The organism is Streptomyces sp. RP5T, assembly GCF_003933965.1.
In the GTDB taxonomy this organism is placed as follows: domain Bacteria; phylum Actinomycetota; class Actinomycetes; order Streptomycetales; family Streptomycetaceae; genus Streptomyces.
The window spans coordinates 1-53864 of sequence record NZ_RSAJ01000002.1 but is presented as its reverse complement, the minus strand read 5'-3'; the positions used below and the strand labels follow the sequence as shown (position 1 = coordinate 53864).

The following is a 53864-nucleotide window of genomic DNA, read 5'->3' as shown; positions in this document are numbered from 1 at the left end:
GATCATCGAGACCCCCGGCGGCAAGGAGGGCCACGCGGCGGACGTGGAGCGACTGAAGAAACTCCGGGACGGCTGAGCACCACCCGGGGCGGCCGGGGCCGGTGGAGGGAGCCGGGACGACCGCTTCAGCTCATCGCGAGCGACAGGAACGCCAGCAGCAGCCCCGCCCCGAGCAGCGCCATCGACCGACGCAGCCAGCGGTACTTGGCCGAGAGGATGACGCTGACGTCCTGGAACTGGGTCAGCAGCCAGCTCACCCGGTCGGCGCCGGCCTCCGCGGCGGCACGGCGCAATGTCTCCAGGTCCGTGCCACGGAGCGCGTCGGCGTAGTACGTCGGACCCGGAACCGAGCGGACCGTACCGGTGCGGGGCAGCACCACCGCGAGAAGCAGGAGTGTGCCGGCCGCCCAGAGCGCCCCGCCGGCCGCGAGGAGCGCCAGGGAGACCCCGGTGGCCCCGGCCGGTATCCCTCTGCCGAGCGCCAGCGCCGGTACCGCCACGGCCCCCGAGAGCAGGATGGACGCCTTCACGTCCGCCCTGCCCAGGTCCTCGCGCACGGTCAGCAGCAGCCGCTCGGCGACGTAGTGCGCTGCATCCGGTTCTTCCGGAGTCACTCGCGGGCCCCGGAGCCCGGTTCGTACTCCATGCCCGTGCCCTCTCCGGGTACGGAGTCGGTCGGCGGCACGGGAGGGGCCGGCGGTGCGTCGGCCGGGGGCAGCGGTGGTGCGGGCGGCATCGGCGGTATCAGCAGCGAGGTCGGGGCCTGCGGAAGCCCGTTGGGGAAGACCCCGCCGGCGACCGTACGGCTGTAGTCGATGAGGGCCTGGACCTGGTCGTCGATCTGGTGACGCTGGACCACGCCCTGGTTGATCAGGTTGGTCAGGTAGTCCAGGGCGCCCCGGCGCTGCTCGCGGGCCTGCTGCTGGAGCACGCCGAGGATCTCGTGCGCCCGGCTCGGGTCCTGGGCCAGCATCGTGGCGTACTGGACGGTCTCGCCCGCGCTGATCAGCTTCTGCGCGTCGTCGAGGTTGGCGGCGATCCGCGCCTTGTGGGCGATGTCCATGGCCTCCTGGACCTTGCTGCCCGTCTCCACCGCGACCATCTGGGCCTGGTGGTCGGCGGCGGCCTGGCCGAGGTCGATGCGGATGAAGACCTGGGTGACCAGCCCGAGGTCGGCTCCGAAGTCGTTCCACCGGCCGCTGGCCAGCTCGTCCTGTATCGCCTCGTCGACCTGCTGCGCCGAGTCCAGGCTGTAGCGGCGGCTGACCCCCCGCAACCGGGCCTCCAGCGGCGGCCGGAGCATGCGCTCCACGTCGACGACCCGCTTCTCGGCGGCCAGGTAGAAGTCGCGCACCTCCCAGTTGACGTCGGCGCCCGCCTTGAAACGTGACCGGTCGCCGTAGGTGGGCAGTTCGAGCTGGAAGGAGACCTGGTGCTGACCGCGGGCGATCCAGCACACCGAGGTGGGCTTGGCCATCAGCGGCTTGTTGAAGTGCTCCGCGCCGCGCACGGTGAGGATGCTGTAGCCGCCGTTCTTGTAGTAGAGCACCGAGGCCACCTGGCTGTTGCGGTGCCGGTAGGCCGCCTGTGGGGCGAACTCGCGTACGAAGGGGCCTCTGAGGTCGTGCGGCAGGACGAATTCCTCGTCCTGGCGCGGCCACTGCTGACCCCACTGGTTGTGCGTCATGGTGTACCCGCTCCCTGGACCGCCCCCCACAGGCGGCGGACCTGCTGTTCGTCTAGTGGTTGGTCGGGGTCTTCGGTCAGTTCCGTGATCAGTGCCAGCAGCCGGTCCCGGTCGTCCTGGCTGTGCACGAGCAGCGGCAGGAACCGCTCCAGCCACTCGGCCCAGGGCCGGCCGGCCGAGTCGCGCAGCCAGCCGGACAGGGCGTCGACGGCTGCCTCGTAGGAGCGTGGCGTCTGCAGGGCCGTCCACAGGAGCCCGGCGAGTTCCACGGCCTGCGCGGGCCGTACGGCGGCGAGGGCGAGCATCAGCGGCCAGTCGCCGTGGCCCTCCAGATCGCCGTGCTGGTTCCAGAGATCGACCACGGTGACGGAGGCCAGGAAGATCGTGCTCTGCAGACCGAGGTCCTGCTGGGGCCGGCGTTCGTCGGAGAGCCAGGCCCGGATCCGGCTCGGCGTCCGGCCGTCGGGGTGGGCGCCCGCGAAGTGGGCCACCTGGACGGCCGCGTCGGCCCGCAGTCGGCCCTCGTCCCAGACGCCGATCCCGCCGAGCAGGTCCAGCGTCTCGCGCGGGGTGACCGTGGCCCGCCCCCTGCCGAGCACGGCGCCCGCCGTCCAGCGCAGCTGCTCGTCGCCGTGCCGGGCCCAGGAGGCGACCAGGGCGCGGATCGCGCTGCCGACGTCCGGGGAGCGCAGGGCCACGTCGAGCACGGTCGCGGCGAAGAGCCGGCGCCGGGCCTGCTTGGCCTGTGCCATGGGCTGGACCAGTTCGTGCACGGTGTGCGACAGGTCGAGGCGGCACAGCTGTCCGGCCGCGACGGCGGCCCGCACCCAGACCTGGGGCCGGTCGTCCTCGCACAGTCCGGACAGCCAACGCAGCACGGGCCCGCGCGCGTTGTGCCGGTGCTGCCAGAGATGGCCGAGGACGGCCGGAGCGAGGGCGTCACCCGCGAAGCGCACGGTGCGGACCGGGACCTCCTCGGTACCGACCTCCTCCGTGCCGAGTTCGGCGACCGCGCGGGCGGAGACCAGCCGGGCGTCGACGCCGTCGCTGAACAGCGGGCGGCCGGGGGTCGCCTCCGGATCGACGGTGACGGCCAGTTCCCAGGCGAGCACCTCGGCGGCCTCGGCTACGGCGCTGAGCGAGGCCCCGTCCAGGACGGCGACGGCGATCCGGTAGGCCGCGTCCCGTAACCGCTCGGGGGTCTCGGAGCGGACACCTCCGGCGAACCACTCGGCGGCCTGGCTCTCGGCGAACCTCCGGCATGCGGCGAGCAGTTCGTCGTGGGTGAGCTCGCCGCGGGTGTTGCGGGCCAGCAGGGTCGCGAAGTGGGCGGCCTCGGCGGGCAGCAGGTCGTTCAGGCCGCACGCCTCCACCACCTCGGGATCGAGGGCCATGGCCCGGGCCCGCTCGTACGCCTCGGGGCCCGCCTCGTCGAGTTCGTCGGCGAGGTGACCTTCGAGTACGGCGGTCTGGGCGGCCGGGGTGTGGACGCGGTGGTAGCGACCGCTGCGGGAGAGCATGTCCCCGGGTTCGGGGGTGGCCAGCAGCACCGCGTACGCCTGCTTCTTGCGCAGCAGTTCGCACAGCCGGTCCAGGCCGGTCTCGTCGGGCAGTCCGGTGGTGCCGGGTTCCAGCACGTAGCCGTGGCCCTCGTCGATCTGGCCGTCGTCCAGCTTGTCCAGGTCGGTGCGCGGGTCGAGCCGCGAGACCTGGCCGCGGGTCAGGTCGTCCAGCAGGGACAGCGCGGTGTAGAAGCGACCGGTACCGGGACGGCCCAGCAGGACCAGGAGCTGTCCGCCGCGCAGTTGCCCGCGGTAGGTGTCGTAGTCCTCGGGTTCCTGGAAGACCCGGCGCAGCCTGCGCAGTTCGTCCTCGGGGAGGGGGCCGGCGAGCAGCCGCTCGGCCGTCTGTCCGCCGTAGAAGTTCATGGTCTGCACGGACCCCGAGCTGATGAGGGTGCCGGAGCCGTGCGAGGACACGGTGGAGCGGTAGATCCGGGAGGCGGCGGCCGCGGCCCCGGGCAGCGCCTCCTCGCCGAGCGGGTCGGCCGCGGCGCCCCCGATGACGTCGGACTGGGGCTGTTCCGGGCCGTTCCCCTGGTCGGAGCCGGCGGCCTTGTCCGGCTCGGCTCTCTGCTGCGGCGGTTGCTGCTGGGGTTTCGGGTTGCCCTGAGGCGGCTGAGGACTCTGTGCGTTCACCGGTCACCGCCGTGCTGGTTGATGTGCAACGTGTCGACGTTGCCGTTCGCGATGAACTGACCGCTGCCGTGGTTGTGGTTGTTCTGGACGAAACTGTCCCCGGTGCCCTGGGGCTGCGGCGGCTCGGGCGGGAGGTCCTTCGCCTCGGCCGCCGGGTCGGGTGGCTGGGACAGCCCCGGCACGGTGAACCAGGCGGCCCTGCGGCCCTCCTTCAGCTCCACCTCGTGACGTCGGTAGCGCTCCGGCTCCACCCAGCGCCCGCCCGCGAGCACGACCTCCTCGTACAGCCGCTCGGAGGCGGCCACCACCAGGGGTGAGCCCTCGGCGGCCTTGAGGATCGCCTTGGCGGTGTCGCAGTCACCGAGTCGGCAGGCCAGATCGACGGCCCGTCCGGAGCGGCCGTGCGCGTCGGCCGTGACGGGCCCGATGTGGAGCCCCGCACGCAGCCGCAGGGGCTTGTTGAGGTCCCGGTTGATCTGACGGAGGTTCTGGTGGAGGTACTCCAGCCACTCCCCCACCACCCGCCGGGGCGGCACGTCGGGCGCCAGGACGCTGAGGATCCCGTCGCCGCGGTCCTCCTGGTAGAGCCGGGGAGCGCGGATCCGGGCCTGTTCGAAGGCGGCGTTCGTGACCTCGTAGAGTCTGCGCCGCATCTCGGGTTTCTCGGTGTCGGACAACAGGCCCGAGCCCTGCGCGTCCACGTTGACGATGAAGCCGTACGCGGCTTCCCCCTCCATCGTTCTCTCCTCCCTGCAGTCCCGTCGAACCACCGGCTCCTCGGATGGTCGCGGAGCCGGCCGGTCACCGCTGTAGCCGTTTACACAGCGCGGCACCCGGTGCTGTTAGGTCTGTGTGCCAGGGGGCTGTCCGGCGGCGAGCAGGCGGAGGGGATCCAGGTCGGCCACGGCGAGGGTGCCGGGTCCGGTGCGGACCAGGCCCTGTTCGCGTAAGAGGCGCAGGGCCTTGGCGACGGCCTCGCGGGTGGAGCCCACGGAGGCGGCCAGTTCGTGCTGCGCGAGGGGGAGCCGTATGGTCAGGGCCTCGTCCTCCAGCCGGCCGGTGTGGTCGGCGAGTTCCACCAGGCGTTCCGCGAGCCTCTGCAACACCGTCATGGAGGCGAGGGCCCGGCGCTCGTGGTCCGCGCTGCGCAGCCGCTCGGTGAGCTGCATCGTCATCAGCGCGTTGGCGTGCGGCCGGGAGGCCAGGAAACGCCGGAACCGCTCGCCGGGTACGACCAGACCGGTCACCGGGCCGAGGGCGCTGACCGAGGCGCTGCGGGGCCGGCCGTCGAGTGCCGCCATGTCGCCCACGACCTCACCGGCCCGCCGCAGGGCCAGGATGAGCCGGCCGCCGCGCTCGGTCGGTGTCCACACCGTGCACCAGCCGCCGAGCAGGACGACCGCGAACGTGGTGCGGTCGCCCTCCGCGAGGAGGGTGTCGTGCGGTGGGTACTCGTGCCGGGTGCCGAGCCCCGACAACGCCTCTCGGTCCGCCGGACCGAGACCCCCGAAAAAGGTATGCCGCTCTCCGAACAGCCCCACCGTCGTCCCCCGTGTAGCGCTCCCCCGAACCGGACCGCAAGCGGAACCCCGTTCGCCCCTCGAGGGACCTCAGCGTAGCGCTCTGGGCACGGTATGTGCTGTCCGTTACCGGAACGCGGCACGAACCTTCACAGGAATACCCCAGGGGGGTATACAGTTGAGCCCTGTCGAAGGATTCGCCACCGGACACCGGGGATCAGCCATGGTCAACGAGCACTCCACACACACCGAGCACACCGAGCACACCCACGCCACGCCGCCGGGTGCCACCTGGTCCACCGCCGCCCAGGCCACCCTCCACTGCCTCACCGGCTGCGCCATCGGTGAGGTGCTCGGCATGGTCGTCGGGACCGCGCTGGGCTGGGGCAATGTGCCCACCACCGTGCTGGCGATCGTCCTGGCCTTCTTCTTCGGCTACTCGCTCACGCTGCGCGGGGTCCTGAAGGCCGGCATGGGGTTCCGGGCGGCGCTCCGGGTGGCCCTGGCCGCCGACACCCTGTCCATCGCCGTGATGGAGCTGATCGACAACGGCGTGATCGCCCTGTGGCCGGACGCCATGGACGCGGAACTCGCCGACCTGCTCTTCTGGGCCTCACTGGCGATCTCGCTGGCCATCGCGTTCGTCGTCACGGTGCCGGTCAACAAGTGGATGATCGGCCGCGGCAAGGGACACGCCGTGGTCCACCAGCACCACCACGCCCACTGAGACTCAGAGGTCCGGCCCGTCCCCCGGCTCCTCCTGGTAGGAGTAGCGCTGCTCCTTCCAGGGGTCGCCGACGTTGTGGTAGCCGCGTTCCTCCCAGAACCCGCGCCGGTCGGCGGTCATGTACTCCACGCCGCGGACCCATTTGGGCCCCTTCCAGGCGTACAGATGAGGGACGACCAGGCGCAGCGGGAAGCCGTGCTCCGCGGTCAGCAGCTCCCCGTCCTTGTGGGTGGCGAAGATCGTGCGCTCGGACGCGAAGTCGGCGAGCCGGAGGTTGGAGCTGAAGCCGTACTCGGCCCAGACCATCACATGGGTGACCGCCGGCGCGGGCGGGGCGATCTCCAGGATGGTGCGGGCGGGAATGCCGCCCCACTCGGCGCCGAGCATGCTGAACTTCGTCACACAGTGCAGGTCACCCACGACGGTGGTGTACGGCAGCGCCGTGAACTCCTCGTGGTTCCAGCAGTGCTTCTCGTCGTCCGCGGTGGCGCCGAAGACCCGGAACTCCCAGCGCTCGGGCCGGAACTTGGGCACCGGCCCGTAGTGCGTGACGGGCCAGCCGCGCTGCAGTCGCTGCCCCGGCGGAAGCTCGGAGTGCGCCGTATCCCCACTCTCCCGCTCCACCGGCTGACCCATGTCTTCCATCCTGACAGACCCGAGGGGATGCACCTGACCAGGCTCCCCGCAATGCACCACAAAGTGGACTAAGCATGCCCTTACTTACTAAGTGGAGACTTACTGGACGATCTTCTTCCCCGGTGCGAGGATGCGGCGCAGCCTGCCAGTTCCCCCGGTTGGAAGGAGCCTCTGCGATGCAGGGCGACCCTGAGGTCATCGAATTCCTCAACGAGCAGCTCACGGGCGAGCTCACCGCGATCAACCAGTACTTCCTGCACGCGAAGATGCAGGAGAACTTCGGCTGGACGAAGCTCGCGAAGTACACGCGGCACGAGTCGTTCGACGAGATGAAGCACGCCGAGGTGCTCACCGACCGCATCCTCTTCCTGGAAGGGCTGCCGAACTACCAGCGGCTGTTCCACGTGCGGGTGGGCCAGACCGTCAAGGAGATGTTCGAGGCCGACCGGCAGGTCGAGGTCGAGGCCATCGACCGCCTCAAGCGCGGTATCGAGGTGATGCGAGCCAAGGGCGACATCACCTCGGCCAACATCTTCGAGTCGATCCTCGCGGACGAGGAGCACCACATCGACTACCTGGACACGCAGCTGGAGCTTCTGGACAAGCTCGGCGAGGCGCTCTACATCGCGCAGTTGATCGAGCAGCCGGAGAGCTAGGGCCCGTCCTAGGCCGCCTCGTCCAGGTCCGACAGGACGGATCCGCCCTGTTCGACGAGGTCACGGCGGGGGCACGCGCCACGGCCGAGGATCGCCTGGATGCGCCGTACGCACGATCCGCAGTCCGTCCCCGCCTTGCAGGCGGACGCGATCTGGCGGGGGGTGCAGGCGCCGCCCTCCACGTGCTTCTTCACCTGCTGCTCGGTGACGCCGAAGCAACTGCACACGTACACGCGGTTCCACCTCCCGACGGGACTGATCGGTCGTGCCGTCCCGACTGATCGGTGAGGCAAACCTAACCTTACCCGGCCTGGGGAACCCGCAAAAGAGCAGAGGGGCGCGGATCGTATGTGATCCGCGCCCCAAGCGTGTTCCTACTGGTCGCGGTACATCTCGGCGACGAGGAACGCCAGGTCGAGGGACTGGCTGCGGTTGAGCCGCGGGTCGCAGGCCGTCTCGTAGCGCTGGTGCAGGTCGTCGACGAAGATCTCGTCGCCGCCGCCCACGCACTCGGTGACGTCGTCACCGGTGAGCTCGACGTGGATGCCACCCGGATGGGTGCCGAGGCCCTTGTGGACCTCGAAGAAGCCCTTGACCTCGTCGAGCACGTCGTCGAAGCGGCGGGTCTTGTGGCCGGAGGCCGCCTCGTAGGTGTTGCCGTGCATCGGGTCGGTGATCCAGGCGACGGTCGCGCCGGAGGCGGTGACCTTCTCGACCAGCTCGGGCAGCTTGTCGCGCACCTTGTCGGCGCCCATGCGAACGATGAAGGTCAGCCGGCCGGGCTCACGGTCGGGGTCCAGGCGCTCGATGTACTGCAGCGCCTCCTCGGCCGTGGTCGTAGGACCGAGCTTGATGCCGATCGGGTTGCGGATCTGCGAGGCGAACTCGATGTGCGCGTGGTCCAGCTGCCGGGTGCGCTCACCGATCCACACCATGTGCGCGGAGACGTCGTACAGCCGTCCGGTGCGCGAGTCCACGCGGGTGAGCGCCGACTCGTAGTCGAGCAGCAGCGCCTCGTGCGAGGAGTAGAACTCGACGGTCTTGAACTCCTCCGGGTCGGTCCCGCAGGCCCGCATGAAGTTCAGCGCCTGGTCGATCTCCCGGGCGAGCTGCTCGTAGCGCTGGCCGGAGGGGGACGACTTCACGAAGTCCTGGTTCCAGGCATGCACCTGGCGCAGGTCGGCGTAGCCGCCGGTGGTGAAGGCGCGCACCAGGTTGAGCGTGGAGGCGGAGGCGTTGTACATCCGCTTCAGGCGCTCGGGGTCCGGGATCCGGGCCGTCTCGTTGAACTCGAAGCCGTTGACGGAGTCGCCGCGGTAGGTCGGCAGCGTCACCCCGTCGCGGGTCTCGGTGCCCTTGGAGCGCGGCTTGGAGTACTGGCCGGCGATGCGGCCGACCTTCACGACCGGCACCGAGGCGGCGTACGTCAGCACGGCGCCCATCTGGAGCAGGGTCTTGAGCTTGTTGCGGATGTGGTCCGCGGACACGGCGTCGAAGGCCTCGGCGCAGTCGCCGCCCTGGAGGAGGAACGCCTCTCCCTTGGCGACGGCCGCCAACCGGGCGCGCAGCTGGTCGCACTCGCCCGCGAAGACGAGCGGCGGATACGACTCGAGGTCCGCGATCACTGCGCGCAGAGCCTCGGTGTCGGGGTACTCGGGCTGCTGCGCCGCGGGCAGGTCTCGCCAGGTGTTGCCAGCGCTCGCGCTGGTCTTAGCGTTCACGGTCACGGCCTCAACATTACGGGGTCGTGTCATGGCTCCAGCGCCGTGCCCATCAAGTGAGACACCGGAAACACTCCTCGGACATGGGGTAGTGTGCGGCCCATGTTCGCGCACTCGACCCAGAACTGGTGGTGGACCGCTCATCCGGCGGCCCACTGACTGCGCGTACGCAAGACTTCGCGAAGGCCGCCCGAGGGGCGGCCTTCGGCGTTTCCGGGGCCGTTCCTCACCGATACCGAGCTGTCGACATCGAGGAACCATGAACCTGACCCAGCTGCTGGCGGACGACCGCCCGTTCGCCCTGCTCCGCCGCCGCACCCCCGGCCGTGACGAGGACACCGTGGAGCTGCTCCTCGGTCCCGTCCGCACCTACGACCGCCTCGCCGACCTCCCCGACGAGGGCCTGGCGCTCGTCCCCTTCCGTCAGATCCGCGAGCGCGGCTTCGACGTACGGGACGACGGGACGCCGCTCAGCGTGCTGCTCCCCGAACGGACCCGCACGCTCCCCCTGGCCGAGGCCCTCGCGGAACTCCCCTCGCACGAGGTCCGGGTCGTGAACGGCGGCTTCGACGTCCCCGACGAGGAGTACGCCGAGATCGTCGGACGCGTGCTGCACGAGGAGATCGGGCGCGGCGAGGGCGCCAACTTCGTGATCCGGCGGACCTACGAGGGCGAGATCCCGGGCTTCTCCCGCGCGGACGCCCTCGCGCTGTTCCGGCGGCTGCTGGTGGGCGAGCGGGGCGCGTACTGGACCTTCGTCGTGCACACCGGCGAGCGCACCCTGGTCGGCGCGAGCCCCGAGGTGCACGTCCGGATGTCCGGCGGCACCGTCGTCATGAACCCGATCAGCGGGACGTACCGCTATCCCGCCGAGGGCCCCACCCCGGAGCATCTGCTCGGCTTCCTCGCCGACGGCAAGGAGATCGAGGAGCTGTCGATGGTCGTCGACGAGGAGCTCAAGATGATGTGCACCGTCGGCGACATGGGCGGGGTCGTCATCGGGCCCCGGCTCAAGGAGATGGCCCACCTCGCGCACACCGAGTACGAGCTGCGCGGGAAGTCCTCGCTGGACGTGCGGGAGGTCCTGAAGGAGACCATGTTCGCGGCCACCGTCACCGGCTCGCCCGTGCAGAACGCCTGCCGGGTCATCGAGCGGCACGAGGTCGGCGGGCGCGGCTACTACGCGGGCGCGCTGGCGCTGCTCGGCCGGGACTCCGGCGGGGCGCAGACCCTGGACTCCCCCATCCTCATCCGCACGGCGGACATCTCCGCCGGGGGACGGCTGCGGGTCCCGGTCGGCGCGACCCTGGTGCGCGGCTCGGACCCGGCGGGCGAGGTCGCGGAGACCCACGCGAAGGCGGCGGGGGTGCTGGCCGCCCTCGGTGCACGTCCGTCCCGGCCCCGTGCGGAGCACGCGCGCGTGAGTCTTGCCGACGACCCACGCGTGCGTGCCGCGCTCGACGGGCGGCGCACGAACCTCGCCCCCTTCTGGCTGCGGATGCAGGAGCGGTCGGGCAAGCTGGAAGGGCACGCTCTCGTGGTCGACGGCGAGGACACCTTCACCTCGATGCTCGCCCATGTGCTGCGCTCGGGCGGGCTGGACGTGACCGTGCGGCGCTACGACGAACCCGGCCTCACGGACGCCGTGCTCGCGCACGAGGGACCGCTCGTGCTCGGCCCGGGGCCCGGCGACCCCTCCGATCTCGACGACCCCAAGATGCGGTTCCTGCGCGCCCTGACCGCCGACGTCGTCCGCACCCACCGGCACGGTGTGCTCGGCGTCTGCCTCGGACACGAGCTGATCGCGGCCGAGCTGGGGCTGGGGATCGTCCGCAAGGAGGTGCCGTACCAGGGGGCGCAGACGACCGTCGACCTGTTCGGGCGGCCGGAGACCGTCGGCTTCTACAACAGCTTCGTGGCGCGCTGCGACGACGAGGAGGCCCGGGAGCTGGCCGCGCACGGCATCCAGGTGAGCCGGAGCGACACGCACGAGGTGCACGCCCTGCGCGGTCCCGGCTTCGCCGGGGTGCAGTTCCACCCCGAGTCGGTCCTCACGCTGAACGGCGCCGCCGTCGTGCGGGAGCTGGTGGCTCAGCTGCGGGGCACCAGCACGTTCTCGGAGCGGCGGCCCGCCTCGTAGTCGAGGACGTTGCGCACCGTGGCGTCGATGATCTGGCCGACGGCGTCCTCGGTGTAGTAGGCCTGGTGGGAGGTGACCAGGACGTTCGGGAAGGTGACCAGGCGGGCCAGGGTGTCGTCCTCGATGGCCTCCAGGGACCGGTCGACGTAGAACAGGCCCGCCTCCGCCTCGTAGACGTCGAGGCCGACGCCCGCGAAGCGGCCGGCGCGCAGTTCGGTGACGAGGGCCGCGGTGTCGATGAGACCGCCGCGGCTGGTGTTCACCAGGATCGCGTCGTCCTTCATCGTCTTCAGGGCGTCGGCGTCGACGAGGTGTGTGGTCTGCGGCATCAGCGGGACGTGCAGGGTGATCAGGTCGGACTCGGCGAGGAGCTGCTCCTTCGGGACGTACGTCATGCCGAGTTCGCGGCACGCGGGGTTCTCGGCGACGTCCCAGCCCAGCAGCCGCATGCCGAAGCCGTGGGCGATCCGGGCGAAGGCCTCGCCGATCTTGCCGGTGCCGAGGACGCCGGCGGTACGGCCGTGCATGTCGCGGCCCATCAGCCCGTCGAGGCGGAAGTCGAAGTCACGCGTGCGCGTGGAGGCGCGCACGACCCGGCGGTTGACCGCCATGGCGAGGGTCCAGGCGAACTCGGCGACCGAGTACGGCGAGTAGTACGACACCCGGGCGACCGTCATGCCGAGACGCTCGGCCGCCTTGAGGTCGATGTTGTTGTAGCCGGTGGAGCGCTGGGCGATCATCCGGGTGCCGCCCGCCGCGAGGGTCTCCAGGACGCGGGCGCCCAGCTCGGCGTTGACGCTGGTGGAGACGGTCTCGCAGCCGGTCGCGATCGGGGCGGTGTCCTCGTTGAGGAAGACGTCCAGGCAGCGGACGTCGTGGTGCCCGGCGAAGGCGCTCTCGACCAGGGGCTTCTCGTCGGCCTGCACACCGAACGCCAGGATCTCCACGGACACGGCTCCCGTTCTGGTGGGTTGTGGGCCGAATATACGGCCCACAACCACGCCGTGCCGGGCCGGCCTCACCCGAAGAAGACGCCGACCTCGTCGTACAGCTTCGGGTCGACCGTCTTGAGCCGAGCCGTGGCCTGCGCGATCGGCACCCGCACGATGTCCGTGCCGCGCAGGGCGACCATCTTGCCGAAGTCGCCGTCGCGGACGGCGTCGATGGCGTGCAGCCCGAAGCGGGTGGCGAGCCAGCGGTCGAAGGCGCTGGGGGTGCCGCCGCGCTGGATGTGCCCGAGGACCGTCGTGCGGGCCTCCTTGCCGGTGCGCTTCTCGATCTGCTTGGCCAGCCACTCGCCGACCCCGGACAGGCGCACGTGGCCGAAGGAGTCGAGCGACTCGTCCTTGAGCACCATGTCGCCGTCCTTCGGCATGGCGCCCTCGGCGACGACCACGATCGGGGCGTACGACGCCTTGAAGCGTGAGGTGATCCAGGCGCACACCTGGTCGACGTCGAAGCGCTGCTCGGGGATGAGGATGACGTTGGCGCCGCCCGCGAGGCCGGAGTGCAGGGCGATCCAGCCGGCGTGACGGCCCATCACCTCGCAGACCAGGACCCGCATGTGGGACTCGGCGGTGGTGTGCAGCCGGTCGATGGCCTCGGTGGCGATGCCGACGGCGGTGTCGAAGCCGAAGGTGTAGTCGGTGGCGGAGAGGTCGTTGTCGATGGTCTTCGGTACGCCGACACAGGGCACGCCGTGCCGGCCGGAGAGCTCGGCGGCGACACCGAGCGTGTCCTCGCCGCCGATCGCGATGAGCGCCTCGATCTCCCGCGCGGCCAGGTTCTCCCGGATCCGGCGGATGCCGTCCTCCTGCTTGAGCGGGTTGGTGCGCGAGGAGCCGAGGATGGTGCCGCCGCGGGGCAGGATGCCGCGCACGGCCGGGATGTCCAGGGGGACGGCGGCGTCCTCCAGTGGACCCCGCCAGCCGTCCCGGAAGCCGGTGAAGTCGTAGCCGTACTCCTGTACGCCCTTGCGGACGATGGCCCGGATGACGGCGTTGAGGCCGGGGCAGTCGCCGCCTCCGGTCAGTACTCCGACGCGCATGGACAGTTCCCTTCGCCGCAGGTGCCTGACGAAGGGTCAGTGTGACGGGCGTCTCACTCGTCGTCGAGGCCTCGTTCGATGGCGTAGCGGACGAGTTCGACCCTGTTGTGGAGTTGCAGCTTGCCGAGGGTGTTCTGGACGTGGTTCTGAACCGTGCGGTGGGAGATCACCAGGCGCTCGGCGATCTGCTTGTAGCTCAGGCCCTTGGCGACCAGACGCAGCACCTCGGTCTCGCGCTCGGTGAGCTGCGGGACCTTCGGCTGGTCCGGGTCGGAGGCGGGCGCGGGGTCGGAGGCGAGGCGGCGGTACTCGCCGAGGACCAGGCCGGCGAGGCCCGGGGTGAAGACCGGGTCGCCGACGGCCGTCCGGCGGACCGCGTCCAGGAGTTCCTCGGTGGAGGCCGACTTGAGCAGGTAGCCGGTCGCGCCCGACTTCACGGCCTCCAGGACGTCGGCGTGCTCGCCGCTGGCCGACAGGACGAGCACGCGCAGGGCCGGGTTGTGGCCGACGAGCTCCTTGCAGACCTGGACGCCCGGCTTCACCGGCAGGTTCAGGTCGAGCACCAGCACGTCCGGGCCGGCCGCCTTGGCCCGGCGTACGGCCTGGTCGCCGTCGCCGGCGGTGGCGACCACGTCGAAACCGGACTCCGCGAGGTCCCGGGCGACCGCGTCGCGCCACATGGGGTGGTCGTCGACCACCATCACCTTGATCGGGTCCTTGTCGTTCATCGCTGTCCTGCCTTCCCCCGTGAGACCTTCGGTACCTTCAGCTCGACCTCCGTGCCCTGCCCCGGAGGCGAGATCAGCTCGGCGCTGCCGCCGAGCTCGCGCAGCCGGCCCCGGATCGACAGGGCCACCCCGAGCCGCCCCTCGCCCTCGGCCTGGGCGAGCCGGCCCTCGGGGATGCCGGGGCCGTCGTCCCGTACGGTCACGATCACCTCGTCGGGCTCGTCCTCGACGAGGATCCACGCACGCGCGTGCTCACCGGCGTGCCGGTGGACGTTGTCCAGGGCGGCCCCGACGGCAGCGGCCAGCTCGCGGGCGGCCGCCGGGGGCAGCGGGACGGGGGCGCCGGGCTCGACGAGGGAGACCTTCGCCGAGGCGTAGGGGGCGAGCAGCGCGCGCAGGTCGAGCGACCCGCGGGCCGACTCGTCGTCCGGCCCCTCGTCGACGACGTGGACGACCGCCCCCTGGGCCGCGTCCGCCGACACCCGCGAGACCGAGGTCAGGCCGCCGGAGACCAGGGTGCGCAGCGCCACCTCCTGCTCACCGGCCATCCGGCCCAGCTCGGCCGCCTCGCCGCCGAGGACCGCACCGCGGCGCTGCACCATGGCGAGCACCTGCAGGACGCTGTCGTGGATGTCCCGGGCCAGCCGCTCGCGCTCCCGGGTGGCCGCCTCGATCTCCAGAGCACGGGCGAGGGTGCGCTCGGAGGCGCGGGCGACCTCGACGACGTAGCCGATGGCGAGGGAGGCGACCCAGACGAGGATCACGTTGTGGACGGTGTCCCGGGCCGGCTGACCGCGCTCGATCAGGTTGGCGGCGGCGACCGGCGTGGAGGCGAGCGCGGCCCAGCGCCAGCCGCCCTTGATGGCGAAGGCGAGGACGGAACCGGCGGTCCATATCGACGGCAGGGTGGGGCCGCCGCCGTCGATGTGGTGCTGGTTCACGACCAGCGGGGTCAGCACGATCCCGGTGAGCGCGATCGCGAGGTCGACGGCGAGGAAGCGCTTGGTGCACGCGGCCGCGTTCTGGACGCGGGGCAGCGTGGCCAGCGTCCAGACGCACAGGACGACGTAGTAGGCGATGGCGATACCGGGCCGGTCGAAGTCGTCGTACGTACTGGCGAAGAGCCCGACCGCGTACAGCATGGTGAGCACCCGGTACCCGGTCAGGGCACGCCACAGCGGCTGCTCGACCGACATGCGCATGACGCGTACTTGCTTGGCCATCTCCCCCACCCCCGGGCCCGGACCACCGTGTCCCAGGATCCTAGGACGCGGAGGCCCCGGGCTTGTCCTCGTCGGCCGTCGTACCGCCGGCCTCGGCCTTCACGGCAGCCGCCCTGGCGGCCTTCTCCGCCTTGGCGGCCTCCGAGATCTGCCGCTTGGCCGCGGTCGCGTAGATGTCGACGTACTCCTGGCCGGAGAGCTTCATGATCTCGTACATGACCTCGTCGGTCACCGCGCGCAGCACGAAACGGTCGTGCTCCATGCCCTGGTAACGGCTGAAGTCCAGGGGCGCGCCGATGCGGATGCCCGGCCGCATCAGCTTGGGCAGGACCTTGCCGGGCGGCTGGATCTTCTCCGTGTCGATCATGGCGACGGGGATCACCGGGGCGCCGCTGGCGAGCGCCACGCGCGCGAGGCCGCCGGGCTTGCCGCGGTACAGGCGCCCGTCGGGCGAGCGCGTGCCCTCGGGGTAGATCCCGAACAGCTCACCGCGCTCCAGGACGTCGAGGCCGCTCCTGATGGCCGCCTCGCCCGCGCCGCGCGCGCCGGAGCGGTCCACGGGGAGCTGGCCCACGCCCTTGAAGAAGGCGGCCGTGAGGCGGCCCTTCACGCCGGGCGTGGTGAAGTACTCGGCCTTCGCGATGAAGGTGACCTTGCGGTCGAGGACCGCGGGCAGGAAGAACGAGTCGGAGAAGGACAGGTGGTTGCTCGCCAGGATGGCCGGCCCCTCGGCGGGAATGTTCTCCAGGCCTTCCACCCAGGGCCTGAAGGCGACCTTCAGCGGCCCGCCGATGGCGACCTTCATCGTGCCGTACAACAACCGAGTGCCTCCTGTGTTCGTCGAACAGACCTTAACCCGGGCCCTCGGCAAACAGACCGACGGCCCTGGTCGGTGTCAGTGCGGTCGCGTACGGTGAACCACACCCGGACTTGCTCACACTTCTTTCATGAACAGGAGACCCAGGTGCCGGTCCTCCCCGGAGCCGAGCCGTTCCGCCATGAGGGCGGGGAGGCCGGTGTCCTTCTCTGCCACGGCTTCACCGGTTCCCCCCAGTCACTGCGGCCCTGGGCCCAGCACCTCGCCGAGCACGGCCTGACGGTCTCCCTGCCGCTGCTGCCCGGGCACGGCACGCGCTGGCAGGACATGGCCCTCACGGGCTGGCAGGACTGGTACGCCGAGGTGGACCGCGAGCTGCGCGCCCTGACCGAGCGCTGCACCTCCGTGTTCGTGGCCGGTCTGTCCATGGGCGGCACCCTGGCCCTCAGGCTGGCCGCCAAGCACGGGGACGCAGTGCGCGGTGTCGTGGTCGTCAACCCGGCGAACCGCATGCACGGCCTCGCGCCCTACGCCCTTCCGGTGGCCCGTCATTTCGTGCGGACGGCGCCCGGGATCGCCAGCGACATCAAGAAGGAGGGCAGCGTCGAGCTGGGGTACGACAAGGTGCCGCTGCACGCGGCGCACTCCCTGCGGACCTTCTTCCGGCTGGTCGACGGCGAGCTGCCGCAGGTCACCCAGCCGCTGCTGGTGCTGCGGAGCTCCCAGGACCATGTGGTGCCGGCGACCGACTCCGCGCGCGTGCTGAGCCGGGTGTCGTCGACGGACGTGACCGAGATCGTGCTGGAACAGAGCTACCACGTGGCGACGTTGGACCATGACGCGGAGCGGATTTTCGACGAGAGCCTCGCGTTCATCGGCCGGCACACCACCGGCATCGGCAGTGAAGGGACGGCCGCCCGTGGCTGAGCACGACTCCGACCGCGAAGACCGCGAGGGCCACGAGCCGGAGGAGCAGGGCGTCCCGTTCGACGAGGAGGCCGCGTGGGCGGCCATCGTCGCCGGGTACGGCGAGGAGCCGAAGGACCCGCCGGGCACGAAGCCGTTCAAGTCGGTCGAGGATCTCGCGCTCCTGGAGACCGAGACCAACGACGAGCCCACGGCGACGGAGAAGACGCAGAAGACCGAGACCGGGCCGAACAAGGACGAGAAGCCGGCGAAGCCGCTGGGCGGTTCCGTCTCCTTCGCGCCCGGCGTCGGGCCGCGCGACTACAGCGCGCCGGAGCCGTCCGAGGACGACTTCGAGGAGGACGACGAGGGCCACTTCGTCCCGCCGGAGCCGCCACCGCTGCCCGCGGCCGACACCACGGCGAAGTTCGCCTGGCTGGGGGTGCTGGGCGGGCCCGTGCTGCTGCTGGTCGCGGTGCTGCTGGGCTGGGAGATGACGTGGTGGCTGGCCACGGTCGGGATCGGCGGGTTCCTCGGCGGCTTCGTCACGCTGGTGACGCGCATGCGGACCGACGACGAGGACGACGAGAACCCCGGCCGGGGCGCGGTCGTGTAGTCCGGCTCAGTTCGCGGGCACGGCGAGGGTGGCCAGGACCGGAAGGTGGTCGGTGGCCGCCCTCAGGTCTGTCCGCGTGATCCCGGGAAGGTCCAGGGGGACTCCGCAGCCGAGCACCTCGATGCCCTTCGTGGCGAAGATCGCGTCGATGCGCTGGTGGGGTTCGGTGCGGGTCCAGGTGTGTTCGCCGCCCTGAGGACTGGTCGCCCAGCAGTCCTGGAGGCCGGTGGCGACGCGCCTGAAGGCGCGGCCGGTGGGGCCCTCGTTGAGGTCGCCCCCGGCCACGGCGTGCTCCACGCCCATGCCGGCCAGGCGGTCGAGGAGGGCGCCCGCCTGGTCGTGGCGCTCGTCCTTCTGCAGGGACAGGTGACAGCTCAGAACGCCGAGGCGGGCCCCCGCGATGTCGACGACGGCGGTGGCGAAGCCTCGCCTGTGCTGTCCCGGAGTGAGCGGGAGGAGCACGTCCTCCGTGCGTTCGACCGTGGCCCGCAGGTTGCAGAGGATGGCTGGTCCCGCGGCTGTGCCACCCCCGGTGAGGACGACCAGATCCGAGGCCGAGGCGAGCCGTGCCAGCTTCTTGCGCCAGCGGAAGAAGCGGGGGGCCTCCTGGACCAGTACGAGATCCGGTGCGCAGGCCGTGATGATCCGGGCCAGTGCGGCTGTGTCGTCTCGCATCGAGCGGATGTTGTAGCTCAGGACTTTGACCGGAACCATGTGGATCAATTTACGCCCACCGAAGAGGGGCGCGAGGTGAGTGCGCGACCGCCGGTTCGTTGTGGCTGGTCGCGCGGTTCCCCGCGCCCCTGAAAAGGAAAAGGCACCGTTACATGATCGGGTCGGGCTCTCTCGCCAGGTCCGCCGCGCCCACCAGGCCCGCCTTGTTGCCCAGTTGGGCCGCGATGACGTCGGCCACGGGGCGCCAGTTGCCGCCCACGAGCCAGCGCTTGTAGGACTTGCGGATCGGGTCCAGGACCAGTTCGCCCTCGTCGGAGAGGCCGCCGCCGACGATGAAGGCGGACGGGTCGAAGAGGGAGGCCAGGTCGGCGAGGCCCGCGCCGGCCCAGCGGGCGAGCTCGCGGTAGGAGTCGACGGCGACCGGGTCGCCCTGCCGGGCGGCCATGGAGATGTGCTTGCCCTCGATGCCGTCGGGGCTGCCGTCACCGAGGCCGAGGAGGATCTCGGCGTTCTCCGGGGTGGCGTTGGCGCGCTGCTTGGCGTACCTCACCAGCGCGCGCCCCGAGGCGTACTGCTCCCAGCAGCCCTGCGAGCCGCAGCCGCACAGCAGGCCGTCCGGGACCATGCGGATGTGGCCGAACTCGGCCGCGACACCGAAGTGGCCGCGGCGCAGCTTGTTGCCGATGATGATGCCGCCGCCGAGGCCGGTGCCGAGCGTGATGCAGATGACGTTGCGGTGGCCCTTGCCCGCGCCGAACTTGTACTCGCCCCACGCGGCCGCGTTGGCGTCGTTCTCCACGACGACCGGAAGGCCGACACGGGTCTCGACCTTCTCCTTCAGCGGTTCGTTGCGCCAGTGGATGTTGGGGGCGAAGTAGACCTCCGAGCGCTGGCGGTTGACGTATCCGGCCGCACCGATGCCCACGCCCACGATGTCGTGTCCGGCACGCGCGCCCTCCACCGCCGAGGCGATCGCGTCCACGATGCCCTCGGCCGTGCCCGGAGTCGGCACCTTGTGTGTCGAGAGGATGTTGCCTTCCTCATCGACCACGCCGGCCGCGATCTTCGTGCCGCCGATGTCGACGCCGATGGTGAGTCCCATGAATCCCTCAGTTTCGGTCGAGCCCCGCTACGGCCAACCGTACCCGAGGCCCTGCCGTCAGGGGGTTTCAGTCCAAGTCGATGCGCTCGGGACCGGGGTCCTCGCCCTTGTCGCGCAGGGTGTCGTCACGCCGGCTCCAGCGCTGTTCCTGCGCCTGGACCGCGGAGCGGTAGGCGGCGAGGAGTTCGCCACCGGCGGCGGCGAGGTGGTCGAAGACGTCCGGGTTGCGCTCGATGACCGGCTCGACCGCGGCCTTGGCCTGCTGCACGACCTGCTTGACCACCTGCTGGGCCGCGGGCCCGGCGATGCCCCCGAGCAGGGGGGACTGGAGGCCGGACAGTTTCTCGGCGACGTTGTCGACCAGTTTGCGCAGCTCCTCGGCGGCCGAGCCCGGGGGCGGGCCGTACTGGGTGCGGCGGCGGGCCTTCTCCGCCGCGAGGTCCTCCGCGACCGCCGTCGCCCACGCGTCGGCGTCGGTCGCCCGTACCTCGTCCACGGCGTCCGCGGGCTCGCGGTCCGCGGCGTCGGACGGGGGGAGCTCTTCGCTCATGACGACCTCCTGACTACGGTTCGTCCCTCCGACGTTACCCGAATGGGCGTACCCGGTTCACGGGGTGCGCGGCCACAGACCGGGGTCCGGCGCGAACCTGATCCGCAGCTCGCCCTCGCGCAGGGCGGCGCCGGCGACGGTGCAGCGGCGCAGGGCCGAGGGCAGCGGGACGATCCGGCGGAACTGCCCCGCGCTGACCACGAGTTCGTCGCCGCGCCGGATCAGGTCCAGCTCGTCGCGCACGGCACCGGGCAGCGGGATGTGCCAGACGAGGACGCCGTCCTCGGCAAGCTGGTCGGCCACGGGCCACTCGACGGTGGAGGTCGTGTCGTTGACCACGGGGGCAGCGAGCGCGGTGAGGTCGTCGTCGCCGCGCGGGTCGTGGCCGAGATGCGGGACGCTCCGGACGTCGTACGACTCCTGCCACTCCTCCAGGGCCTTGCGCTGCTGGGCCACGAGTCCGGCGGGCCAGTCCTCCGGTACGACGCGGGAGGCGACCAGGATGTCGGGGCGCAGGCCGCGCAGGGCGAGGGCCAGGCTCGCGGCATGCACGGCGTCGGTGCCGGCGGGGCCGGGTTCGGCGACGAGTCGTACCACCGCCCCCCGGTCGGCGAGGACGGCCTGGACCGCGCCGAGTTCGGTGTCCCAGCGGGCGGCGGTCTCGTACAGCCACTCCGAGGGCATGGGGACGCCGGCGAGCCGGCCGAGGACGGGACGCAGACCGGCGGCCGCCTGGCGCTCGGCGGGCAGCAGCCGGCGCAGGTAGCGGCGCAGTTCCTCGGGCAGGGAGAGCAGGGCGAGGGCCTGCGGGACGGGCGGCAGGTCCACCACGAGCAGCTCGTGGCGCTCGGAGAGCGCGGCGTCGCGCAGGGCGCGCAGCAGCGTGAGTTCCTCGGCGCCGGGGAGGGGGGTGACCTCCTCGGGGTCCAGCCGGGAGGCGCCGAGCAGGTCGAGCACGTGGGAGGCGCGTTCCTGGAACGCGGCGAGGTCGTCGCGGAATCCGGCGGTGGCGTCGGGGCGCCAGGCGGTGAGGTTCTCCGCGACCTGGGCGGGGGTCGCGCCGGTCGGTACGCCGAGGACCGTGCCCAGGGTGTCCGTCCGGTCGGCGCTCAGCACGAGGGTGCGGGTTCCCTCGCGGGCGGCGGCGAGCGCGGTGGCGGCGGCTACGGTGGTACGGCCGCTGCCGCCGGGACCGGTGATCAGGATGGTGCGCATAGGGGTGAACCGTAACGGACGCAGAGGAGGTGCCTCGATGTGCCGTCTCGCGGCTGCGGGTGCGTCGTGGCTGGTCGCGCAGTTCCCCGCGCCCCCGAAAAGGCGGGTACGGCTGGGCAGGCTGCGACCGCACCCACCCAGGGGCGCGGGGAACTGCGCGACCGACCCCCACCGGCCCGCAGCCGACAGCGAACCGGCGAAGCCCTACCGCCCCGACTCGACCCGCTTCTTCAGACCGGCCAGCGCCCGGTCGATGATGACCTTCTCCGCCTTGCGCTTGATCATCCCCAGCATCGGGATCTTGACGTCGACCGTCAGCAGGTACGTGACCTCGGTCGCCCCCGCCCCGGCCGGCTTCAGCACGTACGAGCCGTCGAGCTGACGCAGCATCTGGGACTTGACCAGCGTCCAGGAGACCTCGTTCTGGCCGGTCCACGTGTAGCCGAGGACCTGGTCGTCCTTGATGGCGCCCGCGTCCATGACCAGCCGGACCTGCTCGGCGCGGCCGGACGCGTCCGTGGAGAGCACCTCCGCCTGCTTCACCTCGCCCGTCCAGTCCGGATAGCGGGCGAAGTCGGCGATCACGGCCATGACGTCGGCCGGCGCAGCGTCGATCGTGATGCTCGAACTGGTGTGTTCCGCCATCGCCGTGGCTCCTCCAGATACGGTCCGGTGAGGAAGGGTGACGCACGCGTACGCACGTCTGTGCAGCGTGAAGGCTACCGCGCGGACGGACTCACCATTCCAGCGCCCACGGCTTGCCGCTGCCGGCGAAGTGCCCGACGTTCACGCACTCCGTCGCACCGATCCGCATCCGGCGGACCAGGGGCTGATGGACGTGGCCGAACAGGGAGTACCGCGGACGGGTGCGGCGGATCGCGGCCAGCAGCGCCCGGCTGCCCCGCTCGAACCGCCGCGCCACCGTGTCGTAGACCAGTTCCGGCACCTCCGGCGGGATGTGCGTGCACAGCACGTCCACCTCGCCGACCGCCTCGATCTTCGCCGCGTACTCCTCGTCGCTGATCTCGTACGGCGTCCGCATGGGGGTCCGCAGACCGCCCCCGACGAAGCCGAACGTCCAGCCGCCGATCTCCGCCCGCTCGCCGTCGAGCACGGTCGTACCGGGTCCGGCGTACTCCGGCCACAGCGGCGGCATGTCGACATTGCCGTAGGTCGCGTACGTCGGTGTCGGGAAGGCGGCGAACATCTCGGCGTACTGCTTGCGCACCGCGGTCTCGATCACCGAGCCCCGGTCGGCACCGATGCCGCCCCACAGCCTGGCGCCGAGGTCGCGGGCCTCCTCGAAGCGGCGGGCGGTGCGCAGTTCCACGATGCGGTCGGCGTTCTCGACCCCGAACAGGTCGGGGAAGATGCCGCGCGAGTGGTCGGCGTAGTCGAGGAACAGGACCAGGTCACCCAGGCAGATCAGGGCGTCGGCACCCTCGCCGGCTCTGGCCAGGTCACGGGCGTTGCCGTGCACGTCGCTGACCACGTGTACGCGGGTCTTCCGGTTTCCGGCCGGTGTGGGTGCCATGACGATCAAGAGTAGGCCTGTGGGGCATACGTGAACAGTGCCGACCGGACCTGCGGTTACTGGCCAGTCAGTAAGCAGGTGGACTACTGTGCGCGAAGAACCCCAATCCGTGTGACGCAGCGAACATCTCGCCGGACCCCCCTGTCGAAGAAGCCATACCGGCGGGTAACGTCCGGGCAGTCCAGTCGTGCTCAGCATTCGACGACGAATCCCTGAGCACCTGCCCGAGCCTTGGACCGACCGTCGCATCACACAACGTCGTGGCGCCGGCGCCCTATGAGGAGCAGCAGTCTTGCGCGAGTTCAGCCTTCCGGCTTTGTACGAGGTCCCTGCGGACGGCAATCTCACCGACATCGTCCGTAGAAACGCCGCGCAGCATCCCGACGTCGCCGTCATCGCCCGCAAGGTGGGAGGCCAGTGGCAGGACGTGACGGCCACGGCGTTCCTCGCCGAGGTGCACGCCGCCGCCAAGGGGCTCATCGCCTCCGGTGTCCAGCCGGGCGACCGGGTCGGTCTGATGTCCCGCACGCGCTACGAGTGGACGCTGCTCGACTTCGCGATCTGGTGCGCGGGCGCGGTGACCGTGCCGGTGTACGAGACGAGCTCGCCGGAGCAGATCCAGTGGATCCTGTCCGACTCGGGCGCGACCGCGTGCGTCGTGGAGCTGGACTCGCACAGCGCGGCCGTCGAGTCGGTGCGCGAGAACCTGCCCGCGCTCAAGCACGTCTGGCAGATCGAGGGCGGCGGCATCGAGGAACTGGGCCGCGCGGGCAAGGACATCAGCGACGCGGCCGTCGAGGAGCGCAGCTCGCTGGCGAAGGCCGACGACGCGGCGACGATCGTCTACACCTCCGGCACCACCGGCCGCCCCAAGGGCTGTGTGCTCACCCACCGCAGCTTCTTCGCGGAGTGCGGCAACATCGTGGAGCGGCTGCGCCCGCTGTTCCGCACCGGCGAGTGCTCGGTCCTGCTGTTCCTGCCGCTCGCGCACGTCTTCGGCCGGCTGGTGCAGATCGCGCCGATGATGGCGCCGATCAAGCTGGGCATGGTCCCGGACATCAAGCAGCTCACCGACGAACTGGCCTCCTTCCGGCCGACGCTGATCCTCGGCGTCCCCCGTGTCTTCGAGAAGGTCTACAACTCGGCGCGCGCCAAGGCGCAGGCGGACGGCAAGGGCAAGATCTTCGACAAGGCCGCCGACACGGCGATCGCCTACAGCAAGGCGCTTGACACCCCGTCGGGCCCGTCGCTCGGACTGAAGATCAAGTACAAGACCTTCGACAAGCTGGTCTACAGCAAGCTGCGGGCGGTCCTCGGCGGCCGGGGCGAGTACGCCATCTCCGGCGGTGCCCCGCTGGGCGAGCGGCTCGGGCACTTCTTCCGCGGCATCGGCTTCACGGTCCTGGAGGGCTACGGCCTGACCGAGTCCTGTGCCGCGACCGCGTTCAACCCCTGGGACCGCACGAAGATCGGCACGGTCGGGCAGCCGCTGCCGGGCTCGGTGATCCGGATCGCGGACGACGGCGAGGTGCTGCTGCACGGCGAGCACCTGTTCAAGGGCTACTGGAACAACGAGGCCGCGACCGCCGAGGCGCTCACCGACGGCTGGTTCCACACCGGTGACATCGGCACCCTCGACGAGGACGGCTACCTCAGGATCACCGGCCGCAAGAAGGAGATCATCGTCACCGCGGGCGGCAAGAACGTCGCCCCGGCCGTGATCGAGGACCGCATCCGGGCGCACGCGCTGGTCGCGGAGTGCATGGTGGTGGGCGACGGGCGGCCGTTCGTGGGCGCGCTGGTCACCATCGACGAGGAGTTCCTGGGCCGTTGGGCCGAGGAGCACGGCAAGCCGGCGGGTTCCACCGCGGCGTCGCTGGCCGGGGACGCGGACCTGAACGCGGCGATCCAGGCCGCGGTCGACGACGGCAACGCCGCGGTGTCGAAGGCGGAATCGGTGCGGAAGTTCCGCATTCTGTCCTCCCAGTTCACGGAGGAGACGGGCCACCTCACGCCGTCGCTGAAGCTGAAGCGCAATGTGGTGGCGAAGGACTACGCGGCCGAGATCGAGGCGATCTACGCGAAGCAGTAAGCCTCCTGACGGATCGTCATGGCGCGGTGTCCTCCACGAGGACCCGCGCCATCGTCCGTTCGGCGAGCGCGGTGATGGTGACGAACGGGTTCACCCCGATGTTGCCGGGGATCAGCGAGCCGTCGGTGACGTACAGCCTCGGATAGCCCTTCACCCGGCCGTAGTTGTCGGTGGCCTTGCCCAGCACGCAGCCGCCCAGCGGGTGGTAGGTGAAGTCGTCGGCGAAGACCCTGCTGGGGGAGCCGAAGAGGTCGTACCGGTAGATGGTCGCGTTGGCGGAGTTGATCCGGTCGAAGAGCTTCTTGGCCATGCCGGAGGAGACCGCGCTCTGCGCCGCGCTCCAGTCGAGCGCCAGCCCTCCGCTGCCGTAGGAGAACCGGGCGCGCTGGGGGTTCTTGGTGATCGCCAGGTAGAGGCTGACCCAGTGCTCCAGCCCCGTGGGCAGGGGAGCGATCTCGGCGAAGACGGGGTTGTCGGCGTTGGCCCAGTCGTCGATGCCCATGACCGGCATGGTCGACTGGTTGGCCCCGACGGTGTCCCACAGGTGGTTGGCCCGCCCGAGCATCGTGTTGCCGTTGGGCCCCCAGCCCGCCCCGACGCTCGCGTCCAGTGCCGGGAGCGTCCCCGACTGCCGTGACCGGAGCAGGAGTTCGCTCGTGCCGAGGCTGCCGCCGCCGAGGAACAGATAGGTGCAGCCGTACTGCTTGGTCTCGACGACCGCGCCGGTGTAGTCGATGCGTTCGGCGGTCAGCACCCAACTGCCGTCGTTGGCCCGGCTGATCCCGGTGACCTTCTCCATGGTGTGGATGGTGACGTTGCCGGTGCCGAGCGCGGACGCCAGATAGGTCTTGTCGAGGCTCTTCTTGCCGAAGTTGTTGCCGTAGATGACCTCCTGGCCGAGGGCCGACCTGGTGGCGGTGCCGGCGGCCTCGCGCTGCATGTAGCCGAAGTCGTAGACGCTGGGCACGAAGGTGGTCCTCAGACCGGCCTTCTGGGCGTGCTTCCGGGAGACCCGGGAGAACTGGTACCACTCGGTCGACTCGAACCAGGCCGGGTCGATGGTGTTGACGCCGAGCATGGCCCGGGCGCGCGGGAAGTACGTGGAGTACATCTCCGCGGTGTCCACGGTCGGGAACTGCTCGGCGAACCAGGACTGGAGCGGGGTGACCGCCATCGAGCCGTTGACCAGGGAGCCGCCGCCGACCCCGCGGCCCACGAAGACCGACATGCCGGAGAAGCGGACGCGGTCCAGGACGCCCGGGTAGGGGGTGATGTCCTTGTTGACGACGTCCAGCCACAGGAAGCTCGCCAGCGGGGCCTCGGTGCGGGTGCGGAACCACATGGAGCGCTGGTCGGGGTTGGCGGTGTTGCAGAAGACCTTGCCGTCGGGGCCTGCGGTGTTCCACAGCCGGCCCATCTCCAGGACGAGGGTGCGGATGCCGGCCTGCCCGAGGCGGAGGGCGGCGACGGAGGCGCCGTAGCCGGAGCCGACGACGATGGCGGGCGCGGACTCGACCGCGGCGGGCTCGTCCGCGCGGGCCGACTGGAGCCCGACACGGGTGAAGCCGAGAGTGGCCGCCGTTTGGAGGGCGGCCATACCAAGGATCTGACGTCTGGTCAGCTGACGCTGTATCAGTTTTCCTGTCATGGCCGCAGCATGGGCGGATTATCCGGCTCCGGCTATAGCAGCGTCTTCAACTTTTCCGCCAACAAGTCCCACCGCCACTTCTCCTCGACCCACTCCCGCCCCCGCTCCCCCATGCGCCTCCGCAGTTCCGCGTCACCGAGGAGGACGGTGATCCGCTCGGCGGCCTCCTCCGGGGAACCGCCCCGCACGACCCACCCGGTCTCGCCGTCGAGCACGGCGTCGGGGGCGCCCCCGGAGTCACCCGCGACCACCGGGAGCCCGGTGGCCGAGGCCTCCAGGTAGACGATCCCGAGACCCTCGACGTCGAGCCCGCCCCGGCGGGTCCGGCACGGCATCGCGAACACGTCCCCGGCGCCGTAGTGCGCGGGCAGCTCGGCCCAGGGCACGGCCCCGGTGAAGCGCACGGAACCGGCGACGCCGGTCTCGTGGGCGAGCCGGCGCAGGTCCTTCTCGTAGGGCCCGCCACCGACCACGAGCAGAACGGCGTCGGGCTCCGCGGCCAGGATGCGCGGCATGGCGAGGATGAGGGTGTCCTGCCCCTTGCGCGGCACGAGCCGGGACACGCACACGACCACCGGCCGGTCCGTCAGTCCCAGCCGCGCCCGCACGGCGTCGCCGCCCGACCCGGGGTGGAAGGTCTTCTCGTCGACGCCGGGCGGCAGCTGCACCATCCTCGCGGCCGCCCGGGGCGTCAGCGCGGCGGCGATCCGCGACCGCGTGTACTCCCCGAGGTAGGTGATCGTGTCCGTGGACTCCCCGATCCGGCCCAGCAGCTGCCGTGCGGCGGGCAGCTGGGCCCAACCGGCCTCGTGCCCGTGGGTGGTCGCCACCAGCCGTTCGGCGCCGGCCCTCCGGAGCGCGGGCGCCATCAGGCCGAGCGGCGCGGCCGCCCCGAACCACACCGACGTACAGCCGTGCTCCCGCAGCAGAGCGACGGCCCTCCGGGTCGCCCCCGGCGTCGGCAGCAGCATGGTCGTGGAGTCCCGTACGACGGTGAAGGGCTGCTCGGCGTCGAAGGCCGCGGTCGCCTCGACGCCCTCCCGGCCCCGCTTCCAGGTGGAGGCGTAGACGACCAGGCGCTCGGGGTCGAGCCGCAGCGCCATGTTGTGCAGGAACGCCTGGATGCCCCCCGGGCGGGGCGGGAAGTCGTTCGTCACGATCAGGGTCTTGTGCATCGCCGCAGACCCTACCGAACCGGCTGCTCACAGCCGGGCGCGGCCACGTTTGTGGCACCCTCACAGGAGAGCGGGACATCATGTTCCCCTCAAGACCGGTAGAGAACGGCAGGGGATCACGTGGAGACGAAGGCCGTGCGGTGGTCCCTGACCGGGCTGCTGCTGACCTGGGGCGTGACCAGACTGCTGCTCCTGCTGTGGGTCTTCCGGGTGTACGTCTTCCCCGGCCCGGACGTCACGAGTGACGTGTCGGTGATCTACCAGGGCTGGTACGACGTCCTGCGCACCGGAACGTTCCCGCAGTCCGACGTGACCTGGCAGTATCCGCCCGCCGCGGCCCTCGCGATCCTCTCCCCCGCGCTGCTGCCCTTCCTGGAGTACACGCAGGCCTTCTTCCTCATGGCCTTCGCGGCGGACCTGGCCGTCCTGCTCCTGCTGCTGTACGCGGGCCTGCGCGACGGGCGGCGGCTGCGGGGGGCCTGGGTGTGGGTGGCGGGCGTACCGCTGCTCGGCCCGACCGTCTACTCCCGCTACGACGTGATGGTGACCGCGGTGGCGGTCGCCGCCGTCCTCGCGGCCGCCCGGCACCCTCGCGTGGCGGGGGCCCTGGTGGGCTTCGGGGCGCTGCTGAAGGTGTGGCCGGCGCTGATCCTGGTCGGCATCCGCAGACGCGGCGTGTGGGCCTCGGCGGCCCTGACCGTGCTCGTCGTCGCCGGGCTGTTCGCGGTGGCGATGCCCGGGGCCTTCGCCTTCCTGACCTTCCAGCGGGAGCGGGGCACCGAGGTGGAGTCGCTGGGCTCGCTGGTCTTCCACATCGCCCGTCACCACGGCTGGGACGGCCAGGTGCTGCTGAACTACGGCTCGGTGGAGTTCCTCGGCCCCTGGGTGACCACCGTCAGCACGGCCGCGCTCGCGCTGACCGGCATGGCCTTCGGACTGCTGCTGCTGTGGCGGCTGTCGGCCACCCGGTTCGAGACGCACACGGCGGCCGACGCGGCGCTGGTGGCGGTGCTGATGTTCACCACCACCAGCCGGGTGATCAGCCCGCAGTACATGGTGTGGCTGGTCGGCCTCGCGGCGGCCTGTCTGTGCTTTCGCGCGAGCCGGATGGGCGTGCCGGCCGTCCTGGTGCTGGTGGCGTGCTTCGTGACGGTCCTGGAGTTCCCGATCTGGTTCGCGGACGTCGTGGGCAGCACCCCCCTCGGCATCACCCTCCTGCTCGTCCGCAACGGCCTGCTCGTCCTCGCCACGGCCCTCGGCATGCGCACCCTGTGGCGAGCGACGGTCCCGAAACGCACCCCCGCGCCCCCGGTGCCGGAGGATCAGGAACCCGAGCCGGCCCGGGAGACCCGGCGTCCTCCTGAGCCCCGGGAGCCGTCGGCTCAGGCCAGCTGATCTCGCAGGTACTGCCGCCACTGGGCGGTGAAGGTCCTCAGGTCGGTGCCGAGGACGTCCGCCATGGACTTCTCCACCGCTCCCGGGCGCTTCTCGTGCGTGCCCACCGCGCGGTAGAACTCACCCAGCTTCGCCTCGCCCCAGCGGTCCGCGATCAGACGGCAGGCCAGCCAGCCGCCCTCGTAGGACATCGCGAGGCCGGACGCGGTGCCGCCGAAGCCGAAGTCCGCGTCGGACGGCAGGGCCGCCGGCACCCGGCCCGCCGACACCGCCTCCCCCAGCTCCGGCGCGACCTCGGCCGGGGTGCGCCCGGTGCCCCGGTAGCCGACCCAGTCGGCATAGCCCTCCGACAGCCACAGCGGGGTCGCGGCGGTGGTGTCGGCGCGGGTGGCCACATGGGTGGTCTCGTGGGTGAGCACGACCTGTCGGCCGAGGTTGCCGAGCAGGCCGTACGCGTCGGGGTTGACGATGATCCGGTCCGCGGGTGCCCGCGCCGGGGCCCCGGTCTCGCCGGTGGTGACGGCCGCGATCCCGCGGTACGAGGAGGCGGGCGAGCCGAGCAGCCCCGCCATGCCGTCCAGGGACCTCGGTACGAGCACGACGACGTGCCGGGACCATCCGGTGCCCCAGGCGTCGGACACGGCGGGCACGGCGTCGTCGGCGAGGTCCGCGAAGGAGTGCAGCCGCTCGCCGGACTGGCCGACACCGAGGACGATGCTGTGCTTCCCGCGGACGACGGTCACCTCGCCCTGGTCCCACAGCTGCTGCGGGGCCTTCTTCGCGGGCTTCTCGTCCTTCACGTACCAGTGGCCGGCCGCGTCGAGGGAGAGGTCCAGCGTGCGGGCGACGGTGACGGGGGCCTGGTCGTAACCCTGGACCTGGTACCGCAGTTCGGCGTCGGCGGTGGCACCGGCGCCGGTGCGGTGGACGGCGGTGACCCTGTAGGCCCAGGAGGCGAGCGGCACCGCGCTCACGTCCTCGAACCAGTCCGCGGTACCCGTCTCGGCCACCGCCGCTCCGTCCCGGTCCAGGACGGCCGCCGCCCGCAGGTCGAGGACGTGCTGCACGTCGGCCTCGGCGGCGTCGGTGGCCGTCGGCCGCCCGCCGCAGGACACCAGCGAGGCGAGCAGCAGGCACAGCACCACCGCACCGCGTTTCGGCACCCGCCGTCGACCAGCCATGTTTCCCGATCGTACGGGCATCGCGGCCGTCGGTCAGGGGCGCGTGACCGTCGCCCCCGGCATCATGCCCACCGGGTCGTAGCGCACCGGGGCACCGGGGTAGGGGGCGTGCACGACCTGGCCGTTGCCGACGTACATGCCGACATGGCTGGCGTCCCCCCGGTAGGTGACCAGGTCACCGGGCCGCGCCTGGGAGAGCGGCACCTGGCGGCCGGCGTACCGCTGGGCCTGCGAGGTGCGCGGGAGGGAGACGCCGGCCTGGGCGTACGACCACTGCATCAGGCCCGAACAGTCGAAGGCGCCCGGCCCGTTGGCACCCCACACGTACGGCTTGCCGACCGCGGACTGCGCGGCGGCCACGGCGGCGGCCGCCCGGCCCGAGGGCGCCACGGCTCCCGAGAGGTCGGGCATCTCGGCACGGCCGGAGCGCGAGGCCCGGTCGTAGGCGGCCCGCTCGTCGGACGGCAGGGAGTTGAGCAGCTCGCGCGCCCGGGCGAGCTTCTTCTCGACGGTCCGCTTGTGGGAGGCGACGGCCTTGCGGCTCCTCTCCAGTTCGCCGAGCTTCCGGGCCGCCTCGCTGCGCTCCTGGGCGAGTTCGCGCATGGCCTCCTGAAGGCCCCTGAGCTCGCCCGCCTGGTGGGCGTTGATGCGGTCCAGAGCGGCCGCCTTGTCGAGGTACTCGTCCGGGTCGTCGGAGAACAGCAGCGCGAGGGACGGATCGAGGCCGCCGGCGCGGTACTGGGCCCCGGCCAGTGAACCGAGCTTCTCCCGCAGGGAGTTGATGCGCTCCTGATGCCGGGCGATGGTGTCCTGCGCGGTGCCGACCTCCTCGCGCAGCGCGTCGGCGCGGTCGTCGGCCTTGTTGTAGGCCTCGGTGGCCCGCTCGGCCTGCTCGTAGAGGCGGTCCACCTCGGCCCTGGTGTCGGCGGACGGAGCGGCGACGGCCGGTACGGCGCCGAGTGCGGCTGCCGCCGCGGACAGCGCGCACAGGGCGGCACCGGCGCCCCGGTTGAACCCGGACGTCTGGGCAAGGCGGCGATGGGACCCCACGGGAAGCCGCGCTCCTTCCGTTGGCGGACGAGAACGCGGCAGACAGTAGCCCCGGGAACGGGACCTGACCAAAGACCTCAAGGGATGCACAACCGGGCGCCCCGCCTCAGACGCAGGTCATGGGCGGGGCGTGGAATCAGATGAGGTTGTCGCGATTCGCCCGAACGGGGGGCGGGTCGTGGGGTGTCAGATCCGTACGCCGAACTGGAACGGCATGTTGTTGATCGACTCGTAGCGCACGACCGTGCCGGTGCGGGGGGCGTGGAGGACCTGGCCGTTGCCGGCGTAGAAGCCGACGTGGTGCTGGTCGCCGTAGAAGATGACCAGGTCGCCGACCTTGAGGTCGCTCTGCGAGTAGATACGGGTACCGGCGTTGGCCTGGGCCTGCGAGGTGCGCGGGATGGTGACGCCGGCCTGCGCGAAGGCCCAGGAGGTCAGGCCCGAGCAGTCGAAGGAGGAGGGGCCGGTGGCGCCGTAGACGTACGGCGAGCCGATCTTGCTCTGGGCGGCCTGGAAGGCGGCGAGGGCTCGGCCGGAGGCGGGGCCGGTGTTGCCGAGGTCCACGCGCTCGCTGGCGGAGCGGCTGGCGCGGGCGTCGGCTGCGGCGAGGGCGGCCTTCTCGGCGGCGGTGAGCGAGTTGAGGAGCTTCTGCGCCTCGGCGAGCTTGCCCTGAACGGCCTTCTTCTGCTTGGCCAGTTCGGCGCGGGTGCTGGCGAGGTCCTGGAGCTTCTCGGTGGCCTCGGCGCGGTCCTGGGCCAGCTCGCGCTGCTTCTCCTGGATCTTCTTCAGCGCCTCGACCTGCTGGGAGCTGAGCTGGTCCGCGGTGGAGGCCTTGTCCAGGTAGTCGTCCGGGTTCGACGACAGGAAGAGCTGGAGCGAGGAGTCGATGGAGCCGGTGCGGTACTGCGCGGCGGCCGCCATGCCTATGGAGTCACGGAGTTCGTTCAGGTCGTCCTGGCCGCGGGCCACGTTGTCCTGGATGGTGGAGATCTCCTTCTGGAGCTTCTCCTGCTTCTCCTTGGCCCCGTTGAGCTTCTCGGTGGCCTGCTCGGCCTGCTCGTAGAGGGCGTCGACCTTCGCCTTGACCTCGTCCTTGCTCGGCTTCTCGCTCGGCGCGGCGTTGGCGGCATTGGCACTGAGGGCCACGGCGGCAGCCGCTGCGGTCGTGAGCACGGTCACGCGCGTACGGCTCGGCTGCTTGGGTCGACGGTGGGACGCCACGGAGGTGAACTCCTTCTTTTGAGTGATCACCCGCTCGGAGGTTCGAGGCCAGACCCTAGTGACCTTCCCGTGATCAGTTCAAATCCTCAGGAGCAAAATCTCGTCACAGCGTGCATTCTTTGCACATAACTCACGTGCAGTGAGGCGGGCTTGACACTACGTTGCGTGATGATACGGCTAATTCGGGCGTTAAACCGCTAACTTCGAGGTTTAGGACAGCCGCTTCAGCAGCACCGCCGAAGCGACCGGTCGCGCCCCCGCCTTGGCGATGCCGTCGGCGACCTCGCGGTCGGTCGAGGCGACGATCACCGGCCGCCCGGGCGGCTCGGCGCGCACCAGCTGGCGGATCAACTCGTCGGCGGTGACACCCGCCTTGGAGAACAGCACCCGCACCCCGCGCGGCGGCGCGAGCAGCACCGGCGCGGCGAGCTCGGCCCCGTCGAAGACACAGGTCACCTCCGCCCCGGTCTGCGCGGCGAGCTGCGAGAGCTGTCCGAGGAGCCGCAGGCGCTGCTTCTCCAGCGGCATCTGGGGATAGCCGGTCTTGGTGACGTTGTAGCCGTCGACCACCAAGTGCGCCTGGGGCAGGGCGAGCAGCTGGTCCAGGATCGCCGGGTCGCTGTCGGACAGGGCCCGCGCGGCGATGTCCTTCGGTGTCATGCGGCCCGGTTCGACCGCGTCCACGGTCTCGGCGGGCCGCACGGAGACCGGCGGCAGGGCCAGTTCCCGGCGCAGTCCCTGGGCCGCGTCCAGAACGGTGTCCAGAAGCAGACGCACGCGCATGTCCTCGACACTACGCCCCTCCCGTGCCGCTCTGCGCGTGGCCTCCAGCGCGGCCTCCGCCTCCCCGAGGCGTGCCTTCAGGCGCCGGGACTCGCTCTCGGCGGCGGACACCTGGGCCTGGCCCTCGGCGCGTACGGACTCCATCTCGCCCTGCAGCTTGCGCAGCGCCGCCTCGCCGCGCTTGACGTCACTGAGTGCCGCACGCAGCTTGCGGTGAAGCGATTCGGCTTCCTTCTTGGCGGACTCCAGCTCGGTGCGCAGCCGCTCGGTCTCGGTGCGCGTGTGCTCGCGGGCGGCCGTGAGCTCCTCGCGCAGCCGCTCCAGCTCGGCGCGGTTCTCCTCGTCGGCCCGCTCCGCGTCCGCGCGCTGGGCCTCCTCGCCGGCCGCGGTGACCAGCTTGACCCAGCCGGTGGGGCGCAGCACATAGGCCGCGGCCGCCACGTCGAGCGGGTCCGCGGCCGGGGGCGGCGAACCGGAGTCGAGGGCGCCGGCCAGTTCCGGCTGGGCCTCTCTGAACTTCTCCCCGATGCGCTGACGGAAGAGCGGATCGGTCTCCAGCGCGGCCGCCATCGCGTTGCCCGCGAACTTGGCCCGCCGGTTCGGCGCGAAGCGCGCGTACTGGCGCAGCTGTGCGGGCAGTTCGGCGACGGTCAGTCCGCCGAACCCCTCCGAGACGATGTGCACGACCCTGCGCCGCACACCGTCGGGCAGCGGACGGTCGAGGACCTCGGCGGCGCCGTCGCCCGGCTCCCCGCCTTGTGTCTCCACCATCCGTCACACCCCATCACTGTGCGGGGCCGGCCCTGTCAGGAGCCGGCGCCCGGCCTGTCCACGAGTTCCACCTGGTCCACGGCGTTGCACCAGCGACACCGCACCGACTCGATGGTCTCACTGACCACCTCGCGCTCCTCGACCTTCGGCTCTCCCGCCAGGTCGAGGTGGACGTACTCGACGACCTTCGACGAGCGGGTCACATCGAAGCGCGTGAGGTTGCCGCAGAGGGTGCAGCGCCACCGCGTCGAGGCGGTCGGGAGGGGAACCGTCATCGTGACTGTGCTCTTTCCTGCTAGCCATTGTCAGTGACACACCGGCGTCCCGGTGCGTGTGGCTCGTAACCCTACGGCCTGGCGGGTACTGGCCGCTCGGGCGTCCACCGGACCCGTCCGGCGGCGAGGCGCTCTGTTCGCTTGCGTCCCGTTACGTCATGCTCTGTGTTCATGATCCGCAACTGGAGGGTGACACTCGGTGGAGCACGCGGCGCGCTCCGGGGGCCGGCTCCGGTCACCTACGGACTGATCGCCCTGTGCTGTCTGGTCTTCGTGATCGGCCCCGCCTCGGGCCTCGACCCGGCCTACGGCTCCGGGGACGCGGCCCTGGCCGCCCAGCGGGCGTACTTCCGCCGCTGGGGCGTGGTCCCCGCCGAGCTCTTCGAGGGCTCGCCCGGTGCCGCGCTCACCCCGGCCACCGCGCTGTTCGTGCACGGGAGCTGGGTGCACCTGCTGGGCAACATGCTGTTCCTCTACGTCTTCGGGGTGATGACCGAGGAACGCATGGGCCGGGTGCAGTTCCTCCTCTTCTACGTCGGCTGCGGCTACCTCGCCCTGCTGGGCTACGCGGCCGCCAACGCCGACTCCGGGCAGTCCCTGGTCGGGGCGTCCGGGGCGATCTCGGCGGTCCTCGGCGCGTTTCTCTTCCTGTTCCCCCGGGCCCGGGTGACCAGTCTCCTGCCCTTCCTCTTCTTCCTGCCGCTGCGCTTCCCCGCCTGGGTCGTCCTGCCCTTCTGGGCGGCGCTGCAATGGCTCGCGGCGGGCCGCGCCTCCGACGGCCCCGGGGTGGCCTATCTGGCCCACCTGGTGGGCTTCGGCCTGGGCCTGCTCTTCGCCTGGGTGCGTTTCGGCCGTACGACTAGAGTGAGGGCCGCCCCAGCTCCGGCCCCCGAGGGAGAGAACCAGCCGTGATCACCGCGATCGTCCTCATCAAGACCAGCGTGGACCGGATCCCCGAGATCGCGGAGCGGATCGCCGCGCTGGAGTCCGTGAGCGAGGTCTTCTCCGTGACGGGCACGTACGACCTGATCGCCATGGTCCGGGTCAAGCAGCACGAGGACCTCGCGGAGGTCATCCCCGGCAGCATCAGCAAGATCCCCGGCGTCGAGGCGACGGACACCCACGTGGCCTTCCGCACGTACTCCCAGCACGACCTGGAGGCCGCGTTCGCGATCGGTCTCGACAGCTGACCGGGCTCCCCGGCTGACGGGCCCCGAGGGCCAGGGCGTGTTGCGAAAGTCCCGCCGCCCGCCCTAGGAGCCGAGCGCGAGGACCGTGATGCCGTCGGCGTTCGCGGCGTACACGCGGCCGTCCCGGACGACCGGGCTCTGGGTGCCGATGGAGGCGCCGCCCTCGACCCGACGCCGCCAGGCCTGCTTCCCCTTGCGGTCGATGCCGTAGAGCGTCGAGCCGTGGCGGACGAGGACGGTGTCGCCGAAGACCGTGGGGTCGCTGTACTGGTTCCCCTCGTCGCTGAACCGGAAGGACCACACCGTCGATCCGTCGGCGGGGTCCAGGGCGAGCAGTTCGTAGTCGGAGGCGCAGACGCCCAGGCCGCCGAAGGGCACGCAGGTGAGGTAGCGGCCGCCGTAGACCCTGTCGTTGGCCGAGTGCCACAGCGGCCGGCCCGTGCGGCCGATGCCGTGCAGCATCCGCTCGCCGCCCGAACCGACGATCAGCGTGTTCCCGACCAGCGCCGGGCGCCCGGCGTCGAGGCCCGCCGACGTCGCCCAGAGCCGTTTGCCGCTCTTCGCGTCCAGGGCCTGGACCTGGTCCCCGAAGGTGCCGACGTACACCACGCCGTCCGCCACCAGGGGCTCGCAGGTGGGTGCCGGGCCGGTCGGCGTGGACCAGCGCACGCTGCCGTCGGGGGCGTAGGCCCGCACCCCGCCCGCGTCCGAGCCGTCGCCGTAGGACACCAGGACCAGCCCGGCCGCGGCGACCGGGAACTGGCTGTTCGCGGCGAAGGACCTGGTCCAGCGGACCTTTCCGTCCCGGCCGAGCGCGCACAGCCCGGAGGCGCCCTCCTGGCCGTCCTCCAGCAGGCAGTACACGCCGTCGGCGGTGGCGAGCGGGGACATCACCTCGGCCCCGAGCGGGGTGCGCCACAGGGGCCGTCCGTCCAGGTCCAGCGCGTGCAACGCGCGGTCCGTGCCGCCGACATACACCCGGGTGCCGTCGGGCGGGAGAGCAGCACAGGGGCCGCGCCGGCCGCCGAGTCCCTGGACCTTGTACTGCCAGCCCGTCGCGGGCGTGGCCGCCGGGGACCCCGCCCTCGCCGTCCCGTCCGGCGTGTCCCGCAGCCACAGCCACCCGCCCGCGCCGCCGGCCGCCACGACCCCGGCACCGCCCGCCACGGCCCGCAGCAGCCTGCGCCGGGACGGCGGGGCGGGGTCCGGTGTCGTATGGGTGACCGCGGGGAGGTCCGCGGCGGTCACGGGCGCCACGTACTCGACCCGGCTGCCCCGCTCCCCCGAGTCGTGCCCGGGGACCCAGCGCGCGCCGCTCCGGGCCGCCTCGGACTCCCGCACGGTCCCGGGCGCGTACCACCCGGGCCGCAGCCCCTCGCGCAGCGACCCCGCGGTGTGTCCCGCGGCCGCGACCAGCTCCGCCGGCGTGGGCCGCGCGCCGGGATCGTCCCGCAGGCACGACTCCACCAGCGCCAGCTGTTCCTCCGGTACGGCGGACAGGTCCACGTCACCGGTCAGGATCCGCAGCAGAACGACCGAATCCTGCCCCTCGCCGAAGGGTTCCCTGCCGCCGGAGGCGTAGGCGAGGACCGCGCCCAGGGAGAAGACGTCACTGGCCGGCACCACCTGGGCGCCGTTGCGGATCTGCTCGGGCGAGAGGTAGCCGACCGATCCGACGACGACGCCGGTCCGGGTCAGGGCGGTGCCCTCCAGGGCCCGGACGATCCCGAAGTCGATGACCCGCGGGCCGTCCGGCGCGAGCAGGATGTTGGAGGGCTTGAGGTCCCGGTGCACCAGCCCCTTGGCGTGGATCGCGGCGAGCGCCTCGGCGAGCGCGGCCGCCAGCAGCCGCACCGCGTCCCCGGGCAGCGGTCCCCCGGCGAGCACCGCGTCCCGCAGGTTGGGGCCCGGCACGAACTCGGTGGCCATCCAGGGCCGGGCCGCCCCGGTGTCCGCGTCCACGACCCGCGCGGTGTACGTGCCCGCCCCTCCGACGGTCTGCGCGGCCCGCACCTCGTTGCGGAACCGGGCCCGGAAGGTGCGGTCCTCGGCGTGCTCGGCCCGTACGACCTTCACGGCCAGCCGCAGCCCGCCGCGCGCCTCGGCGAGGTACACCTCGCCCATGCCGCCGGACCCGAGTCTGCCCAGGACCTCGTAGGGCCCGATGGTCCGCGGGTCCGTCTCGCGCAGCTCCTGCACCCCGTTGCTCCCCCTGCTTCCCGTACGGCTGCTGAGGGGGAGCGTATACGCGCGCCGGACGGCCGTATGTCAGACGGCCGGGACGCAGCGGCCGTCCTCGGTGCGGTACGTCCACTTCGCACCGTCCGCGACCAGTTCCTTCACGGCGTTCACGAACCGCTCCACGTGCTCGTCCGGGGTGCCCGCGCCGAAGCTCACCCGGATCGCGTTGAGGGACTTCTCGCCGGGCGCGGCCTCGGGGGCACCGCACTCGCCCTGGGACTGCGGGTCGCTGCCGAGGAGGGTGCGCACGAGGGGGTGGGCGCAGAAGAGGCCGTCGCGGACGCCGATGCCGTACTCGGCGGACAGGGCGGCGGCGAAGTGGGAGCTGTTCCAGCCCTCGACGACGAAGGAGAGCACGCCGACGCGGGGGGCGTCGTCGCCGAACAGGGACAGAACACGGACCTCGGGGACCTCGGCGAGACCTTCGCGGACCTTCTCGATCAGGTGCTGCTCGCGGGCCACGAGGGTGTCGAAGCCGGCTTCCGTCAGCGCCTTGCAGGCCGAGGCGATGGAGTAGGCGCCGATGACGTTCGGGGAGCCCGCCTCGTGCCGCGCGGCGCTCTCGTGCCACTCCACGTCCACTCCCCCGTCCGGGCGCCGGGTGACCTTGCGGCTGGCGCCGCCGCCCGCGAGGTAGGGGTCGGCGGCCCGGAGCCAGTCGGCACGGCCGGCCAGGACCCCGCAGCCGAAGGGGGCGTACAGCTTGTGGCCGGAGAAGGCGACCCAGTCGACGTCGAGGTCGCGGACGCTCACCGGGTGGTGCGGGGCGAGCTGGGCCGCGTCGAGCACGATGCGGGCACCGTGGGAGTGGGCGGCCGCCGCGAGCTCTCGTACGGGCCACAGCTCACCGGTGACGTTGGAGGCGCCGGTGACGCACACCAGGGCCGGGCCGTGGGGGTCCCGGTCGGCGAGGGCCTTCTCCAGGGTCGCGACGGCCTGGCCCGGGGTGCGGGGGGCGTCGAGGTAGCTGACCCGGGCGTCCTGCCAGGGCAGCAGGCTCGCGTGGTGCTCGGTCTCGAAGACGAAGACCTGGCAGTCGGCGGGGAGCGCGGCGGCGAGGAGGTTGAGCGAGTCGGTGGTCGAGCGGGTGAAGACCAGTTGGTCGTCCTCGCGGCAGTCGAGGAACTCCGTGACCGTCCTGCGGGCGTTCTCGAACAGGTCGGTCGACAGCTGGGAGAGGTAACCGGCGCCGCGGTGCACGCTGCCGTAGTAGGGCGCGTAGGCCGCCACGTCGTCCCAGACGCGCTGGAGGGCGGGGGCGCTGGCCGCGTAGTCGAGCGCCGCGTAGGTGACTTCGCCGCCGGTCACGAGCGGGACGGTGACATCACGGCCCAGAACGGGCAGCGGGGCACAAATGGTCCGGACGGAGGCAGCGGTGGAGACAGACATGGGGAACTCCCGGGCAAAAGAGAAAGGTGAGAGGGGTGTGCGGAGATGGGGGCTCGGCGCCCTATCGCATTCGCTTGCTCACGGAAGACTCCTCGAACGACCAGGATCCCTGGTTCGTGAGGGATCCGCGCTTGCCGCAGACCTCGCTGCCTACGGCCTGGTCTTCACCCGGGGCACCCCGCCACGGACGGAGGGTTGCCGGACAGTCGGCCGGGGCCTCATGACTGTCACTCATGACCTGGTCGAAGAAATTACGTGAAATGATCGTCGTCCCGCAACCCGTGTCCGGATCGCGGGACGACACCCGGGCCACCGTCAGGCGTTGCTCGCGGCCACCCAGCGCTCCAGCGTCCGCTTCGCCGCGCCCGAGTCGATCGCCTCCGCGGCCTTGTCCATCCCGGCCCGCAACTGCTCGGCCAGCGTCCCCGTCCCCGGGTCCAGGGCCACCAGGGCGGCCGCCGAGTTCAGGAGCACGGCGTCACGGACCGGGCCCTTCTCGCCGTCCAGCAGGTGGCGGGCGACCTCCGCGTTGTACGCCGGGTCACCGCCCCGCAGGGCCTCCACGGGCACCAGGTCGATGCCGACGTCCCGGGGGTCGAAGCTCTCCTCGGCGACCTTGCCGTCACGGACGACCCAGACGCGGGAGGTCGCGGTGGTCGTCAGCTCGTCGAGGCCGTCGTCACCGCGGAAAACGAGGGAGGAGTTGCCGCGCTCGGCGAAGACGCCAGCGACGACCGGGGCCATGCGCGGGTCCGCGACGCCGACCGCCTGGGAGCGGACCCGGGCGGGGTTGGTGAGCGGGCCGAGGATGTTGAACACCGTGCGGATGCCCAGCTGACCGCGGGCCGCGCCCGCGTGCCGCAGTGCCGGGTGGAACTTGATCGCGAAGCAGAACGTGATCCCGGCTTCCCCGGCCACCTCGGCCACCCGCCGCGGGGTCAGCTCCAGGTTGACGCCGAGCTTCTCCAGGACGTCCGAGGCACCCGACGCCGAGGAGGCGGCCCGGTTGCCGTGCTTGACGACCGTGGCGCCGGTGCCGGCCACGACGATCGCCGACATGGTGGAGATGTTGACGGTCTTGGCACCGTCGCCGCCGGTGCCGACGATGTCCACGGTCCGGCCGGGGACCTCGATCACATTGGCGTGCGCGTACATCGCCCGCACGAGCCCGTTGATCTCCTCGACCGTCTCGCCCTTGGCCCGGAGGGCGACCACGAAGCCGGCGATCTGCGCGTCGGTCGCCTCGCCCTGCATGATCCGGTCCATCGCCCACGCCGTGGCGTCGGCGCTCTGGTCACGGCCGTAGAGCAGGGCGTTCAGCACCTCGGGCCAGGAACGGCCCGCCGCGGTGTCGCCTCCAGCGGGGGTCACAGCGCTCATGGGGCCGCTCCAGATGTCGAAGAAAAGTGTGCTCACACCCTATCCAGCCCACGGACCGCAACGGGCCGCCGCAGGCATCTCGGGGGCGCGGGGAACTGCGCGAGACGCCCGCCCCACCGAACCCGCACCCGCACCCGCACCCGCACCGCACGGCAAAGGACCCCGTCCGGGAGTCGGACGGGGTCCTTTCAACCGCGCCGTGGCGAGCGCAGCGACAAGCAGGGATCAGTGGTGGCCGTGGCCGCTCGTGATCTCCTTGTACTCCTCGACGGTCGGCTTGGGGATCTGGGACTCCTCGCCGTAGTACGCCTCGCTCAGCTTGGCACGCAGCTTCTCGGAGGTCTTCACCTTGCGCTCGACGCCGTTCTCGTCGACCGTGGCGCCGATCGCGGCCGGCTCGTACTGCTCGTGAGCCGTGAGCGTGTGCAGCTGCTCCTGGCTGAGCGGCTCGTGCACCTCGATGAACTCACCGTGCGGCAGGCGCTTGATGATGCCGGACTCGCGGCCGTGCAGCACCTTGTCCTTGTCGCGGCGCTGGAGGCCCAGGCAGATCCGCTTGGTGGCGACGAACGCCAGGACCGGGGCGACGAAGAACGCGACCCGCACGAACCAGGTGATCGCGTTGATCGACAGGTGGAAGTGGGTGGCCCAGAGGTCGTTTCCACCACCGATCAGCAGCACGAAGTACCAGGTGATCCACGCGACGCCGAAGGCCGTACGCGTCGGGGCGTTGCGCGGGCGGTCCAGGATGTGGTGCTCGCGCTTGTCGCCGGTGACCCAGGACTCGATGAACGGGTAGACCGCGATCGCGACCAGGACCAGCGGGAAGATCACCAGCGGGATGAACACGCCCAGGACGAGCGTGTGACCCCAGAAGTTGATCTCCCAGCCCGGCATGACACGGATCAGGCCCTCGGAGAAGCCCATGTACCAGTCCGGCTGGGCGCCCGTGGACACCTGGTCGGGACGGTAGGGGCCGAGTGCCCAGATCGGGTTGATCGAGGCGATCGCCGCGATGGCCGCGATGACACCGAAGACCAGGAAGAAGAAGCCTCCGGCCTTGGCCATGTAGACCGGCAGCAGTGGCATGCCGACGACGTTGTTGTTGGTCTTGCCGGGGCCCGCGAACTGCGTGTGCTTGTGGTAGAAGACCAGGATCAGGTGCGCCACCAGCAGGCCGAGCATGATGCCCGGCAGCAGCAGGACGTGGATCGAGTAGAAGCGGGCCACGAAGTCGCCGCCCGGGAACTCCCCGCCGAACAGGAAGAACGACAGGTACGTGCCGACGATCGGCACGGACAGGATCGCGCCCTCCATGAAGCGGACACCGGTGCCGGAGAGCAGGTCGTCCGGGAGCGAGTAACCGGTGAAGCCGGTGAACATGCCGAGGACGAACAGCAGGAAGCCGAACAGCCAGTTGACCTCACGCGGCTTGCGGAAGGCGCCCGTGAAGAAGACACGCATCATGTGCACGAACATGCCGGCGAGGAAGATCAGCGCCGCCCAGTGGTGGATCTGCCGGATCAGCAGACCACCGCGCACATCGAAGGAGATGTGCATGGTCGAGTTGAACGCCTCGGACATCAGCTGTCCCTGCAGCGGGACGTAACTGCCGTGGTACTCCACCTCGTTCATCGACGGGTGGAAGAACAGCGTCAGGTACACACCCGTGAGGATGATGATGATGAAGCTGTAGAGGCAGACCTCACCCAGCATGAACGACCAGTGGTCGGGGAAGATCTTGCGCATGTTGGACTTGGCCAGGGAGTAGATCCCCAGCCGGCCGTCGGCCCAGTCGGCGACGCGCTCGCCGGCCGGCGCCTTCCCGCGTGCGCGGGACTCGGAGGACTCGTTAGTGCTCATCCGCGCTCCCAGAATGCAGGACCGACAGGCTCGTCGAAGTCGCCGAGCGCTTCGAGGTAGCCCTGGTCGTTCACGCCGATGCGCAGCTGCGGCAGGGCGTGGCCGGCGGGGCCGAAGATCACCCGGGCACCGTCGGAGAGGTCGAAGGTGGACTGGTGGCAGGGGCAGAGCACGTGGTGCGTCTGCTGCTCGTACAGGGAGATCGGGCAACCGACGTGGGTGCAGATCTTCGAGTACGCGACGATTCCCTCGTACGACCACTCGAGCTCGCGCTTGTCCTTGATGTTGTCCGGCTGGATGCGGACGATCATCAGGGCGGCCTTGGCGATCTCGGTCTGGAACTCCTCGTCGTGCTCCTCCAGGCCCTCGGGCTTGGCGAAGGTCAGCGAGCCGACCTGGACGTCGGAGGGGCGCAGCGGCTCGTTGGTGTTCATGTTGACGAGCTGGAGGCCCTTGCGCCACATGGTGTGGCGGAGCTTGGTGCCGGGCAGCGGACCGAGGTCGCGCAGCAGCACGACGCCGGAGAGCGGGAACAGGGCCAGCGCGCCGAACATCGTGTTGCGGATCAGCTTGCGGCGGCCGAGCGCCGACTCCTTGGCACCCTGCTTGAAGTCCGCGTGGACCTTCGCGCGGACCTCGGGGGACGCCTCGATCGGGTGACGCTCGTCGGCGACCTCCTCGTCGGACATCAGGGTGCGGGCCCAGTGGACCGCGCCCGCGCCGATCGCGAAGAGAGCGAGACCGAGGGTCAGGCCCAGCGCGAAGTTCAGCGCGTTGATGTGGCCGATCGGGAAGACGTAGATCGACTTGTCGTGGGGGATACCCACGTACGAGGCGATGAAGCCGACCGTCGACAGCATCGAGACCGTGAACAGCATGGCCACCGTGCGCTCGGACCGCTTGGCGGCCCGCTCGTCGATGTCCTGCACCCGGTGCTCGTGCGGCGGGAGGCCGGGGTCCGCGAACGGGTTCTTCTCGTCCGCGACACTGACCGCGCCGTGCGCGTCCTGCTCTGCGGGCAGGTTCTCTTCTGGAATGTCTTGGCTACTCATGACTTCTTGGCCTTTGCGGTCCGAGCGGCGACCCAGACGGCGACCGCGATCAGCGCGCCGAGGCCGAAGATCCAGGCGAACAGGCCTTCGGAGACCGGGCCGAGACCGCCCAGCTCAAGGCCGCCGGGGCTCACGGTGTCGTCGCCGTTGACCGCGTTCAGGTACGCGATGATGTCCTTCTTGTTCTGCTCCGACATCGTGGTGTCGGGGAACGACGGCATGTTCTGCGGGCCGGTCTGCATGGCCTCGTAGATGTGCTTCGGGTCGACGCCCTCAAGGCTCGGCGCGAACTTGCCGTGCGTCAGCGCGCCACCCTTGCCGGTGAAGTTGTGGCACTGGGTGCAGTTGTCACGGAACAGCTCGCCGCCCTTGGCGATGTCGGCACCGTCGGGGCCGTACTGCGCCTCGGTCGGGATGTTCGGACCCGCGCCCAGCGAGGAGACGTACGCGGCCAGCTGGTCGATCTCGGCCTGCGTGTAGATGACCTTCTTGCGCGGAACCTGCGCACCCGGCTGCTGGGCCGGCATACGGCCGGTGCCGACCTGGAAGTCGACGGCCGCGGCGCCCACGCCCACGAGGCTCGGACCGTCGGAGGACCCCTGACCGCCGGTGCCGTGGCAGCTGGCACAGCCTACGGCGAAGAGCTTCTTGCCCTCGTCGATGGCCAGGGACTGGGCGGTTTCGTCTGCCTTCGCCTTGTCCGCGGGGGCGAACACGGCGTACAGCCCCCCGGTGCATGCCAGCGCGAGGAGTAGGACGACGAGCGCCGCCAGCGGGTGGCGTCGTCGTGCGGAGAGCTTTTTCACGGATTACCCCGGTGTCAGGATCTTCTGCGTCGATGCTTGCGGTGTCGGGAGCGGGCCCGGCTACTTGATCATGTAGATCGTGGCGAAGAGGCCGATCCAGACCACGTCGACGAAGTGCCAGTAGTAGGACACGACGATGGCCGCGGTCGCCTGCTCGTGGGTGAACCTCTTGGCCGCGTAGGTGCGCCCGAGAACGAACAGGAACGCGATGAGGCCGCCCGTCACGTGCATGCCGTGGAAGCCGGTGGTCAGGTAGAACACCGAGCCGTACGGGTCGGAGGAGAGCGAGAGCCCGTCCTTCTTCACCAGCTCCGTGTACTCGTAGATCTGACCGCCGATGAAGATCGCGCCCATGATGAAGGTGATGATGAACCAGCCCCGGAGCTTCTTCACGTCACCGCGCTCGGCGGCGAAGACGCCGAGCTGGCAGGTGAGCGAGGAGAGCACCAGGATCGTGGTGTTCGTCGCCGAGAACGGGAAGTTCAGGCTGGACGCCATTTCCTTCCAGTGATCGGGACCCGTCACCGATCGCAGGGTGAAGTACATCGCGAAGAGGGCCGCGAAGAACATCAGCTCGGAACTCAGCCAGATGATGGTTCCGACGCTGGTGAGGTTCGGTCGGTTGACCGACGGGTGCGCGTGCCCGGTTGTCTCTGTCGTTGCTGTCGCCACGACCGACATTATGTCGGTCGCTTATCCCGCCCTCACCCCGGGGGGTGCCGTTCGGAGTGTCTTGCCGGTCCGTACCGGTGTTGACGTGGTGTTCAAGGGAGTAGCATCCGGCCCAACGGGCCTGTCCTTACGACGCTGACGTCACGGAGGAACAATGCAGCCGACCGCCACGGTGCTGGTCTACAGCGACGATTCCAACACCCGCGAGCAGGTGCGGCTCGCCGCCGGCCGGCGGCCGGCCCCGGACGTCCCGTTGGTCGAGTTCCTGGAGTGCGCCACGCCCGCCGCGGTGCTGAAGGAGCTGGACAAGGGCGGGATCGACGTCTGTGTGCTGGACGGGGAGGCCGTGCCGATGGGCGGCATGGGCCTGTGCCGGCAGATCAAGGACGAGGTGTTCGACTGCCCGCCGGTGCTGCTGCTGATCGGGCGGCCGCAGGACGCGTGGCTGGCCACGTGGAGCCGGGCCGAGGGCGCGGTGACCCATCCGGTGGATCCGGTGGAGTTCGCGGCGGCGCTGGCTTCCTTGCTGCGGTCACGGAAGGCCCTGAGCGCCTGAGAGCCCGGGGTGCGGGGTTCGATGGCGGCTGCGGGCTCGTTGTGGCTCGTCGCGCAGTTCCCCGCGCCCCTGAAGGGGCTCTCTAGACGCTCTCCGGCCTCAGGCGTGCCTGTTGTGCCGCGCTGGGGGCGTCCGGGGTGCCTGCCACCAGGGCGCTGCCCTCGCGCCACTTCTTCCAGTCCAGGTTCCAGTCTCCGAAGCCGTTGCCGAAGGGCTCCATGGTGTCGCCCTCGGAGTTGACGACCTTCACCACGTCGCCCTCGTGGACGGTGTTGAAGAACCACTCCGCGTTGGACGTGCTCATGCCGGTGCAGCCGTGGCTGACGTTGGCGTAGCCCTGGGAGCCGACCGACCAGGGGGCGGCGTGCACGTACTCGCCGCTCCAGGTGACGCGGGTGGCGTAGTAGACCGGCAGGTCGTACGACTCGGAGGAGCCCTCGGCGATCCCGATGCTGGTGCCGCGCATACGTACGAAGTACTCCTTGCCGAGCACGACCTTGACGCCGTTGCGGGTGTCGAAGCCGGGCTTGCCGGTGGTGACCGGGAGTTCCTTGATGACCTCGTCGTTCCGGTAGACCGTCATCGAGTGTGACGAGGCGTCCGTCACGGCGATGATCCGGTCGCCGGTGGTCAGCTTCAGGGGCTTGCCCTTGCCGCCCCAGAGCCGGTCGCCGATCTTGATGCCCTCCAGGTCGCTGCGGACCCGGATCGTGGCGTGGGCGGGCCAGTACTCCCGGGGCCGGTAGTGGAGTTCCTTGTCGTCCACCCAGTGCCAGGCGCCCGGTACGGCGGGCGTGGAGTCGACCCTGAGGGCACGCTCGACGACGGCCCGCTGCGCCTTGTCCTTGACGGGCCGGTCCAGCTTGGCGGTGACGGGCTGGCCGACACCGTAGGTGCCCGACTTGGGGCCGAAGGTGACGTTCAGGCGCGTCTTGCCCAGCGGTTTGCTGGTGTCGAAGTCGAGGACCTTGCGGCCCGGGGCCCCGTCCTCGTCCTCGGTGCTCACCCGGACCGTGTAATGGGCGTTTGCGGCCAGCGGGGTGGTGCTGTGCCATCGGGTGCCGTCGGCGGAGAGTTCGCCCGCCACACGGCGGCCCGTGGCGTCCGTGGCGGTCACGTCGGTGATGCGGCCGTCGTCGTCCTCGGCGGTGACCTCGAGCGGCTTGTCCGGGTCGGCCTTCTCGCCGTCGCCCGTGGGCGTGTTGAAGGCGATCTGGTCCGCCGCGTCGAAGGGCTTGGCCGCCAACGGGTTCCCGTCGGACCCGCAGGAGATGGCGCTCGCGCCGAGGGCGATCACCAGCAGGGTGCAGCTGACGACGGTGCGGGTACGCGGTGAGTGGTTCATGACTTCACGCTAGGAAGCCGCGTCAAGAACGGCACGCCGAGTGACTCGTACGAGGGATGCCGATTGCGGCAAAAGCAGGAGCCCGGACGCTCCTGACGGAGTGTCCGGGCTCCTTTCGAGCTCGGTTCGTGCTACTGCGTGCGGTTCTCACCGCGGTAGTACTCGAAGACCCAGCCGTACAGGCCGACCAGGATCACCGGCAGCGAGAAGTACAGCAGCCACCAGCCGATCGCGACCGACAGGAAGGCGAGGGCGCCGCCGAAGCCGAGGGCGAGCGGCTGCCAGCTGTGCGGGCTGAAGAACCCGACCTCGCCGGCGTCGTCCGCGACGTCGGCCTCCTTGTTGTCCTGCGCGCCGGCGTCCACCCGCTTGGCCGTGAAGCCCAGGTAGAAGCCGATCATGATGGACAGACCGAAGGCCAGGAAGAGCGCGGTGGTACCGGCCGGCTCCTTCGACCACACGCCATAGACGATCGCCATGGCGAGGATGAAGATGCTCAGCCAGAAGAACATCCGTCCCTGGATCTTCACTTCCCGGCCTCCTTGCCGCCGTTGCCGGCCAGAGCCTTCTCACCGTGACCGGCGTTCTCGAGCTGGTCGAGAGCGGCGATCTCCGGGTGGTGCAGGTCGAACGCCGGGGATTCGGAGCGGATCCGCGGCAGGGTGAGGAAGTTGTGCCGCGGCGGCGGGCAGGAGGTCGCCCACTCGAGCGAGCGGCCGTAGCCCCACGGGTCGTCCACGCCGACCGGCTTGCCGTACTTGGCCGTCTTCCACACGTTGTAGAGGAACGGCAGGATCGACAGGCCGAGCACGAACGAGCTGATCGTCGAGATCGTGTTCAGGGCGGTGAAGCCGTCGGCCGCCAGGTAGTCGGCGTAACGACGCGGCATGCCCTCGGCGCCCAGCCAGTGCTGGACCAGGAAGGTGCCGTGGAAGCCGATGAACAGCGTCCAGAACGTGATCTTGCCGAGGCGCTCGTCGAGCATCTTGCCGGTGAACTTCGGCCACCAGAAGTGGAAGCCGGAGAACATCGCGAAGACGACGGTGCCGAAGACGACGTAGTGGAAGTGCGCCACCACGAAGTACGAGTCCGAGACGTGGAAGTCCATCGGGGGCGAGGCCAGGATGACACCGGTCAGACCACCGAAGGTGAAGGTGATCAGGAAGCCGGTGGCCCACAGCATCGGGGTCTCGAAACTCAGGGACCCCTTCCACATCGTTCCGATCCAGTTGAAGAACTTCACGCCCGTCGGCACGGCGATGAGGAACGTCATGAAGGAGAAGAACGGCAGGAGCACACCGCCGGTGACGTACATGTGGTGCGCCCACACCGTCACGGACAGGCCCGCGATCGCGATGGTCGCCGCGATCAGGCCCATGTAGCCGAACATCGGCTTGCGGGAGAAGACCGGGATGACCTCGGAGATGATGCCGAAGAACGGCAGCGCGATGATGTACACCTCTGGGTGACCGAAGAACCAGAAGAGGTGTTGCCACAGCAGCGCTCCGCCGTTCGCCGCGTCGAAGACATGTGCCCCGAACTTCCGATCCGCCTCCAGCGCGAACAGCGCGGCGGCGAGGACGGGGAAGGCGAGCAGGACCAGCACCGCGGTCAGCAGCACGTTCCACACGAAGATCGGCATGCGGAACATGGTCATGCCGGGCGCGCGCATGCAGATGATCGTGGTGATGAAGTTGACCGCGCCGAGGATCGTGCCGAAGCCGGAGAAGGCCAGACCCATGATCCACAGGTCGGCGCCGACGCCCGGCGAGCGGACCGCGTCCGACAGCGGGGAGTAGGCGAACCAGCCGAAGTCGGCCGCGCCCTGCGGGGTCAGGAAGCCGCCCACCGCGATCGTCGAGCCGAACAGGTAGAGCCAGTAGGCGAACATGTTCAGCCGCGGGAACGCCACGTCGGGCGCGCCGATCTGCAGCGGCATGATCCAGTTGGTGAAGCCGGCGAACAGCGGCGTCGCGAACATCAGCAGCATGATCGTGCCGTGCATCGTGAACGCCTGGTTGAACTGCTCGTTCGACATGATCTGCAGGCCCGGACGGGCCAGCTCGGCGCGCATGAAGAGCGCCATCACGCCGCCGATCAGGAAGAACGCGAACGACGTGACCAGGTACAGCGTCCCGATCGTCTTGTGGTCAGTGGTGGTGAGCCACTTGATGACCACGCTGCCGCGGTTCTGGCGCCGGACCGGCAGCTCGTCCGTGTAGTGGGACCCTGCTGCCGCGGCACCCTGGGGTTCGTTGAGGATGCTCACAGGTTCGTCGTCTCCCGGTCCTTCTCATGGGCGGTCTGCTCGATGCCCGCGGGAACGTAACCGGTCTGCCCCTTCTTCGCGAGGTCCTTGAGGTGCTGCTCGTAGCGCTCGGGGGAGACGACCTTCACGTTGAACAGCATCCGGGAGTGGTCGACGCCGCAGAGCTCGGCACACTTGCCGAGGAAGGTGCCCTCCTTGTTGGGGGTCACCTCGAAGGCGTTGGTGTGGCCCGGGATGACGTCCTGCTTCATGAGGAACGGCACCACCCAGAACGAGTGGATGACGTCACGCGAGGTGAGGACGAAGCGGACCGTCTTGCCCTTGGGGAGCCAGAGGGTCGGACCGGGGTTGCCGGTCTGCGGGTTCCTCGTGGCCGGCGTCCCGAAGTCGTAGACACCGCCGGCGTTCGCCGGGAAGTCGTTCTTGAACCGGGACGGGATCGCGTCCAGGTTCTTGTCCGTCTTCGCGTCACCGGTGGAACCCGCGACGGGCGTGATGTAGTTGAAGGCCCAGCTCCACTGGTAGCCCACCACGTTGACGGTGACGTCGGGCTGCTTCTTGAGGCTGAGCAGCTTCGACTCGTCGCGGGCCGTGAAGTAGAAGAGGACCGAGACGATGACCAGCGGAACCACGGTGTACAGCGCCTCGATGGGCATGTTGTACCGGGTCTGCGGAGGTACCTCGACCTTGGTGCGGCTGCGCCGGTGGAAGATGGCGCTCCAGATGATCAGACCCCACACCAGCACGCCAACGGCGAGCGCGGCAGCCCAGGAGCCCTGCCACAGGGAGAGGATCCGCGGAGCCTCTTCCGTGGTCGGGGTGGGCATACCAAGGCGGGGGAAGTCCTTGTATGTGCAACCGGTGGCGGTCGCCAGGACCAGGCCCGCGGTCATTGCCTGCAGCAGCTTCCGCCGCATCGGGCGCCGCGGCGAGCGGTCGGAGCCGTTGGGACTCACGTAGCGCCTTCCCGAGAGTCTCGCCCGCGCGGATTGGCTGCGGCCTGCCTTCTTCGGTGGTCGGTCGCCGCCCTGCGTCGGGCAGGGGTTTGGATGTTTATGCGGACCAAACCCTAGCCGACGCCCTCCGGGGGTTCAGCGGGAGGGGTGCCTAGTCACTCCGTGGCTTAGCTGGATTGGCGGCTGCGGGTGCTTTGTGGCTGATCGCGCAGTTCCCCGCGCCCCCAAGGAGGTTAGCGTTGCCGTGTGTCCTACTTCGACGCTGCTTCCGGTGCACCTCTTCACCCCGTTGCCCGTCAGGCGCTGTTGGCCTCTCTGGATGACGGGTGGGCCGACGCGTCCCGTCTGTACCGGGAGGGGCGGCGAGCGCGGCTGCTGCTCGACGCCGCCCGCGAGGCAGCCGCGGAGGCGGTCGGCTGCCGCCCCGATGAACTGGTCTTCACCTCGTCCGGTACCCAAGCCGTGCACAGCGGAGCAGCGGGAGTGCTGGCCGGTCGGCGGCGCGTCGGACATCACCTGATCGTGTCTGCCGTCGAACACTCCTCGGTGCTTCATGCCGCCGACGCGCACCAGGCGGCCGGGGGGACCGTCACCCAGGTGGGTGTCAGCCGTTCGGGACGCGTGGACGTGTCCGACTACGCGGCTCAGCTCCGGCAGGACACCGCTTTGGCGTGTCTTCAGTCGGCCAACCACGAAGTGGGGACCGTGCAGCCGGTGGCCGAGGTGGCCGACGTGTGCCGGGCGGCCGGGGTGCCGTTGCTGGTGGACGCGGCGCAGTCACTCGCTTGGGGTCCGGTCGGGGGTGACTGGTCCGTGCTGACCGCGAGCGCGCACAAATGGGGCGGCCCGTCGGGGGTCGGCCTGCTCGCTGTCCGGAAAGGTGTCCGGTTCTCGCCCCAAGGACCGGCCGACGAGCGGGAGTCGGGGCGGGCGCCGGGCTTCGAGAACCTGCCGGCGATCGTCGCGGCGGCAGCCTCGCTGCGGGCGGTGCGGGCCGAGGCGGCCCAGGAGGCGGTACGGCTGCGGGCGCTGACGGAACGGATCCGGACCCGGGTTCCGGAGCTGGTCGCGGACGTCGAGGTGGTCGGGGATCCCGAGCGGCGGCTGCCGGGGATCGTCACCTTCTCCTGTCTCTATGTCGACGGGGAGACACTGCTGCACGAACTGGACCGGGCGGGTTTCTCCGTCTCCTCCGGTTCGTCCTGCACGAGCAGCACGCTGACGCCGAGCCATGTGCTCAAGGCGATGGGAGTGCTGAGTGAGGGGAATGTGCGGGTGTCGTTGCCGTTCGGGGCGGTCTCCGAGGAGGTCGAACGGTTCCTGGAGGTGCTGCCGGGGGCGGTGGCGGCGGTACGGGAGAAGCTGGGCGGCCCCGCACCGGCGACCACGGTCCACGAGGACTCCCTCGTCGTGGACGCCCTGGGCAAGCGGTGCCCGGTCCCGGTCATCGAACTGGCGAAGGTGATCGGTGACGTGCCGGTGGGCGGGACCGTCCGGGTCCTGTCGGACGACGAGGCGGCCCGCCTGGACATCCCGGCGTGGTGCGAGATGCGGGAGCAGGAGTACGTGGGCGAGGAGCCGGCGGACCAGGGTTTCGCCTACGTGGTCCGCCGGGTCTCCTAGGACAGGCCCTGGCCGGTCACTTGAGGTGGGTGTGGACCTCGTCGGCCGCCTCGTCGCCGTACGCCTTGGTGAACCGCTCCATGAAGTGGCCGCGCCGCAGCCGGTACTCCTGCGTCCCCACGGTCTCGATGACGAGCGTGGCCAGCATGCAGCCCACCTGGGCCGCCCGCTCCAGGGAGACACCCCAGGCGAGCCCCGACAGGAACCCGGCGCGGAACGCGTCACCGACGCCGGTGGGGTCGGCCTTGCGCTCCTCCTCCGGGCAGCCGACGACGATCGGCTCCTCGCCGACCCGGTCGATCCGCACGCCCTGCGCGCCGAGCGTGGTGACCCGGTGGCCGACCTTCGCGAGGATCTCCTCGTCGGACCAGCCCGTCTTGGACTCGATGAGGCCCTTCTCGTACTCGTTGGAGAAGAGGTAGGTGGCGCCCTCCAGCAGGATCCGGATCTCGTCGCCGTTCATCCGGGCGATCTGCTGGGAGAAGTCCGCGGCGAACGGGATGTTCCGGGACCGGCACTCCTCGGTGTGGCGGAGCATCGCCTCGGGGTCGTCGGCGCCGATGAGGACGAGGTCGAGGCCGTCCACGCGGTCGGCGACCGTCTTGAGCTCGATCTGGCGGGCCTCGCTCATCGCGCCCGTGTAGAAGGAGCCGATCTGGTTGTGGTCGGCGTCGGTGGTGCACACGAAGCGGGCGGTGTGCAGGGTCTCGGAGATCCGGACGGAGTCGGTGTCGACGCCGTGCCGGTCCAGCCAGGAGCGGTACTCGTCGAAGTCGAAGCCCGCGGCGCCGACGAGGATCGGGTTCGTGCCGAGCTGGCCCATGCCGAAGGCGATGTTCGCGCCGACACCTCCCCTGCGTACGTCGAGGTTGTCGACCAGGAAGGAGAGCGAGACCGTGTGCAGCTGGTCCGCGACGAGCTGGTCGGCAAAGCGGCCGGGGAACGTCATGAGGTGGTCGGTGGCGATGGAGCCGGTGACTGCGATGCGCACGGCGAGGCTCTCCAGGAGAAGGGTGTATTGACGGTTAACGCTATCGGGTCCGTATGGAGTACTGCGAGGCGACCGACGGCACGGTCAAGCGGGAAAAACTACCCGATAGTAGATCTTTCTTCGCGGGCTCCGGCGTGCATACGGTTCCGTCATGACGAACCTTGAGCTGTACGCGTCCGCCCCGGCCGACCTGGACGGGGACCTCGCCTCGCTGCGGGGCGACTGTGCCCGGATGGCTCCGCACTGGGCGGTCCCGGACCGGATCGTCGCCGTTCCGGTCTCTCCCTCCCTCATCCACGGTGTGACGGTTCCCGAGGGGTCCGCGCGACTGCTGGAGGCGATGTCGGAGTACGGCGACTGAGTTCACGCGGCTGCCTCACGCGCCCGCGTGTGCGTCACGGCGCGTGCGTCGGCGCGTTCGAGGGAACCGCGCGCTCCCCCGCTGCGTCCCATCGCCGTCCCCCGGAAAGGGGATGCGGGATACGACCCGTTTGCCGACCTTTTTGACAGGGCCGGGTCAGGGTCGAGGGACACGTGCGCAGCAGAAGGAGCGATGCGGTGAACACCGAGCGACCCGACAACAACGACCCCGGCGAAGCCCCCGGCGGCGGGGACGCGCGCGCTGCGGAGGCGCACGGTGCCGGTGACGCGGGTGCCGCGAAGGAGCCGGGTGCCGGGACGGGCGATCAGGTGACGAGCCGCACGGGGGGCGGCCGGCACGCCGGGACCGAGAACGCCGAGGGGGTCACGGCCGGGCGTTCCGGGGCAACCGCCGACGCCGACACGACCGAAACCCCGGACGCCGGCGCCGACACGGACACCGGAACCGCTGCCACCGAGCCGGACGACTCGGCCAGCTACGACAGCCCGGTCGCAGTCACCCGAACCGCCGCCGCCGAATGGGACGGCTCAGCCAGCCCTGACACCTCGGGCGAGTCCAGCGCCCCCGAGCCCGCGGGCCTCGGTCAATCACGCCCCTCCACCGACGCCGACACAACCGACATCCCGGCCGCCGACACCGACACCAACGCCGCTGCCACCGAGCCGGACGACTCCGCCGGCCCCGAGGCCCCGGCCACAGGCACCGGAACCGCCGCCGAGCCGGGCGACTCCGCCAGCGCCGACATCCCGGACGAGCCCGCTGCCCCCGAGGTCGACGGGGCCGACGCCGAGGCCGCCCGCCCCTCTTCCGGCGGTCAGGACGCGCCCCAGGGTGCCGCCCGCGTCGGACCTGGCCCCGAT

At 70.7% G+C, this 53864-nt stretch carries 51 protein-coding genes, 1 pseudogene and 1 riboswitch; of the genes and pseudogenes, 14 read left to right on the top strand and 38 right to left on the bottom strand.

Annotated features, from left to right (window positions below):
• Nucleotides 1-125 precede the first annotated feature (125 nt).
• From EHS43_RS00495 to EHS43_RS00475, 5 genes are all read right to left on the bottom strand, one after another.
• Nucleotides 126-614: a Pycsar system effector family protein gene (locus tag EHS43_RS00495; RefSeq protein ID WP_125188339.1), complete on the bottom strand. Its 489-nt coding sequence runs from the start codon at nt 612-614 to the stop codon at nt 126-128.
• A complete protein-coding gene (locus tag EHS43_RS00490) occupies nt 611-1687 on the bottom strand; it encodes a hypothetical protein (RefSeq protein ID WP_125188337.1) in 1077 nt (358 codons plus the stop codon). The genes EHS43_RS00495 and EHS43_RS00490 overlap by 4 nt, the downstream gene beginning before the upstream one ends.
• A complete protein-coding gene (locus EHS43_RS00485; RefSeq protein WP_125188335.1) occupies nt 1684-3885 on the bottom strand; it encodes a hypothetical protein in 2202 nt (733 codons plus the stop codon). Before EHS43_RS00485 ends, EHS43_RS00490 begins: the two co-directional genes overlap by 4 nt.
• Nucleotides 3882-4622 (bottom strand): hypothetical protein, encoded by a 741-nt coding sequence (locus tag EHS43_RS00480; protein ID WP_125188333.1) that lies wholly within the window; start codon nt 4620-4622, stop codon nt 3882-3884. The genes EHS43_RS00485 and EHS43_RS00480 overlap by 4 nt, the downstream gene beginning before the upstream one ends.
• Before the next feature lie 105 nt (nt 4623-4727).
• Nucleotides 4728-5363, bottom strand: a complete 636-nt coding sequence (locus EHS43_RS00475; RefSeq protein WP_125188331.1) for a Crp/Fnr family transcriptional regulator — start codon at nt 5361-5363, stop codon at nt 4728-4730.
• A 265-nt stretch (nt 5364-5628) separates the two neighbouring features.
• Between EHS43_RS00475 and EHS43_RS00470 the strand changes: the two genes are divergently transcribed.
• Nucleotides 5629-6132: a DUF4396 domain-containing protein gene (locus EHS43_RS00470; RefSeq protein ID WP_125188329.1), complete on the top strand. Its 504-nt coding sequence runs from the start codon at nt 5629-5631 to the stop codon at nt 6130-6132.
• A gap of 3 nt (nt 6133-6135) precedes the next feature.
• On the opposite strand, the gene EHS43_RS00465 is transcribed toward EHS43_RS00470, so the two are convergent.
• On the bottom strand, nt 6136-6768 hold the full coding sequence (locus tag EHS43_RS00465; protein ID WP_125188327.1) for a sulfite oxidase-like oxidoreductase: 633 nt from the start codon (nt 6766-6768) through the stop codon (nt 6136-6138).
• Between the two features lie 176 nt (nt 6769-6944).
• Between EHS43_RS00465 and bfr the strand changes: the two genes are divergently transcribed.
• Complete coding sequence (gene bfr / locus EHS43_RS00460; protein WP_123988624.1) at nt 6945-7424, top strand: bacterioferritin; 480 nt, start codon at nt 6945-6947, stop codon at nt 7422-7424.
• An 8-nt stretch (nt 7425-7432) separates the two neighbouring features.
• Here the strand turns inward: bfr and EHS43_RS00455 are convergent, their stop codons facing one another.
• Nucleotides 7433-7657, bottom strand: a complete 225-nt coding sequence (locus tag EHS43_RS00455; RefSeq protein ID WP_185806065.1) for a bacterioferritin-associated ferredoxin — start codon at nt 7655-7657, stop codon at nt 7433-7435.
• 141 nt (nt 7658-7798) lie between these two features.
• Complete coding sequence (locus tag EHS43_RS00450; RefSeq protein ID WP_125188325.1) at nt 7799-9151, bottom strand: class II 3-deoxy-7-phosphoheptulonate synthase; 1353 nt, start codon at nt 9149-9151, stop codon at nt 7799-7801.
• 96 nt (nt 9152-9247) lie between these two features.
• On the opposite strand from EHS43_RS00450, the gene EHS43_RS48885 reads away from it, so the two are divergent.
• Nucleotides 9248-9304, top strand: a complete 57-nt coding sequence (locus EHS43_RS48885; protein WP_071528813.1) for a trp operon leader peptide — start codon at nt 9248-9250, stop codon at nt 9302-9304.
• Nucleotides 9305-9404: 100 nt separating this feature from the next.
• Complete coding sequence (locus EHS43_RS00440; RefSeq protein ID WP_125188323.1) at nt 9405-11285, top strand: anthranilate synthase family protein; 1881 nt, start codon at nt 9405-9407, stop codon at nt 11283-11285.
• Here EHS43_RS00440 and EHS43_RS00435 read toward each other — a convergent pair.
• The 5 genes from EHS43_RS00435 to EHS43_RS00415 form a co-directional block, all read right to left on the bottom strand.
• Nucleotides 11237-12232 (bottom strand): 2-hydroxyacid dehydrogenase, encoded by a 996-nt coding sequence (locus tag EHS43_RS00435; RefSeq protein ID WP_125188341.1) that lies wholly within the window; start codon nt 12230-12232, stop codon nt 11237-11239. The genes EHS43_RS00440 and EHS43_RS00435 overlap by 49 nt on opposite strands.
• Nucleotides 12233-12303: 71 nt before the next feature.
• Nucleotides 12304-13332: a 6-phosphofructokinase gene (locus EHS43_RS00430; RefSeq protein WP_125188321.1), complete on the bottom strand. Its 1029-nt coding sequence runs from the start codon at nt 13330-13332 to the stop codon at nt 12304-12306.
• A 53-nt stretch (nt 13333-13385) separates the two neighbouring features.
• Nucleotides 13386-14060: a response regulator transcription factor gene (locus tag EHS43_RS00425; protein WP_125188319.1), complete on the bottom strand. Its 675-nt coding sequence runs from the start codon at nt 14058-14060 to the stop codon at nt 13386-13388.
• Complete coding sequence (gene macS / locus EHS43_RS00420; protein ID WP_125188317.1) at nt 14057-15283, bottom strand: MacS family sensor histidine kinase; 1227 nt, start codon at nt 15281-15283, stop codon at nt 14057-14059. Before macS ends, EHS43_RS00425 begins: the two co-directional genes overlap by 4 nt.
• A 40-nt stretch (nt 15284-15323) precedes the next feature.
• On the bottom strand, nt 15324-16103 hold the full coding sequence (locus EHS43_RS00415; RefSeq protein ID WP_125188315.1) for a 1-acyl-sn-glycerol-3-phosphate acyltransferase: 780 nt from the start codon (nt 16101-16103) through the stop codon (nt 15324-15326).
• 144 nt (nt 16104-16247) lie between these two features.
• Between EHS43_RS00415 and EHS43_RS00410 the strand changes: the two genes are divergently transcribed.
• Nucleotides 16248-17027 (top strand): carboxylesterase, encoded by a 780-nt coding sequence (locus EHS43_RS00410; RefSeq protein WP_125188313.1) that lies wholly within the window; start codon nt 16248-16250, stop codon nt 17025-17027.
• Entirely contained in the window at nt 17020-17622 is a 603-nt protein-coding gene (locus EHS43_RS00405; protein ID WP_125188311.1) for a hypothetical protein, read from the top strand. The genes EHS43_RS00410 and EHS43_RS00405 overlap by 8 nt, the downstream gene beginning before the upstream one ends.
• 6 nt (nt 17623-17628) lie before the next feature.
• On the opposite strand, the gene EHS43_RS00400 is transcribed toward EHS43_RS00405, so the two are convergent.
• The 6 genes from EHS43_RS00400 to EHS43_RS00375 form a co-directional block, all read right to left on the bottom strand.
• Entirely contained in the window at nt 17629-18336 is a 708-nt protein-coding gene (locus EHS43_RS00400) for an endonuclease/exonuclease/phosphatase family protein (RefSeq protein ID WP_125188309.1), read from the bottom strand.
• Between the two features lie 109 nt (nt 18337-18445).
• Nucleotides 18446-19399, bottom strand: a complete 954-nt coding sequence (locus tag EHS43_RS00395; protein ID WP_007381458.1) for an ROK family glucokinase — start codon at nt 19397-19399, stop codon at nt 18446-18448.
• A gap of 67 nt (nt 19400-19466) precedes the next feature.
• Nucleotides 19467-19949 carry a DUF5304 family protein gene (locus EHS43_RS00390; RefSeq protein ID WP_020119859.1) on the bottom strand — a complete coding sequence of 161 codons (483 nt, stop codon included), beginning with the start codon at nt 19947-19949 and terminating at the stop codon, nt 19467-19469.
• 57 nt (nt 19950-20006) lie between these two features.
• Nucleotides 20007-21164 carry an ArsA family ATPase gene (locus EHS43_RS00385; protein ID WP_125188307.1) on the bottom strand — a complete coding sequence of 386 codons (1158 nt, stop codon included), beginning with the start codon at nt 21162-21164 and terminating at the stop codon, nt 20007-20009.
• A gap of 204 nt (nt 21165-21368) precedes the next feature.
• Nucleotides 21369-21809 (bottom strand): SRPBCC family protein, encoded by a 441-nt coding sequence (locus EHS43_RS00380; RefSeq protein WP_125188305.1) that lies wholly within the window; start codon nt 21807-21809, stop codon nt 21369-21371.
• 91 nt (nt 21810-21900) lie between these two features.
• Nucleotides 21901-22698 carry a metallophosphoesterase gene (locus EHS43_RS00375; RefSeq protein WP_125188303.1) on the bottom strand — a complete coding sequence of 266 codons (798 nt, stop codon included), beginning with the start codon at nt 22696-22698 and terminating at the stop codon, nt 21901-21903.
• A 292-nt stretch (nt 22699-22990) separates the two neighbouring features.
• Between EHS43_RS00375 and EHS43_RS00370 the strand changes: the two genes are divergently transcribed.
• Nucleotides 22991-24790, top strand: coding sequence for a long-chain fatty acid--CoA ligase (locus EHS43_RS00370; RefSeq protein WP_125188301.1), 1800 nt, complete (start codon nt 22991-22993; stop codon nt 24788-24790).
• 16 nt (nt 24791-24806) lie between these two features.
• Here EHS43_RS00370 and EHS43_RS00365 read toward each other — a convergent pair whose 3' ends face one another.
• Together EHS43_RS00365 and EHS43_RS00360 are read right to left on the bottom strand one after the other, a co-directional pair.
• The gene (locus EHS43_RS00365) at nt 24807-26387 is read right to left on the bottom strand and encodes a GMC oxidoreductase (RefSeq protein ID WP_125188299.1); all 1581 of its coding nucleotides are present in this window, start codon (nt 26385-26387) and stop codon (nt 24807-24809) included.
• A gap of 83 nt (nt 26388-26470) precedes the next feature.
• Entirely contained in the window at nt 26471-27613 is a 1143-nt protein-coding gene (locus EHS43_RS00360; RefSeq protein WP_125188297.1) for a glycosyltransferase family 4 protein, read from the bottom strand.
• A gap of 120 nt (nt 27614-27733) precedes the next feature.
• Between EHS43_RS00360 and EHS43_RS00355 the strand changes: the two genes are divergently transcribed.
• Nucleotides 27734-29008, top strand: coding sequence for a glycosyltransferase family 87 protein (locus tag EHS43_RS00355; RefSeq protein WP_125188295.1), 1275 nt, complete (start codon nt 27734-27736; stop codon nt 29006-29008).
• Here the strand turns inward: EHS43_RS00355 and EHS43_RS00350 are convergent.
• From EHS43_RS00350 to EHS43_RS00330, 5 genes are all read right to left on the bottom strand, one after another.
• Entirely contained in the window at nt 28996-30189 is a 1194-nt protein-coding gene (locus EHS43_RS00350) for a hypothetical protein (protein WP_125188293.1), read from the bottom strand. The genes EHS43_RS00355 and EHS43_RS00350 overlap by 13 nt on opposite strands.
• 33 nt (nt 30190-30222) lie before the next feature.
• Nucleotides 30223-31239: an NlpC/P60 family protein gene (locus EHS43_RS00345; RefSeq protein ID WP_125188291.1), complete on the bottom strand. Its 1017-nt coding sequence runs from the start codon at nt 31237-31239 to the stop codon at nt 30223-30225.
• A gap of 186 nt (nt 31240-31425) precedes the next feature.
• On the bottom strand, nt 31426-32460 hold the full coding sequence (locus tag EHS43_RS00340; protein ID WP_125188289.1) for an NlpC/P60 family protein: 1035 nt from the start codon (nt 32458-32460) through the stop codon (nt 31426-31428).
• Between the two features lie 210 nt (nt 32461-32670).
• Entirely contained in the window at nt 32671-34014 is a 1344-nt protein-coding gene (locus tag EHS43_RS00335) for an NYN domain-containing protein (protein WP_125188287.1), read from the bottom strand.
• 35 nt (nt 34015-34049) lie between these two features.
• Nucleotides 34050-34289 (bottom strand): hypothetical protein, encoded by a 240-nt coding sequence (locus tag EHS43_RS00330; RefSeq protein ID WP_037719539.1) that lies wholly within the window; start codon nt 34287-34289, stop codon nt 34050-34052.
• A gap of 171 nt (nt 34290-34460) precedes the next feature.
• Between EHS43_RS00330 and EHS43_RS00325 the strand changes: the two genes are divergently transcribed.
• Together EHS43_RS00325 and EHS43_RS00320 are read left to right on the top strand one after the other, a co-directional pair.
• A complete protein-coding gene (locus tag EHS43_RS00325) occupies nt 34461-35201 on the top strand; it encodes a rhomboid family intramembrane serine protease (RefSeq protein WP_125188285.1) in 741 nt (246 codons plus the stop codon).
• The gene (locus EHS43_RS00320) at nt 35198-35479 is read left to right on the top strand and encodes an Lrp/AsnC family transcriptional regulator (RefSeq protein ID WP_020137395.1); all 282 of its coding nucleotides are present in this window, start codon (nt 35198-35200) and stop codon (nt 35477-35479) included. Before EHS43_RS00325 ends, EHS43_RS00320 begins: the two co-directional genes overlap by 4 nt.
• Nucleotides 35480-35542: 63 nt before the next feature.
• Here EHS43_RS00320 and EHS43_RS00315 read toward each other — a convergent pair whose 3' ends face one another.
• The 7 genes from EHS43_RS00315 to EHS43_RS00285 all read right to left on the bottom strand — a co-directional run bounded on the left by EHS43_RS00315 (nt 35543) and on the right by EHS43_RS00285 (nt 44891).
• Nucleotides 35543-37678: a PQQ-binding-like beta-propeller repeat protein gene (locus tag EHS43_RS00315; protein ID WP_125188283.1), complete on the bottom strand. Its 2136-nt coding sequence runs from the start codon at nt 37676-37678 to the stop codon at nt 35543-35545.
• Nucleotides 37679-37747: 69 nt separating this feature from the next.
• A complete protein-coding gene (locus tag EHS43_RS00310; protein ID WP_125188281.1) occupies nt 37748-39109 on the bottom strand; it encodes an aminotransferase class V-fold PLP-dependent enzyme in 1362 nt (453 codons plus the stop codon).
• Between the two features lie 122 nt (nt 39110-39231).
• A riboswitch (SAM riboswitch) is annotated at nt 39232-39348 on the bottom strand.
• 76 nt (nt 39349-39424) lie between these two features.
• Nucleotides 39425-40489, bottom strand: coding sequence for an anthranilate phosphoribosyltransferase (gene trpD / locus EHS43_RS00305; protein WP_125188279.1), 1065 nt, complete (start codon nt 40487-40489; stop codon nt 39425-39427).
• Between the two features lie 225 nt (nt 40490-40714).
• On the bottom strand, nt 40715-42352 hold the full coding sequence (locus EHS43_RS00300; RefSeq protein WP_125188277.1) for a cytochrome bc complex cytochrome b subunit: 1638 nt from the start codon (nt 42350-42352) through the stop codon (nt 40715-40717).
• The gene (locus EHS43_RS00295; RefSeq protein WP_125188275.1) at nt 42349-43404 is read right to left on the bottom strand and encodes a ubiquinol-cytochrome c reductase iron-sulfur subunit; all 1056 of its coding nucleotides are present in this window, start codon (nt 43402-43404) and stop codon (nt 42349-42351) included. The genes EHS43_RS00300 and EHS43_RS00295 overlap by 4 nt, the downstream gene beginning before the upstream one ends.
• Entirely contained in the window at nt 43401-44210 is an 810-nt protein-coding gene (locus tag EHS43_RS00290; RefSeq protein WP_125188273.1) for a c-type cytochrome, read from the bottom strand. Before EHS43_RS00290 ends, EHS43_RS00295 begins: the two co-directional genes overlap by 4 nt.
• Nucleotides 44211-44270: 60 nt before the next feature.
• Entirely contained in the window at nt 44271-44891 is a 621-nt protein-coding gene (locus EHS43_RS00285; RefSeq protein ID WP_007381483.1) for a heme-copper oxidase subunit III, read from the bottom strand.
• Nucleotides 44892-45036: 145 nt separating this feature from the next.
• On the opposite strand from EHS43_RS00285, the gene EHS43_RS00280 reads away from it, so the two are divergent.
• Complete coding sequence (locus tag EHS43_RS00280) at nt 45037-45438, top strand: response regulator transcription factor (protein WP_125188271.1); 402 nt, start codon at nt 45037-45039, stop codon at nt 45436-45438.
• 82 nt (nt 45439-45520) lie between these two features.
• Here EHS43_RS00280 and EHS43_RS00275 read toward each other — a convergent pair whose 3' ends face one another.
• The 4 genes from EHS43_RS00275 to coxB all read right to left on the bottom strand — a co-directional run bounded on the left by EHS43_RS00275 (nt 45521) and on the right by coxB (nt 50008).
• Nucleotides 45521-46783 carry an Ig-like domain-containing protein gene (locus tag EHS43_RS00275; RefSeq protein ID WP_125188269.1) on the bottom strand — a complete coding sequence of 421 codons (1263 nt, stop codon included), beginning with the start codon at nt 46781-46783 and terminating at the stop codon, nt 45521-45523.
• 131 nt (nt 46784-46914) lie between these two features.
• On the bottom strand, nt 46915-47313 hold the full coding sequence (locus tag EHS43_RS00270) for a cytochrome c oxidase subunit 4 (protein WP_031058197.1): 399 nt from the start codon (nt 47311-47313) through the stop codon (nt 46915-46917).
• The gene (gene ctaD / locus EHS43_RS00265) at nt 47310-49052 is read right to left on the bottom strand and encodes a cytochrome c oxidase subunit I (protein WP_125188267.1); all 1743 of its coding nucleotides are present in this window, start codon (nt 49050-49052) and stop codon (nt 47310-47312) included. Before ctaD ends, EHS43_RS00270 begins: the two co-directional genes overlap by 4 nt.
• On the bottom strand, nt 49049-50008 hold the full coding sequence (gene coxB / locus EHS43_RS00260; protein ID WP_125188265.1) for a cytochrome c oxidase subunit II: 960 nt from the start codon (nt 50006-50008) through the stop codon (nt 49049-49051). The genes ctaD and coxB overlap by 4 nt, the downstream gene beginning before the upstream one ends.
• Nucleotides 50009-50254: 246 nt before the next feature.
• On the opposite strand from coxB, the gene EHS43_RS00255 reads away from it, so the two are divergent.
• Nucleotides 50255-51631 (top strand): cysteine desulfurase/sulfurtransferase TusA family protein, encoded by a 1377-nt coding sequence (locus EHS43_RS00255; protein WP_125188263.1) that lies wholly within the window; start codon nt 50255-50257, stop codon nt 51629-51631.
• A gap of 16 nt (nt 51632-51647) precedes the next feature.
• Here the strand turns inward: EHS43_RS00255 and EHS43_RS00250 are convergent, their stop codons facing one another.
• Nucleotides 51648-52622: a carbohydrate kinase family protein gene (locus EHS43_RS00250; RefSeq protein ID WP_125188261.1), complete on the bottom strand. Its 975-nt coding sequence runs from the start codon at nt 52620-52622 to the stop codon at nt 51648-51650.
• A gap of 151 nt (nt 52623-52773) precedes the next feature.
• Between EHS43_RS00250 and EHS43_RS00245 the strand changes: the two genes are divergently transcribed.
• Both EHS43_RS00245 and EHS43_RS00240 read left to right on the top strand, forming a co-directional pair.
• Nucleotides 52774-52983, top strand: a complete 210-nt coding sequence (locus EHS43_RS00245) for a hypothetical protein (protein WP_125188259.1) — start codon at nt 52774-52776, stop codon at nt 52981-52983.
• A gap of 197 nt (nt 52984-53180) precedes the next feature.
• Nucleotides 53181-53864: pseudogene (locus EHS43_RS00240) on the top strand (hypothetical protein); the annotation flags it as partial.

Excerpts from the sequence above, each read along its gene's own strand:
- EHS43_RS00490 (WP_125188337.1), bottom strand. The coding sequence starts at position 1,687 with ATGACGCACAACCAGTGGGGTCAGCAGTGGCCGCGCCAGGACGAGGAA.
- EHS43_RS00480 (WP_125188333.1), bottom strand. The coding sequence starts at position 4,622 with ATGGAGGGGGAAGCCGCGTACGGCTTCATCGTCAACGTGGACGCGCAG.
- EHS43_RS00470 (WP_125188329.1), top strand. The coding sequence starts at position 5,629 with ATGGTCAACGAGCACTCCACACACACCGAGCACACCGAGCACACCCAC.
- EHS43_RS00465 (WP_125188327.1), bottom strand. The coding sequence starts at position 6,768 with ATGGGTCAGCCGGTGGAGCGGGAGAGTGGGGATACGGCGCACTCCGAG.
- bfr (WP_123988624.1), top strand. The coding sequence starts at position 6,945 with ATGCAGGGCGACCCTGAGGTCATCGAATTCCTCAACGAGCAGCTCACG.
- EHS43_RS00440 (WP_125188323.1), top strand. The coding sequence starts at position 9,405 with ATGAACCTGACCCAGCTGCTGGCGGACGACCGCCCGTTCGCCCTGCTC.
- EHS43_RS00430 (WP_125188321.1), bottom strand. The coding sequence starts at position 13,332 with ATGCGCGTCGGAGTACTGACCGGAGGCGGCGACTGCCCCGGCCTCAAC.
- EHS43_RS00425 (WP_125188319.1), bottom strand. The coding sequence starts at position 14,060 with ATGAACGACAAGGACCCGATCAAGGTGATGGTGGTCGACGACCACCCC.
- macS (WP_125188317.1), bottom strand. The coding sequence starts at position 15,283 with ATGGCCAAGCAAGTACGCGTCATGCGCATGTCGGTCGAGCAGCCGCTG.
- EHS43_RS00400 (WP_125188309.1), bottom strand. The coding sequence starts at position 18,336 with ATGGTTCCGGTCAAAGTCCTGAGCTACAACATCCGCTCGATGCGAGAC.
- EHS43_RS00395 (WP_007381458.1), bottom strand. The coding sequence starts at position 19,399 with ATGGGACTCACCATCGGCGTCGACATCGGCGGCACGAAGATCGCGGCC.
- EHS43_RS00390 (WP_020119859.1), bottom strand. The coding sequence starts at position 19,949 with ATGAGCGAAGAGCTCCCCCCGTCCGACGCCGCGGACCGCGAGCCCGCG.
- EHS43_RS00385 (WP_125188307.1), bottom strand. The coding sequence starts at position 21,164 with ATGCGCACCATCCTGATCACCGGTCCCGGCGGCAGCGGCCGTACCACC.
- EHS43_RS00380 (WP_125188305.1), bottom strand. The coding sequence starts at position 21,809 with ATGGCGGAACACACCAGTTCGAGCATCACGATCGACGCTGCGCCGGCC.
- EHS43_RS00375 (WP_125188303.1), bottom strand. The coding sequence starts at position 22,698 with ATGGCACCCACACCGGCCGGAAACCGGAAGACCCGCGTACACGTGGTC.
- EHS43_RS00365 (WP_125188299.1), bottom strand. The coding sequence starts at position 26,387 with ATGGCCGCCCTCCAAACGGCGGCCACTCTCGGCTTCACCCGTGTCGGG.
- EHS43_RS00360 (WP_125188297.1), bottom strand. The coding sequence starts at position 27,613 with ATGCACAAGACCCTGATCGTGACGAACGACTTCCCGCCCCGCCCGGGG.
- EHS43_RS00350 (WP_125188293.1), bottom strand. The coding sequence starts at position 30,189 with ATGGCTGGTCGACGGCGGGTGCCGAAACGCGGTGCGGTGGTGCTGTGC.
- EHS43_RS00335 (WP_125188287.1), bottom strand. The coding sequence starts at position 34,014 with ATGGTGGAGACACAAGGCGGGGAGCCGGGCGACGGCGCCGCCGAGGTC.
- EHS43_RS00330 (WP_037719539.1), bottom strand. The coding sequence starts at position 34,289 with ATGACGGTTCCCCTCCCGACCGCCTCGACGCGGTGGCGCTGCACCCTC.
- EHS43_RS00325 (WP_125188285.1), top strand. The coding sequence starts at position 34,461 with ATGATCCGCAACTGGAGGGTGACACTCGGTGGAGCACGCGGCGCGCTC.
- EHS43_RS00310 (WP_125188281.1), bottom strand. The coding sequence starts at position 39,109 with ATGTCTGTCTCCACCGCTGCCTCCGTCCGGACCATTTGTGCCCCGCTG.
- trpD (WP_125188279.1), bottom strand. The coding sequence starts at position 40,489 with ATGAGCGCTGTGACCCCCGCTGGAGGCGACACCGCGGCGGGCCGTTCC.
- EHS43_RS00300 (WP_125188277.1), bottom strand. The coding sequence starts at position 42,352 with ATGAGCACTAACGAGTCCTCCGAGTCCCGCGCACGCGGGAAGGCGCCG.
- EHS43_RS00295 (WP_125188275.1), bottom strand. The coding sequence starts at position 43,404 with ATGAGTAGCCAAGACATTCCAGAAGAGAACCTGCCCGCAGAGCAGGAC.
- EHS43_RS00285 (WP_007381483.1), bottom strand. The coding sequence starts at position 44,891 with ATGTCGGTCGTGGCGACAGCAACGACAGAGACAACCGGGCACGCGCAC.
- EHS43_RS00280 (WP_125188271.1), top strand. The coding sequence starts at position 45,037 with ATGCAGCCGACCGCCACGGTGCTGGTCTACAGCGACGATTCCAACACC.
- EHS43_RS00275 (WP_125188269.1), bottom strand. The coding sequence starts at position 46,783 with ATGAACCACTCACCGCGTACCCGCACCGTCGTCAGCTGCACCCTGCTG.
- EHS43_RS00245 (WP_125188259.1), top strand. The coding sequence starts at position 52,774 with ATGACGAACCTTGAGCTGTACGCGTCCGCCCCGGCCGACCTGGACGGG.